The organism is Curtobacterium sp. VKM Ac-1376 (assembly GCF_015351025.1).
In the GTDB taxonomy this organism is placed as follows: domain Bacteria; phylum Actinomycetota; class Actinomycetes; order Actinomycetales; family Microbacteriaceae; genus Curtobacterium.
In genome coordinates this window covers 173015-217321 of record NZ_JADKRV010000005.1, presented here as the reverse complement: position 1 = coordinate 217321, position 44307 = coordinate 173015, and the positions used below count along the sequence as shown (strand labels likewise).

General features: G+C 70.0%; 44 protein-coding genes (1 of these 44 running past the window's edge). 17 read left to right on the top strand and 27 right to left on the bottom strand.

Features of this window, described 5'->3' with window-relative positions; genetic code table 11:
• Positions 1-85: 85 nt before the first annotated feature.
• Entirely contained in the window at positions 86-550 is a 465-nt protein-coding gene (locus ITJ56_RS09040; RefSeq protein WP_194629863.1) for a hypothetical protein, read from the bottom strand.
• Positions 551-697: 147 nt separating this feature from the next.
• Here ITJ56_RS09040 and ITJ56_RS18930 point away from each other — a divergent pair, with 147 nt between their 5' ends.
• Positions 698-1774 (top strand): TIR domain-containing protein, encoded by a 1077-nt coding sequence (locus ITJ56_RS18930; RefSeq protein WP_194629861.1) that lies wholly within the window; start codon positions 698-700, stop codon positions 1772-1774.
• 555 nt (positions 1775-2329) lie between these two features.
• Here the strand turns inward: ITJ56_RS18930 and ITJ56_RS09030 are convergent.
• The 5 genes from ITJ56_RS09030 to nrdH form a co-directional block, all read right to left on the bottom strand.
• Positions 2330-3421: an SIR2 family protein gene (locus ITJ56_RS09030; RefSeq protein WP_194629859.1), complete on the bottom strand. Its 1092-nt coding sequence runs from the start codon at positions 3419-3421 to the stop codon at positions 2330-2332.
• A gap of 348 nt (positions 3422-3769) precedes the next feature.
• A complete protein-coding gene (nrdF, locus tag ITJ56_RS09025; protein ID WP_017886894.1) occupies positions 3770-4744 on the bottom strand; it encodes a class 1b ribonucleoside-diphosphate reductase subunit beta in 975 nt (324 codons plus the stop codon).
• A 90-nt stretch (positions 4745-4834) separates the two neighbouring features.
• On the bottom strand, positions 4835-6940 hold the full coding sequence (gene nrdE / locus ITJ56_RS09020; RefSeq protein WP_194629858.1) for a class 1b ribonucleoside-diphosphate reductase subunit alpha: 2106 nt from the start codon (positions 6938-6940) through the stop codon (positions 4835-4837).
• Positions 6941-6957: 17 nt separating this feature from the next.
• Complete coding sequence (nrdI, locus tag ITJ56_RS09015) at positions 6958-7374, bottom strand: class Ib ribonucleoside-diphosphate reductase assembly flavoprotein NrdI (RefSeq protein WP_194629856.1); 417 nt, start codon at positions 7372-7374, stop codon at positions 6958-6960.
• Between the two features lie 109 nt (positions 7375-7483).
• Complete coding sequence (gene nrdH / locus ITJ56_RS09010) at positions 7484-7717, bottom strand: glutaredoxin-like protein NrdH (protein ID WP_017886897.1); 234 nt, start codon at positions 7715-7717, stop codon at positions 7484-7486.
• A gap of 355 nt (positions 7718-8072) precedes the next feature.
• Here nrdH and ITJ56_RS09005 point away from each other — a divergent pair, with 355 nt between their 5' ends.
• Both ITJ56_RS09005 and ITJ56_RS09000 read left to right on the top strand, forming a co-directional pair.
• Entirely contained in the window at positions 8073-9278 is a 1206-nt protein-coding gene (locus tag ITJ56_RS09005; RefSeq protein WP_194629854.1) for an MFS transporter, read from the top strand.
• Between the two features lie 214 nt (positions 9279-9492).
• Complete coding sequence (locus tag ITJ56_RS09000) at positions 9493-10311, top strand: aldo/keto reductase (RefSeq protein ID WP_194629852.1); 819 nt, start codon at positions 9493-9495, stop codon at positions 10309-10311.
• A 6-nt stretch (positions 10312-10317) separates the two neighbouring features.
• Here the strand turns inward: ITJ56_RS09000 and ITJ56_RS08995 are convergent, their stop codons facing one another.
• Complete coding sequence (locus ITJ56_RS08995; RefSeq protein ID WP_194629850.1) at positions 10318-10656, bottom strand: hypothetical protein; 339 nt, start codon at positions 10654-10656, stop codon at positions 10318-10320.
• 106 nt (positions 10657-10762) lie between these two features.
• Between ITJ56_RS08995 and ITJ56_RS08990 the strand changes: the two genes are divergently transcribed.
• From ITJ56_RS08990 to ITJ56_RS08980, 3 genes are all read left to right on the top strand, one after another.
• Positions 10763-11236 carry a hypothetical protein gene (locus ITJ56_RS08990; RefSeq protein ID WP_194629848.1) on the top strand — a complete coding sequence of 158 codons (474 nt, stop codon included), beginning with the start codon at positions 10763-10765 and terminating at the stop codon, positions 11234-11236.
• A complete protein-coding gene (locus ITJ56_RS08985) occupies positions 11149-11586 on the top strand; it encodes a LysM peptidoglycan-binding domain-containing protein (protein WP_194629846.1) in 438 nt (145 codons plus the stop codon). The genes ITJ56_RS08990 and ITJ56_RS08985 overlap by 88 nt, the downstream gene beginning before the upstream one ends.
• Positions 11587-11648: 62 nt before the next feature.
• Positions 11649-12170 carry a ribonuclease H gene (locus tag ITJ56_RS08980; protein ID WP_323749766.1) on the top strand — a complete coding sequence of 174 codons (522 nt, stop codon included), beginning with the start codon at positions 11649-11651 and terminating at the stop codon, positions 12168-12170.
• Positions 12171-12183: 13 nt separating this feature from the next.
• Here ITJ56_RS08980 and ITJ56_RS08975 read toward each other — a convergent pair whose 3' ends face one another.
• Both ITJ56_RS08975 and ITJ56_RS08970 read right to left on the bottom strand, forming a co-directional pair.
• Complete coding sequence (locus tag ITJ56_RS08975) at positions 12184-12435, bottom strand: DUF6458 family protein (RefSeq protein ID WP_194629844.1); 252 nt, start codon at positions 12433-12435, stop codon at positions 12184-12186.
• A gap of 64 nt (positions 12436-12499) precedes the next feature.
• The gene (locus ITJ56_RS08970; protein WP_194629842.1) at positions 12500-15070 is read right to left on the bottom strand and encodes a DEAD/DEAH box helicase; all 2571 of its coding nucleotides are present in this window, start codon (positions 15068-15070) and stop codon (positions 12500-12502) included.
• Between the two features lie 233 nt (positions 15071-15303).
• Between ITJ56_RS08970 and ITJ56_RS08965 the strand changes: the two genes are divergently transcribed.
• Positions 15304-16317, top strand: coding sequence for an LLM class flavin-dependent oxidoreductase (locus ITJ56_RS08965; RefSeq protein WP_194629840.1), 1014 nt, complete (start codon positions 15304-15306; stop codon positions 16315-16317).
• Positions 16318-16760: 443 nt separating this feature from the next.
• Here ITJ56_RS08965 and ITJ56_RS08960 read toward each other — a convergent pair whose 3' ends face one another.
• Positions 16761-19241: a beta-glucosidase H gene (locus ITJ56_RS08960; RefSeq protein WP_194629838.1), complete on the bottom strand. Its 2481-nt coding sequence runs from the start codon at positions 19239-19241 to the stop codon at positions 16761-16763.
• 174 nt (positions 19242-19415) lie between these two features.
• Here ITJ56_RS08960 and ITJ56_RS08955 point away from each other — a divergent pair, with 174 nt between their 5' ends.
• Positions 19416-20012 carry a TetR/AcrR family transcriptional regulator gene (locus ITJ56_RS08955; protein WP_194629836.1) on the top strand — a complete coding sequence of 199 codons (597 nt, stop codon included), beginning with the start codon at positions 19416-19418 and terminating at the stop codon, positions 20010-20012.
• Between the two features lie 174 nt (positions 20013-20186).
• Complete coding sequence (locus tag ITJ56_RS08950) at positions 20187-21050, top strand: NAD-dependent epimerase/dehydratase family protein (RefSeq protein WP_194629834.1); 864 nt, start codon at positions 20187-20189, stop codon at positions 21048-21050.
• Positions 21051-21053: 3 nt separating this feature from the next.
• Here the strand turns inward: ITJ56_RS08950 and ITJ56_RS08945 are convergent, their stop codons facing one another.
• Both ITJ56_RS08945 and ITJ56_RS08940 read right to left on the bottom strand, forming a co-directional pair.
• Positions 21054-22622 (bottom strand): methyltransferase, encoded by a 1569-nt coding sequence (locus ITJ56_RS08945; protein ID WP_323749765.1) that lies wholly within the window; start codon positions 22620-22622, stop codon positions 21054-21056.
• Complete coding sequence (locus ITJ56_RS08940) at positions 22619-22984, bottom strand: ArsR/SmtB family transcription factor (RefSeq protein ID WP_194629832.1); 366 nt, start codon at positions 22982-22984, stop codon at positions 22619-22621. The genes ITJ56_RS08945 and ITJ56_RS08940 overlap by 4 nt, the downstream gene beginning before the upstream one ends.
• A 103-nt stretch (positions 22985-23087) precedes the next feature.
• On the opposite strand from ITJ56_RS08940, the gene ITJ56_RS08935 reads away from it, so the two are divergent.
• Positions 23088-24344, top strand: a complete 1257-nt coding sequence (locus ITJ56_RS08935) for an MFS transporter (RefSeq protein ID WP_194629830.1) — start codon at positions 23088-23090, stop codon at positions 24342-24344.
• 90 nt (positions 24345-24434) lie between these two features.
• On the opposite strand, the gene ITJ56_RS08930 is transcribed toward ITJ56_RS08935, so the two are convergent.
• Both ITJ56_RS08930 and ITJ56_RS08925 read right to left on the bottom strand, forming a co-directional pair.
• Positions 24435-24884 (bottom strand): TIGR02611 family protein, encoded by a 450-nt coding sequence (locus ITJ56_RS08930; protein WP_228517388.1) that lies wholly within the window; start codon positions 24882-24884, stop codon positions 24435-24437.
• A gap of 130 nt (positions 24885-25014) precedes the next feature.
• Positions 25015-25347 carry a TraR/DksA family transcriptional regulator gene (locus tag ITJ56_RS08925; protein ID WP_194629828.1) on the bottom strand — a complete coding sequence of 111 codons (333 nt, stop codon included), beginning with the start codon at positions 25345-25347 and terminating at the stop codon, positions 25015-25017.
• Between the two features lie 50 nt (positions 25348-25397).
• Here ITJ56_RS08925 and ITJ56_RS08920 point away from each other — a divergent pair, with 50 nt between their 5' ends.
• Complete coding sequence (locus ITJ56_RS08920; RefSeq protein ID WP_194629826.1) at positions 25398-26435, top strand: LLM class flavin-dependent oxidoreductase; 1038 nt, start codon at positions 25398-25400, stop codon at positions 26433-26435.
• Positions 26436-26445: 10 nt separating this feature from the next.
• Here ITJ56_RS08920 and ITJ56_RS08915 read toward each other — a convergent pair whose 3' ends face one another.
• Positions 26446-26904, bottom strand: a complete 459-nt coding sequence (locus ITJ56_RS08915; protein ID WP_323749764.1) for an ASCH domain-containing protein — start codon at positions 26902-26904, stop codon at positions 26446-26448.
• A gap of 124 nt (positions 26905-27028) precedes the next feature.
• Here ITJ56_RS08915 and ITJ56_RS08910 point away from each other — a divergent pair, with 124 nt between their 5' ends.
• Positions 27029-27475 carry a DUF2510 domain-containing protein gene (locus ITJ56_RS08910; RefSeq protein WP_194629823.1) on the top strand — a complete coding sequence of 149 codons (447 nt, stop codon included), beginning with the start codon at positions 27029-27031 and terminating at the stop codon, positions 27473-27475.
• Between the two features lie 15 nt (positions 27476-27490).
• Here ITJ56_RS08910 and ITJ56_RS08905 read toward each other — a convergent pair whose 3' ends face one another.
• The 8 genes from ITJ56_RS08905 to ITJ56_RS08870 all read right to left on the bottom strand — a co-directional run bounded on the left by ITJ56_RS08905 (position 27491) and on the right by ITJ56_RS08870 (position 36048).
• Positions 27491-28501: a site-specific tyrosine recombinase XerD gene (locus ITJ56_RS08905; protein WP_194629821.1), complete on the bottom strand. Its 1011-nt coding sequence runs from the start codon at positions 28499-28501 to the stop codon at positions 27491-27493.
• 38 nt (positions 28502-28539) lie between these two features.
• Positions 28540-29139, bottom strand: coding sequence for a DUF1349 domain-containing protein (locus ITJ56_RS08900; protein WP_194629819.1), 600 nt, complete (start codon positions 29137-29139; stop codon positions 28540-28542).
• Positions 29136-29711 (bottom strand): NUDIX domain-containing protein, encoded by a 576-nt coding sequence (locus tag ITJ56_RS08895; protein WP_194629817.1) that lies wholly within the window; start codon positions 29709-29711, stop codon positions 29136-29138. The genes ITJ56_RS08900 and ITJ56_RS08895 overlap by 4 nt, the downstream gene beginning before the upstream one ends.
• A gap of 176 nt (positions 29712-29887) precedes the next feature.
• Positions 29888-31216: an NAD(P)/FAD-dependent oxidoreductase gene (locus ITJ56_RS08890; RefSeq protein ID WP_194629815.1), complete on the bottom strand. Its 1329-nt coding sequence runs from the start codon at positions 31214-31216 to the stop codon at positions 29888-29890.
• Between the two features lie 32 nt (positions 31217-31248).
• Positions 31249-31458, bottom strand: coding sequence for a hypothetical protein (locus tag ITJ56_RS08885; RefSeq protein WP_194629813.1), 210 nt, complete (start codon positions 31456-31458; stop codon positions 31249-31251).
• Between the two features lie 7 nt (positions 31459-31465).
• Positions 31466-33259, bottom strand: a complete 1794-nt coding sequence (locus ITJ56_RS08880; RefSeq protein ID WP_194629920.1) for a DEAD/DEAH box helicase — start codon at positions 33257-33259, stop codon at positions 31466-31468.
• A 191-nt stretch (positions 33260-33450) separates the two neighbouring features.
• Positions 33451-34695, bottom strand: coding sequence for a DNA polymerase IV (gene dinB, locus ITJ56_RS08875; RefSeq protein WP_194629811.1), 1245 nt, complete (start codon positions 34693-34695; stop codon positions 33451-33453).
• Between the two features lie 180 nt (positions 34696-34875).
• Positions 34876-36048 (bottom strand): acyl-CoA dehydrogenase family protein, encoded by a 1173-nt coding sequence (locus ITJ56_RS08870; RefSeq protein ID WP_194629802.1) that lies wholly within the window; start codon positions 36046-36048, stop codon positions 34876-34878.
• 23 nt (positions 36049-36071) lie between these two features.
• Here ITJ56_RS08870 and ITJ56_RS08865 point away from each other — a divergent pair, with 23 nt between their 5' ends.
• A complete protein-coding gene (locus ITJ56_RS08865; RefSeq protein ID WP_194629800.1) occupies positions 36072-36866 on the top strand; it encodes an SGNH/GDSL hydrolase family protein in 795 nt (264 codons plus the stop codon).
• Between the two features lie 18 nt (positions 36867-36884).
• On the opposite strand, the gene ITJ56_RS08860 is transcribed toward ITJ56_RS08865, so the two are convergent.
• Together ITJ56_RS08860 and ITJ56_RS08855 are read right to left on the bottom strand one after the other, a co-directional pair.
• A complete protein-coding gene (locus ITJ56_RS08860) occupies positions 36885-38231 on the bottom strand; it encodes a serine hydrolase domain-containing protein (protein WP_194629799.1) in 1347 nt (448 codons plus the stop codon).
• Between the two features lie 33 nt (positions 38232-38264).
• Complete coding sequence (locus ITJ56_RS08855; RefSeq protein WP_194629797.1) at positions 38265-39497, bottom strand: D-alanyl-D-alanine carboxypeptidase family protein; 1233 nt, start codon at positions 39495-39497, stop codon at positions 38265-38267.
• Positions 39498-39617: 120 nt separating this feature from the next.
• Here ITJ56_RS08855 and ITJ56_RS08850 point away from each other — a divergent pair, with 120 nt between their 5' ends.
• Positions 39618-40856 carry an amidase family protein gene (locus ITJ56_RS08850; RefSeq protein ID WP_194629795.1) on the top strand — a complete coding sequence of 413 codons (1239 nt, stop codon included), beginning with the start codon at positions 39618-39620 and terminating at the stop codon, positions 40854-40856.
• Here the strand turns inward: ITJ56_RS08850 and ITJ56_RS08845 are convergent.
• Positions 40853-41671 carry a TrmH family RNA methyltransferase gene (locus ITJ56_RS08845; protein ID WP_194629793.1) on the bottom strand — a complete coding sequence of 273 codons (819 nt, stop codon included), beginning with the start codon at positions 41669-41671 and terminating at the stop codon, positions 40853-40855. The two genes, ITJ56_RS08850 and ITJ56_RS08845, sit on opposite strands and share 4 nt — an antisense overlap.
• A gap of 207 nt (positions 41672-41878) precedes the next feature.
• Between ITJ56_RS08845 and ITJ56_RS08840 the strand changes: the two genes are divergently transcribed.
• The 3 genes from ITJ56_RS08840 to ITJ56_RS08830 are packed head-to-tail and all read left to right on the top strand — an operon-like array spanning position 41879 to position 44199.
• On the top strand, positions 41879-42739 hold the full coding sequence (locus ITJ56_RS08840) for a Sir2 family NAD-dependent protein deacetylase (RefSeq protein WP_194629918.1): 861 nt from the start codon (positions 41879-41881) through the stop codon (positions 42737-42739).
• A 31-nt stretch (positions 42740-42770) separates the two neighbouring features.
• Positions 42771-43409 carry a histidine phosphatase family protein gene (locus ITJ56_RS08835; RefSeq protein WP_194629791.1) on the top strand — a complete coding sequence of 213 codons (639 nt, stop codon included), beginning with the start codon at positions 42771-42773 and terminating at the stop codon, positions 43407-43409.
• 58 nt (positions 43410-43467) lie between these two features.
• Positions 43468-44199, top strand: coding sequence for a hypothetical protein (locus ITJ56_RS08830; RefSeq protein WP_194629789.1), 732 nt, complete (start codon positions 43468-43470; stop codon positions 44197-44199).
• Positions 44200-44251: 52 nt separating this feature from the next.
• Here ITJ56_RS08830 and ITJ56_RS08825 read toward each other — a convergent pair whose 3' ends face one another.
• Positions 44252-44307 carry the 3' portion of a glycosyltransferase family 4 protein gene (locus tag ITJ56_RS08825; protein WP_194629916.1) on the bottom strand. Its footprint extends 1018 nt past the window's final position, so the window shows 56 of its 1074 coding nt (coding positions 1019-1074); its start codon lies off the right edge, out of view; its stop codon occupies positions 44252-44254.

Genomic DNA, 44307 nt, shown 5'->3' with positions numbered 1-44307 from the left:
CCGGCGGGGAGGCGCGGTGCCCGCGGGCCCCGCGCCTCCCGTCCGGAACATGGTCGCGGACACGCGACGGTGGCGTCGCCACCTTCTACATGTCGGCGATGAGACGGAGCGTGTAGCCGTCGGGGACCGTCTGGTGTTCGACGTAGTGCATGAACACCGGCGCAGCCTGGTCGGCCGTGAACAGCTCGGCAGGATGCCGCGGCTCGTGCGCAGCCTGCACGTCGATGGTCTCCGTGAGCGGTTCCGAGAGGTCGTGGTCACGGCCGACGATGTAGAAGCGGTACTCACCGTCGTCCTCACGGCGTCGCAGCTCCACGCTCACCTTCTCCGCGGTGCCACCGGCCTGCAGGTAGGAGTTGCCGTACTCGTCGATGACCGACTGCGGGCCGGCGCGCCAGGTCTGGTCCTCAATCGGCGCAGAGAAGACGAGCCACGCGAAGTGGTCGTCGTTGTCGAGGAGGCCGAGGCTGCGTCGTACCTGGTCCGGGCGCGGGCGGAACGTGTCGTTCAGCACACTGCTGACTGACCCGTTGGACTTCATGATGATCAAGGCCGGCTACTCCACGTGCTCGTAGGCGACAGAGGTGATCTTGATGCGCACCCCATGGAGCGTGGCATACGCGGGCTTGTCGCGACTGGGAGCGGGAAGCAGAAGCGTCGGGCGCGGGTGCTGCAGTCCGATGTCCCCTCGTTCTCAGTGATCGACGCACTGCGCATCCCCGCCGTGCTCCGCGACGAGTACGGCAAGCAAGCAACGCGCCCGCTTATGGTCGCCAAGGGGCTCGAGATGACGCCCACCGGGGGAACGTTCCGGATGCTTACCGGGGCAGCAACGGCCTATGGCCTCACCGATGGGGCAGCACAGAGTGACGAGATCGCACTCACATCGCTCGGACGCCGCGCCGTCGCCCCAACCGCGGAAGGAGACGACGTAGCGGCGCTCGCGGAGGCCGTCCTCAAGCCTCGCGTGGTCAGGGAGTTTCTTCAGCGCTACGACGGCAGTCGCGTCCCATCCAGGCCCATCGCTGAGAACGTGGTTGAGGAACTTGGCGTCCCAAGCGACTCAGTCGGACGGGTGCTCGATCTCATTCTTGTAAACGCGGAAGCTGTCGGGTTCCTGCAGGACATAGCCGGGCAGCAATACATCGACCTCAACGGATCGCCCGCTCCCTCAACGACAACCGAGCCTTTGGAGAATGGAGCCGACACGCGGCGTGAACTCCCAGAGCGCAAGGCTGGCAGCACCGACATCGTCGCGCCGCTGATGCCCGATCCTTCGTCGACAGTGGAATCCGTGCTCCCGCCAGCTCCGTCGTCACAGAACGATTTGGCGAACAACAAACGCGTGTTCATTAGTCACGGACGGAACATGTACATTGTCAACCAGAAGAAAGAAATATTGACTTTCGGCGGTTTTGAGCCAGTCGTATCGGTCGAAAATGAGACCCTGTCGAAACCAGTGCCCGATAAGGTCATGGACGACATGCGTTCGTGCGGTGCTGCGATCGTTCACGTGGGGTCGGATAAGAAGATTGAAGACAAGACGGGCGTCGTGCATGACCTGCTCAACGAGAACGTCTTGATCGAAATCGGAGGCGCACTTGCCCTCTACCGTGGCAACTTCATCCTACTGGTCGAAAAGGGAGTGACTCTGCCCTCCAACCTCCAGGGTCTCTACCAGGTTCGCTACGACGGCGCGACGCTCGACTATGAGGCAACAATGAAGCTACTAAAGGCTTTCAACCATATCAAAGCCTCCACCTTCAAGGACTGATGAGTCGACTGATCACCGTCTACTGGATGAGATACGACCCGACCAGGGCCCAACCGCGACGACAGAAAGCTGTTGGGGGCACCTCCGGTCCTTCGGGCCCCGACCGACGCCGACGGGCAACCATTCGTCGGGACCGACATCCCCTACGTGGGATTGATTTCAACGACGTGGGAAGTAGTTTCGAGCGATCAGTCGGCGAGGGCGGGGCCTGGACCCAGCCGCCTGATAGTTGAGGTTTCGCTCATACGACCAGGTCTTTTCGGAAGAGGGTCTACTCAGTCATGACTTGTCCGACCTAAACAGCGCCGCGCCTCGTTGCCCTCACGGCGACAAACACAAAACACCCCCGGCCAAAGCCAAGGGGTGCTTGTAGACGGCGTTACCGTCCTTTGTCTGATCCTGTCGGCTGTCCAGATACGCTCGAGGTCGAGGCCGACGTGACACGATGACCCGACTGCACGGACTGGGTCGAGGCCGTCACTCGGAACGAGCCCGAACTGAGACGCGTCACTGATGTGTTCGCTGAAGACTTCATGCCACCTCCGTAGGGTTCACTCACTCTAGCTCATCCCACGGCGACGGTCCCTGTGCTTTCTCGGCGAGCCGGGCCTCCCACTCCGCCGCGATGCTCTGGACTACGGTTCGCCACTCGTCGAGATCCGCCGGCGCCAAGGCTTCGAGGTCGCGAGGCGTGGCGGAGCTCAGCACTGCAGCGGTGAACGGAGGGCCGTCGGGCACGTCAACCGAAAGTGGTGCGGCTACTACTGAGCGCCAACGATGACGGCCTGGTTCGTCAACAACACGAACGATCAACTCATCACTCGCGGCCGCTTCGCCAGCGATCCAGTCGCTGTCCCAGCCCGCATCGATGGTCAACAGATCGTCGGACCGAGTGAATATTCGATCATGCGAAACCCACCGCACTAGGCTTCCGACGCCGTCAGCCAGCCAAAGTGTCAAGTTGACCCCTGGCCCCATCAGTTGACGTAGTCGCTCCAAGTCTATCGCCAGTTGAGCGGAGTACTCGCGCTGGATCTCATCGAAATTCTCCGAGTGCTGCGAGAAGAAACGCCGCGCCCGTTCCTGAGGGACGGCGTAGGACTCCGCGGGGTGCCCGGACAAATATTGCACTTCGCGCAACACCTGAGCCGCGTCTGCGTGATCGTGGGTCACGAGAACAGACACCCCTATGGCTCGCCATTGCTCAGCCAGCGCGTCCTGGACTATTTGGAACTCAGAACGCGACACCCCCAACGCTGCCCGAGAAAGCAAAATGAAGACGTCATTACCATCGGGCTTCTTCAAGTCATGCAGCCACTGTCGGACGTCCGAATCACGATACGTAGTTCCAACGAGTACGAGTGGGCCCCTCTGTAAATAGTCCTGGATCGCTGACCGCTGCCATGGCGCAGGCTCTTGGCCTAGCGAGGTGAAGTCAGACAAGGTCAGGACAAAACTGCCCAAATCTTCTTCCTCCGGCGATATAGCTCCGTGGAGGTGGTGGACCTCAACGTCCCCCTTGTCGGCTCGAGGGACATCACTTGTTCGGATGAACGCTGCCCCGCCAGGAGCCTCGTGAACCAATGCTTCTTCAAGAAGAAGGTCGAAATTCAGGGTGAAAATTCCTATTTCGCGCTCGATCGCCAAGAACCTGCGAGCGAGGGCAGCAACCGCACGATGAAGAGCTGCCGGCGTCGGCTTTTGCCCCTGATACAGGGCCTCTCGAACCAGCGATGCCCACGAAGCACCCGCGGCGCTTTTCGCTGCCTCCGCTGCTAGGGCGGGGTCTTGACGAGCGAGGAACTGCTGCGCAGCGTTAGCTGACGATATGGCGCCGCTCCCGACGAGTAGACGACCAGAAAGTTGATCCCATCCAGGAAGCCCTGCCCCGATAGAAGCACCGGCCCCAACTAGTAGGCCGAGACATCGGGCGGACGCTAACGACAGAACAGGATCGCGAATATCTTCACAAAGCTCGGCTCCAGTCACGGCTGATCAGAAGTCCCAGTCCTCGTCCTCGGTGTTCACGGCCTTGCCGATGACGTACGACGAGCCGGAGCCCGAGAAGAAGTCGTGGTTCTCGTCCGCGTTGGGCGACAGGGCGGAGAGGATGGCCGGGTTCACGTCCGTGATGTTCTTCGGGAACATCGGCTCGTAGCCCAGGTTCATCAGCGCCTTGTTGGCGTTGTAGTGCAGGAACTTCTTGACGTCCTCGGTCAGACCGACCTCGTCGTAGAGGTCCTGCGTGTACTGTACCTCGTTCTCGTACATCTCGAACAGCAGCGAGAACGTGTAGTCCTTGAGCTCGTCGCGCTCGGCCTGTGTGAGGGTCTCGAGGCCCTTCTGGTACTTGTACCCGATGTAGTACCCGTGGACGGCTTCGTCACGGATGATCAGGCGGATCAGGTCGGCGGTGTTCGTGAGCTTGGCGCGCGACGACCAGTGCATCGGCAGGTAGAAGCCCGAGTAGAACAGGAACGACTCGAGCAGCGTCGAGGCGACCTTACGCTTCAGCGGGTTGTCGCCCTGGTAGTAGTCCATCACGATGGACGCCTTCTTCTGCAGGTTCGGGTTCTCCTCGGACCAGCGGAAGGCTTCGTCGATCTCACGCGTCGACGCGAGGGTCGAGAAGATCGACGAGTAGGACTTGGCGTGCACCGACTCCATGAACGCGATGTTCGTGTAGACGGCTTCCTCGTGCGGGGTGATCGCGTCGGGGATGAGCGACACGGCGCCGACGGTGCCCTGGATGGTGTCGAGCAGGGTCAGACCGGTGAACACACGCATGGTCAGGGTCTGCTCGGCCGGCGTCAGCGTGTTCCACGACTGCACGTCGTTCGACAGCGGCACCTTCTCGGGGAGCCAGAAGTTGTTGACGAGACGGTTCCAGACCTCGACGTCCTTGTCGTCCTGGATGCGGTTCCAGTTGATGGCCTGGACCCGATCAATGAGCTTCAGCTTCTCGACCAACGTGTGTTCCTTACAGAGATGGTGACTAAGTGACGGACTGGAGGCGCGGTGCGGGTTGGCACCGCGCCTCCAGGGAGCAGAGCGGCAGCTCTACAGCATGCAGCTGACGCAGCCCTCGACCTCCGTGCCCTCCAGCGCGAGCTGGCGGAGACGGATGTAGTAGATCGTCTTGATGCCCTTGCGCCATGCGTAGATCTGCGCCTTGTTGATGTCACGCGTGGTGGCGGTGTCCTTGAAGAACAGCGTCAGGGACAGGCCCTGGTCCACGTGCTGCGTCGCCGCGGCGTAGGTGTCGATGATCTTCTCGGCACCGATCTCGTACGCGTCCTGGTAGTAGTCCAGGTTGTCGTTCGTCATGAACGGCGCCGGGTAGTAGACGCGGCCGAGCTTGCCTTCCTTGCGGATCTCGATCTTCGACGCGATCGGGTGGATCGACGACGTCGAGTGGTTGATGTACGAGATCGAACCGGTCGGCGGGACGGCCTGCAGGTTCTGGTTGTAGATGCCGTACTGCTGGACGGACGCCTTCAGCGCCTTCCAGTCGTCCTGCGTCGGGATCGTGATGTTCGCGTTGTCGAACAGCGACGCGACGCGAGGGGTGGCCGGCGTCCAGACCTGGTCGGTGTACTTGTCGAAGAACTCACCCGACGCGTACTTCGAGTCGCGGAAGCCGTCGAAGGTCTCGCCGGTCTCGATCGCGATCTTGTTCGACGCGCGCAGGGCGTGGAACAGCACCGTGTAGAAGTAGATGTTCGTGAAGTCGATGCCCTCTTCGGAGCCGTAGTAGACGCGCTCACGAGCAAGGTAGCCGTGCAGGTTCATCTGGCCGAGGCCGATGGCGTGCGACTTGTCGTTGCCGTCCTCGACGGAACGCACCGAGGTGATGTGCGACATCTGCGAGACCGAGGTCAGGCCGCGGATGGCCGTCTCGATGGTCTTGCCGAAGTCCGGCGAGTCCATCGTCAGCGCGATGTTCAGCGAGCCGAGGTTGCAGGAGATGTCCTTGCCGATCTCCTTGTAGGACAGGTCCTCGTTGAAGGTGGTCGGGGTGTTGACCTGCAGGATCTCGGAGCACAGGTTGGACATGTTGATCCGACCCTTGATCGGGTTGGCCTTGTTCACCGTGTCCTCGAACACGATGTACGGGTAGCCCGACTCGAACTGGATCTCGGCGATGGTCGTGAAGAAGTCACGCGCCTTGATCTTCGTCTTCTTGATGCGCGAGTCGTCGACCATCGCGCGGTAGTTCTCGGAGATCGGGACGTCACCGAAGGGGACGCCGTAGACCTTCTCGACGTCGTACGGCGAGAACAGGTACATGTCCTCGTTGTTCTTCGCGAGCTCGAACGTGATGTCCGGCACGACGACGCCGAGGGACAGCGTCTTGATGCGGATCTTCTCGTCAGCGTTCTCGCGCTTGGTGTCGAGGAACTTCATGATGTCCGGGTGGTGGGCGCTGAGGTAGACCGCGCCGGCACCCTGACGCGCACCGAGCTGGTTCGCGTAGGAGAAGGAGTCTTCCAGCAGCTTCATCACGGGGATGATGCCCGAGGACTGGTTCTCGATCTGCTTGATCGGGGCGCCGGCCTCGCGGATGTTGGAGAGGAGCAGGGCCACGCCGCCGCCGCGCTTCGAGAGCTGCAGCGAGGAGTTGATGCCGCGCGAGATCGACTCCATGTTGTCCTCGATGCGGAGCAGGAAGCAGGAGACGAGCTCGCCGCGCTGTGCCTTCGCCGTGTTGAGGAACGTGGGGGTCGCGGGCTGGAAACGGCCGGCGATGATCTCTTCGACCAGGTCGATCGCGAGCTGCTCGTTGCCCTGGGCCAGGCCGAGGGCGGTCATGACGACGCGGTCCTCGAAGCGCTCGAGGTAGCGCTTGCCGTCGAACGTCTTGAGCGTGTAGCTCGTGTAGTACTTGAACGCACCGAGGAACGTCTGGAACCGGAACTTCTTCGAGTACGCCAGGTCGTTGAGCCGCTGGATGAAGTCCAGCGAGTACATGTCGATCGTGGCTTGTTCGTAGTACTCGTTCTCGACCAGGTAGTCGAGCCGCTCCTTCAGGTTGTGGAAGAAGACGGTGTTCTGGTTGACGTGCTGCAGGAAGAACTGCTTGGCGGCCTCACGATCCTTGTCGAACTGGATGTTGCCGTCCGCGTCGTAGAGGTTGAGCATCGCGTTGAGGGAGTGGTAGTCCATCCCCGTCTGCGGCGACGTCAGATCGACGTCTGCAACTGCTGCGTCCAAAATGCATCCAATCCTGAGTTGACCGCCGACACGTCGTCAGGGGTCCCGAAGAGTTCAAACCTGTACAGAAGGGGGACGCTGCACTTCTGCGCGACGACGTCCCCTGCGAGGCCGTACGCCTCGCCGAAGTTCGTGTTGCCACCCACCACCACACCGCGGATGAGCGAGCGGTTGTGGGCGTCGTTGAGGAACCTGATGACCTGCTTGGGGACTGCGCCCTCGCCGTTGCCGCCACCGTAGGTGGGCAGGACCAGGACGTAGGGCTCGTCGACGTGCAGGAACGGGTCGCTCGGGTAGAGCGGGATCCGGTCCGCGTCGCGGCCGAGCTTCTCGACGAAGCGCGCGGTGTACCCGGACACGCTCGAGAAGTAGACCAATCGGCTCATGGTGCGCTCCTCTGGAGAAGGTGCGGAACAGGCGGCCCGGGGGCGTCCTGCGGGCGGTCGTCGGGCCTCCTGAACGGGACCGGGTGACCGTCCGCAGGACGGGAGACGACTACGCCAGTTCGGCGCTGAGGGTCGCGATCTTGTCGGGGCGGAAGCCCGACCAGTGGTCGTCGTCCGTGACGACGACGGGGGCCTGCATGTAGCCCAGGCTCTTGACGTGCTCGAGCGCTGCTTCGTCCGTGGACACGTCGTGCACTTCGTACTCGATGCCCTTGTTGTCGAGGGCCCGGTACGTCGCGGTGCACTGGACGCAGGACGGCTTGGTGTAGACGGTGACGGCCATGTTCTCCCCTGGTTCCTACTGGTTTCTGCTGTGCTGTGGAGGTGGTGCTGATGTCTGTCCGCAGTCGTGTCCGGGAGGGGCCGCTGCGATGTCTCCACACTACATCTAGTGGCTAGCCGCGGCACCGACCACAAGAGGGAGTGTTACAGCCATGTAGTTCTCCACAACGTCCTCCACAGTCTGTGGATTCCCGGGAGGCCCGATTTTCCGCCAGTCTGCGGCCGACCACCGACACTTCCCCACACCGGTGGACAGTCGCGATCCACATGTGTGGAATCAACGCATCGGCGTGTCGCGAAGGGCCCCTCCCCAGGACGGGGGACAGCCCCATCCGGCTGGTCCGTACACTCGTCTCGTGAGTACGTACGGCCCCCTCCTGAAGACCCCCGGCGTGGGTCGCGTCATCGCCGCACAGCTCACCGCGCGGTTCCCGTTCGGCATGCTGTCGCTGGCCTACCTGCTGCACGTCGAGCACGTGTTCGACTCCTACGGCGCGGCCGGTCTGGTGCTCGCGACGACGAGTGTCGGGCAGGCGCTGGCCGGCCCGCTGACGAGCCGGTGGATGGGCAGCTGGGGCATGCGCCCCGTCCTCATCCTGACGAGCATCGTCGCGCTGATCAGCATGGTGGTCATCGCGTTCGTGACCATGCCGCTCTGGGGCTACGTGGTGGTCGGGTTCCTCTGTGGCCTGGCGGTCCCGCCCGTGCAGCCCGCGGTGCGCACCATCTACCCGAAGATGGTGACCTCGGCACAGCTCACGCCCCTGTTCTCCCTCGACGCCAGCGCGCAGGAGCTCATCTGGGTCGCCGGCCCCGTCATCACCACCTTCGTCGCCACCCAGGTCGGCACGGTGGAGGCGATCGTCGTCGCGATGGTCTTCCTGGTCGTCGGCGGCGCATGGTTCATCGCCTCCCCCGAGCTCGGCCGCGTCCGCATCCCCCGTTCCAAGCGCGCGTTCGGTGTCGTGCTGAAGCGCCCAGCCGTCGTCGTCGCCACCCTGACCGGTCTGCTCCTCATCGGGGCCTGCGCCGCGGTCGAAGCGAGCGTCACGAGCGTCTTCGGCGAGGGCAGCCCGAACGCCGGCATCGTCCTGGCCGTGTTCGCGGTCGGTTCGCTCGTCGGCGGCCTGGCGTTCGGCCACCGCCCGATCTCGCGCAACACCCTGTGGACGCGGATGACGGTCGTCTTCGTCGGTCTCACCCTGGCCCTCGGTGGAACCGGCTTCTGGTGGCTCTGCCTCGCGCTGGTCGTCGCGGGCGTGGGCATCGCGCCGGCCCTCGCGGTGATGTTCGGTTCGGTGTCGGCGACGGTCAAGTTCTCCGACACGGCCGAGGCCTACGGCTGGATGGGCACCGGCCAGCTGATCGGTGCCGCCGGCGGTTCGGCGATCGCCGGCTTCCTGATCGACGGCAGCGGCCCCGTCGGCGGCTTCACCGTCGGCGCCGTGATGGCCGGCCTGGGCGTGCTGCTCCCCCTGGCGATGCGGAGTTGGCTGCCGGACCTGCGAGGCCGTGACGCCAGCCCGATCCCCGACACCGAGCCGGTGCACCTGCCGACCTGATCGGCGGGCGCGCGGCGCCGCGCGGTTCGGGGCGCACCTGGCGCACCTGGCGGAAACGGGCGTACCTGGTCGGAAGTTCCGACCAGGTACGCCCGTTTCCACTTGCCATCGCGGCCGGTATGGGAAGGAACGCGCGCCCGGCGAGCGGGTCGCGTTCTCCACAGACGGCCTGGAGGCCCGGCGTGCGCCCGCCAGGCTCCGGCAGGATGGGTGCATGGTCACCTCAGTCCCCCTCCGCGACGGCCGCTCGATCCCCGCGATCGGCTTCGGCGTCTACAAGGTCGGCGACGCCCAGGCCGAGACGGCGGTCGGTCTCGCGCTCGACGCCGGCTACCGGCACGTCGACACCGCCGAGATGTACGGCAACGAGACCGGCGTCGGGAAGGCGATCCGGGCCTCCAGGGTCGACCGTGACGACGTCTTCGTGACGACGAAGGTGTGGAACGACCACCAGGGGCGCGACGCGACCCTGCGGGCGTTCGACGGCAGCCTCGAGCGGCTCGGGCTCGACGTCGTCGACCTCTACCTGATCCACTGGCCGGCCGCCGCGAACGACCGCTACGTCGACACCTGGCGCGCGCTGGTCGAACTGCGCGAGTCGGGGCGGGCGCGGAGCATCGGCGTCTCGAACTTCCAGGTGCCGCACCTGCAGCGACTCATCGACGAGACCGGCGAGGTGCCGGCGCTGAACCAGGTCGAACGGCACCCGTGGCTGCCGCAGCGCGAACTCATCGCGTTCCACGAACAACACGACATCGTGACCGGGGCGTGGTCGCCGCTCGGTCGCGGTCGGTTGATCGAGGAGCCGGTGCTGACGGGCATCGCGGGCGCGCACGGGGCGAGCGTGGCGCAGGTGCTCGTGCGGTGGAACGTGCAGCAGGGCGTCGTGGTCCTGCCGAAGTCGGTGACGCCGTCGCGGATCCGGTCGAACCTCGACGTCGACGGCTTCGTGCTGACCGACGACGAGCTCGCGGCGATCGCGACGCTCGAGTCCGGGCAGCGGACGGGCTCCCACCCGGACTCGGTGTCGTAGTCGTCGCTAGCCCCGGCGGTCCTCCTCGGACTGCCACGGCAGGTGCAGGTCGCCCGGCTCGGGCTCGACGTCGCCGGCGTCGTCCGCGCCGCCCGTCCCGGGGGCCGCGATGACCTTGGACGGGTCGATGCCGTCCTCACGCAGGTCCGCGTCGTCGCGCTGCTTCGTCTGCGACGCGTCCATCTCGCGCTCGCTCGACGGGCTGTACGACGTGTCCGCTGCTCGCTGCTCGCGGTCGCTGACCCCGTCGACGTCGTCGCTGTGGGCCGCGTCACGGAGCGCGTCGTTCCGTGCGCGGTCGTCGGACGGCTCGGGGCCGGGGGCGTTCGGGATGCTGTCGCTCATGGTGTTTCCTCCTGCGTCGGACGGTAGTCCTGCCGCCCGAGTCCCAGTCCGGTCACGGCGCTCGATCGGGCCCCTCGTCCCACCACGATCACCGCGAGGGGGAACGATGGGACGAACACGGACCGTGACGACCGCGGTGATCGGCTCGGCGCTGGTGGGGCTGCTGCTCACGGGGTGCACGGCGTTCGGCGGGGACGACGCGATCCCGACGCCGACACGACAAGCGACCGAGCGCACGGCGGAACACACGCCGGACCCGACGCTCGCGACCGATCCGGTCGAGGTCGAGCAGGTCCTGCCCACCGGCACCGTGGCGGCGGAGACCGACGTCGTCTCGCCGAGCGGTGACACGAGCATCCACGTCCGCGTCGTGGCGAACGACAGCGGGACCTTCGACGCGCAGCTGTCCCACTACCGGACGACCAATCCGCAGCCGATGCGCCTGGAGTCCGGCACCGGCCCGCGAAGCCGCTCGACGCCGAGGACGGCTCGGTGCATGACCTGGTCGAGTGGGACGCCGCCGTCCGTCCACCGACCTCGTTCACCGTGGGGCAGTCCGGGCCACGCCCCGACTACCTGAGCAGCGTCGTCCTGGTGCCGGTACCGGTGGCCGACGAGGACCCGTCGGAACGTCCCTGGGCTGGATCGGTGCTCGCCGCCGCTGACCTCACGTGGAAGATCCCGGACCCCTACCCCGACCTCCCCGTCACCGTCCGCGAGGACCGCCCGGGCGCCTACGGCATCGTCACGGACGTCGACGGCCGACCGGCGAACTACCTGGTCGCGCACGGCGACGAGCTCTCGACCGTCGCGGAGCGGTTCGCCATCACGCCGGCGCAGCTGCTGTGGATGAACCCGTACCTGGATCCCCTCAACGACGACTGGCTGCTCGAGCGCAACACGCTGAACATCGACCCCGCTCGCCGCTGAGGCGAGGGGCCGGTCGGGTCCGTTACGGTTGACCAGCACTCGGCACCACCAGGAGGTCCATCGTGACGATCGTCGCCGCCGCAGACGGCTCAGCTCTCGGCAACCCCGGCCCCGCCGGCTGGGCCTGGTACGTCGACGACGACCGGTGGGCGGCCGGAGGCTGGCCCCGCGCGACGAACAACATCGGCGAACTCACTGCCGTGCTGCAGCTGCTCCGCGCCACGAAGGACACCGGCGAGCCGCTGCACATCCTGTGCGACAGCCAGTACGCCATCAAGGCCTGCACCGAGTGGCTCGCCGGCTGGAAGCGCAAGGGCTGGCGGAAGGCCGACGGCAAGCCGGTCCTCAACGTCGAGATCATCAAGGAACTCGACGCCGAACTGCAGGGCCGCAAGGTCACGTTCGAGTGGGTCCGCGGCCACGTCGGTCACGAGATGAACGAGGCCGCCGACGTCCGTGCCCGCGGTGCTGCCACCGCGTTCCAGAACGGCACCGAGGTGCCGCACGGTCCGGGGTGGCCGGGCGCCGAGGTCACCGAGCCGTCGGCGCTGCCAGAGGCGACCCCGCCCGCGACCCTCTTCTGACGGTCCTGACCGGTCAGTAGGTCCCGTCGCGCCGGTCCTGCTGCGTGATCCGCTCCCCCGACGCCGGGTCGACACCCGAGCGCGTGGTGGTCGTGGTGCGGCGACCACCGAAGGCCACGGCGAGGCTGATGATGAGCAGCACGAGACCGGCTGCCATCAGGATGTAGCCGATCAGGCGGAGGTCGATGCCGGCGAGCTGGATGTCCAGCGCGAAGGCGACGATCGCGCCGATGACGATCAGGGCGATGCTGGATCCGATGCGCATGACGCAGTCCTCTCGGTGGGGGTTGGCTCCGGAGACGGTACACGTCGAGCGGCGCCCGCGCCGATCAGTCGACGTCCACCTCGGCCCACCCGTCGAACCGCCCGATCTCGGTGACCCGCACGACGGCCTCGCCGACCTCGTCCGAGGCGTCCAGGTCGATCGTCGCCGAGAACCCGAAGTCCTTGTCGCCCTCGGGGTCGGCGAAGATCTGCCGCGCCCGCCAGACCCGGGGTGTGGCGGTGGCGCCACTCTCGTCGAGCACCAGGTACTGCATCGAGCGCGCGTCGGCGTCGGTGCCGATGCTGTCGTGCTCCTCGTAGTACTCCTCGAGCACGTTGTCCCACGCTGACCGGTCGAAGCCGACGGTCGCGTCGAGTTCCCCGAGCCCGTCGATATCGTCGGCCGCGGCGAGCAGCACCCGCTGGAACAGGGCGTTGCGCACGAGCACCCGGAACGCCCGCGGGTTCCCGGTGAGCCGCGCGGGTTGCGGCGGCGTGATCTCCTCGTGCTCCTCGGACGCGAGCAGCACGTCGCCGTTGAGCAGCGCTTCCCACTCGTCCACGAGCGACGAGTCCGTCTGGCGCACGACCTCGCCGAGCCACTCGATCAGGTCGTCGAGTTCCTGGTTCCGCTGCTCTTCGGTGATGGTCTGCCGCATCGTGCGGTAGGCGTCGGACAGGTACCGGAGCACGAGCCCCTCCGACCGGGTGAGCTGGTAGAACCGCACGAAGTCCCCGAAGGTCATCGCCCGCTCGTACATGTCACGGACGACGGACTTCGGCGACAACCGGAAGTCGAGGACCCACGGCTGCTCGGCGGCGTAGGCCTCGTAGGCGGCGGTCAGCAGCTCGTCGAGCGGCTTCGGCCAGGTGACCTCCTCGAGCAGCTCCATCCGCTCCTCGTACTCGATCCCCTCCCGCTTCATGCGCGCGACCTCTTCGCCGCGCTCCTTGAACTGCTGCTGGGACAGGATCGCCCGCGGGTCGTCGAGCGTCGCCTCGACGACGGACACCATGTCCAGGGCGTACGTGGGCGACGAGGGGTCGAGCAACTCGAACGCGGCGAGCGCGAACGGCGACAGCGGCTGGTTGAGCGCGAAGTTCGGTGCGATGTCGACGGTCAGACGGTAGGCGCCGTCGACCTTCTCGATCACCCGCGCGTTGATGAGGGTCCGGGCGATGACCAGCGCCCGTCGGGCCATCGCGAGCTGTCGTGAGCGGGGCTCGTGGTTGTCGTAGACCAGCGACCGGACTTCCGCGAAGGCGTCCCCACCGCGGGCGACGACCGACAGCACCATCGCGTGGGTGATCCGCATGCGGGAGACCATCGGCTCGGGCTCGGCCGCGATCAGCCGTTCGAACGACGCCTGCCCCCAGGACACGAATCCCTCCGGCGCCTTCTTCCGCTTGATCTTGTTCTTCTTCTTCGGGTCGTCGCCGGCCTTGGCGACGGCGCGGGCGTTCTCGATGTCGTGCTCGGGTGCCTCGGCGACGACGTCACCCTCGGTGTCGTACCCGGCACGTCCGGCACGACCGGCGATCTGGTGGAACTCACGCGCGGACAGCTGGCGCATCTTCGTGCCGTCGAACTTCGTCAGCCCGGTGAACAGCACGGACCGGATCGGCACGTTGATCCCGACGCCCAGGGTGTCGGTACCGCAGATGACGGGCAGCAGGCCGCGCTGGGCGAGCTGCTCGACGAGCCGACGGTACTTCGGCAGCATGCCGGCGTGGTGCACGCCGATGCCCGCCCGGATCAGGCGCGACAGGGTCTGCCCGAAGCCGGCGCTGAAGCGGAATCCGGCGATGGCCTCCGCGATCTGGTCACGGCGTTCGCGCGAGGCGACCTTCGCGGACATCAGCGACTGCGCCCGTTCGAGTGCTGCGGCCTGGGCGAAGTGCACGATGTAGATGGGCGCCTTGCCCTCCTCCAGCAGCCGTTCGACCGTCTCCTGCACCGGCGTCATCACGTACTGGTACTCGAGCGGCACCGGCCGCGAGACACCGGTCACGCGGGCGGTGGGCCGGCCGGTCCGTCGGGACAGGTCGTCGGCGATGGTGGTGACGTCGCCGAGGGTCGCCGACATGAGCAGGAACTGCGCACGCTCGAGCACGAGCAGCGGCACCTGCCACGCCCAGCCGCGGTCGGGGTCACCGTAGAAGTGGAACTCGTCCATCACGACGACGTCGACGTCGGCGTCCGGTCCCTGCCGCAAGGCCAGGTTCGCCAGGATCTCGGCGGTGCAGCAGACGATCGGGGCGTCGGCGTTGACGCTCGAGTCACCGGTGACCATGCCGACGTTCTGCGGACCGAACAACTCGACGAGCTGGAAGAACTTCTCGGACACCAGCGCCTTGATCGGTGCCGTGTAGTAGCTCCGCTTGCCCTCGGCGAGGGCGGCGAAGTGCGCTCCGGCCGCGACGAGCGACTTCCCGGTGCCGGTCGGCGTGCTCAGCACGACGTTGGCGCCGGACACGAGCTCGATGACCGCTTCGTCCTGCGCCGGGTACAGCGGTCGGCCGCCCTCGGCGGCCCAGGCCGCGAAGGCCTCGTAGACCTCGTCGGGGTCGACGACGCCGTCCACCGCCGCCGGGATCGCGGCGACGAGCGGGGGCACGGTGGTGACGTCGGTCATGCCCCCATCCTCCCAGGTGTCGCCATGACGGACTGGGCCCACGCCGCCGGTCTCGGGCCGACGCGCCAGCGGCGGACCGGCCGTGCCGGTGGGGAGAGGCGCGTCCGGGCCGACGCGCCAGCGCGGACCGGCCGTGCCGGTGGGGAGAGGCTCGTCACCAGGCCGCCCCGCGCCTCCCGTCCGCAGTGATCCGGAAGGAAGCACGTCTTCATACGTGCGCATAGACTCGCGTCATGCGCGAACTCGGCTTCCTCTCCTTCGTCCCGAACCACGGCGGCACCGACGGCGCCGCCGGCGCCCTCGAGGACGGGCTGCGCCTGTTCGAGACCGCGGAGTCGCTCGACTACGGCACCGGCTGGGTCCGGGGCCGACACTTCGAGCCGTACCTGACGAGCCCGATGACGTTCTTCGCGGCCGCCGCCCAGCGCACCAGCACCATCACCTTCGGCACCGCCGTGCTCGGCATGCGCTACGAGGACCCGGTGCGCCTGGCCGAGGACGCCAGCACCGTCGACCTGCTCAGCGGTGGCCGCGTGCAGCTCGGCATCAGCACGGGCATCGCCGGCTACGGCCCCATCCTCGACCCGGTGTTCGGCACCGTCGATCGGTCGTTCCGTGACGAGGCCGAAGCCCGCGCCGCACGCCTGCTCGAGGTCCTGCAGGGCGACCCACTCGGCAGCGCAGGCAAGGGCTACGAGAGCATCCCCGCCGGTGCCGACCTGACCCTGCAGCCGCTCAGCCCGGGCCTCCGCGAGCGGGTGTGGTGGGGCGGTGGCAGCATGAGCACCGCGATCCGCACGGCGGAGAAGGGGCTCCTGCTGCACTGCTCGACCCTGAACACCGAGGACACGGGCGCCCCGTTCGCCGAGGCACAGGCCGATCAGATCGCCGCCTACCGTGAGCGGTTCGCCGAGCTGCACCCGCAGCGCCAGTCCAAGGTCGCCGTCGGTCGCATCGTCGTCCCGCTGGTCGACGGCCACGACCGCGCCGTGCACGAGGAGTTCCTGAGGGGCTACGCCGCCGGGATGGACGACGAGGGCCGGCCGCTCTCGGGGACGCCGCCGTTCCGGTTCAGCAAGGTGCTGTCCGGTGAACCGGCAGCGATCGTCGATGCACTGCTCGCCGACCCGGCGGTGACCGCGACCGACGAACTCGTCATCACCCTCCCAGCGAACGGGGATCGCGCGGCGCACGAGCGGATCCTCCGCATCGTGGCCGAGGAGATCGCGCCGGCACTGCGATCCTGATCGCCGCCGGGAGTCAAGGGCATCCGGCAGGGCTCAGATCGAGTTGGTGAGGCCCGAGAGCCCGGCCGGATGACCATCTCGTCCCTGATCCGTACGAGATGGTGCAACCATCGTTCCACCTACCAAGCGGTTTGTCACACGGATGCACGCACTCGCGCGGAGAAGCTGACCAACTGTCACCCGTTTTCCCAGGTTCGCAGGAAGTCAGTCAACCGGTTCGCCGGAGCGGTTGCTGGCCGGAACGACGAATGCGTCCCCGCGCGGACGCGGGGACGCATTCTGGACGCACCGGGGACGCCAGGGCTCCAACGGCCGGATCAGGAGACCGAGGCGCTCACCCAGCGACCCCGTAGTCGGTGCGTGCGCCGACGGTAACCAGCCGACTGGCGCAGAACGATGTTACTGAATGGACTTGCGAGCTGCGCGGAAACCGGACGACTTCTTCACTCCAGTTCGAGGGACGCCGTTCCGACGACATCGGAGACCGAGGCGCCGACGTGCAGTGTGAAGGCCCCCGGCTCGTACTGCCATGAGCCGTCCCAGTGCGCGAAGGACCGTGCGGGAACCTCGATCGAGACCTCCGCCGACTCCCCCGGGCTGAGGCGCACCGGGGCGAACCCGACGAGCCAACGCACCGGCCGGTCGACCGTGGACTCCGCGCGGGACGCGTACACCTGCACGACGTGCTTCCCGGCACGATCCCCCGTGTTCGCGACCGTCGCCGTGACGATGACCGCGTCGCCCTCGCGCACGGTCGGCGTCGCGGAGACACCCTCGATCGACCAGGTCGTGTAGCCGAGGCCGTGCCCGAACGGGTACGCCGGCTCGGTCCCAGCCCGCAGCCAGGCGCGGTAGCCGAGGTGGATGCCCTCGTCGTAGGCCACCGTGCCGCCCACCGGGGTGACGTCGAGCACGGGGACGTCGGCGATCGCGGCCGGCCAGGTGGTGGGCAGGCGACCGCCGGGCTCCTGCGCGCCCGTCAGCACGTCGGCCAGGGCGTTGCCGTACTCCTGCCCGCCGAACCAGGTCAGGAGCACCGCGGCGACGTCGTTCCGCCACGGCATCTCCACCGGCGACCCGGCGTTCACGACGACGACGGTGTTCGGGTTCGCCGTGGCGACGGCGCGGACCAGGTCGTCCTGGTGGCCGGGCAGCGCGAGCGACGAGCGGTCGTAGCCCTCGGACTCGACCTTGGAGTTCGTGCCGACCACGACCACCGCGACGTCCGCACCACGGGCGGCTTCCACTGCAGCCTCGATGAGCGCAGCGGGGTCGTCGTCCGACGGCTCGGTGCCGAACTGGTAGGCCAGCACCCCGCCGAGCGTCTCGTCCTGCACGATGTCGTACTCGATGCGGATCGCGACCTGCTGTCCCACGGTCACCGACACCGGCACCGAGCGCGCCGGCGGGTTGAGGAACGCGGCGCCGAGCTGGTCGCCCTCGAACGGCACGTCCTCGTCGAGCAGCAGCTCGCCGTCGATCCACATCCGTGACCGCCCGGCCGCACCGATGCCGAACCGGACGGTGCCGGTCGACTCCGCCGTGTAGGTCGTGGTGATGTCGAGCCGGTCGGCCTGACGGGTCGGGGCGTCGCCGCCGAACCAGAACAGTGCCGTTGCACGGCGGTCCTCGACGTACAGTTCCTCGCCGTCCTCGACGAAGGCGACCCGTGCTCCGGGCTCGCCGGTGCCGGGGTTGGTGATGGTGGACAGCGGGAACTCCGCGATGCCCTCCTGCACGACGGCGCCGATCGCGTAGTCCACGCTCGCGCCGGGGAACGCCGACCGGATGCCGTCCAGTGGCGACACGACCTGCGACGGCACGACCGTGGCCGACCCGCCGCCCTGCGTGCGTGCCTGGTCGGCGTTGTGGCCGATCACCGCGATGCGCGACACGGCGGGGGCGTCGAGCGGCAGGACACCGGCGTTGCGGACCAGGACCGTTCCCTCGGCCTCGGCCTCGCGCACGAACGCGATGCCGTCCTCGACGTGCACGGGTTCGGCGGCGACGTGCTCGAAGCCCTCGAGCGCTCCGACGCGCGCGGCGAGGGTCAGGATCCGGCGGACCTTCCGGTCGATCGCCGCCATCGGCACCTCGCCGGACTGCACGGCGGCAAGCAGCGGGCCCTCGCTCCACCACGGGTTCGGCCCGGGCATCGCGACGTCCTGCGAGGCCTTCGCCGAGTCCACCGACCGCACGCCGGTCCAGTCGGACACGACGATCCCGTCGAAGCCCCACTCAGCGTTGAGCGGGGTCTCGAGCAGGTCGTTCTCCGACGCCGTCACGCCGTTGATCGCGTTGTACGACGACATGACCGCCCAGGCGTGCGCCTCAGTGACGGCCTGCTCGAACGCGAGCAGGTACAGCTCGCGCAACGTCCGGTCGGACACCTCGGTCGACGCGGTGAAGCGGTCGGTCTCGTAGTCGTTCGCGATGTAGTGCTTCGGGGTCGCTGCGACACCGTTCTCCTGCACGCCATCGACGTAGGACGCGGCCAGGTCACCCGTGAGCACGGGGTCCTCGCTGAACGCCTCGAAGTGCCGGCCACCGAGCGGCGACCGGTGCAGGTTGATGGTCGGGCCGAGCACGACGTCGACGCCCTTGCGGCGGGCCTCGACGGCCGCGGCCGCGCCGTACCGCTTCGCGATCGCCCGGTCCCACGACGCACTCAGCGCCGTCGCCGACGGCAGGTTCAGGGACGGGTCACGCTCGTCCCACACCTCGCCGCGCACGCCGGACGGACCGTCCGACATCAGGATCCGGCGCAGCCCGATCTTCTCGATCGGCCAGGTGGTCCAGAAGTCACGTCCGGTGAGCAGCTGCACCTTCTCGTCGGTGGTCAGCTGGCCGAGGAGCGCATCGATGCGCTCGACCAGCGACGTCGACGGACTGGAGGCGGTGCTCGCGTCGTTCACGGTGGTCACGGTGGTCGGTCCTCTCGTTCAGGGCCGCGGGCGTCGCCTGGACAGCCGGGGCCTCGTCGCCCACACCCACCATCCACCGGGTCCGCCGCCCGCGCTGGCAGCACCTGCACCGTACCACCAAAACCGTATACCGTTCGGTTTTATCGTGCCTCCTGCGAGCGGTACAGTCTCGCCATGGCACGACGGGGTTCGTACGCAAAGGGCATCGCGAAGCGCGAGGAGATCCTCACGGTCGCCCTGGACCTCGTGGCGTCGCAGGGCTTCCGGCGGACGAGCATCAAGGACATCGCCGACGCCGTGGAGCTGACCCAGGCCGGCCTGCTGCACTACTTCGACTCGAAGGACGAGCTCTGGGTCGAGATCCTGCGCCGCCGCGACGAACTCGACCTCGCGCACGACTGGCAGGCCGAGGATCCGGCAGCCCTGCTCGCCGCGATCGTGCGGCACAACGCCGAGGTCCCCGGCCTGGTGCAGATGTTCGTCAACCTGTCCGCCGCGGCCGCCACCGACGCCGAGCACCCGGCGCACGAGTACTTCCGCGAGCGCTACGAACGCAGCCGCCGCGACCTGTCGGCCGACTTCCGTGCCATGCAGCAGGACGGCCGGCTGCGCACCGACATCGACCCCGACGAATTGACGAGCGTGCTGCTCGCGGTGTCCGACGGCATGCAGATCCAGTGGCTCTTCGACCCCACCCGCGACATGGCCGAGCACCTCGAGCTCGTCGCCCGCCTGGCGATCGCCCAGGTCCCCCCCACCTCCACCCCCTGACGGCACGAGCACGGAACCAGGTTCCGGACACAGCACCGCGCGATCCCGTGGTGTCGTGTCCGGAACCAGGTTCCGGCAGTGGGGTACGGACAGGGCCTGGTCGCGTCAGGTGCGGCGGGGCAGGATGGTCGGTGCCCGCCAGGGCGTGATCCGACGACGATGTGGAGTGACGCGATGACGCGTGTAGTGGTGACCGGTGGCAGCGGCAAGCTCGGACGAGCGGTGGTGCGCGACCTCGATGCGCACGGGTACGACGTGGTCCTGCTCGACCGTGTCCCGTCCCCCGACAAGCCCGAGCGCGTCCCGTTCGTGCGGATCGACCTGACCGACCACGGCCAGGTCCTGAACGCCCTGCTCGGCATCGACGACCGGTACGACCACGTCGACGCCGTCGTGCACCTGGCCGCGGTGCCGGCCCCGGGGCAGGTCCCCGACGTGGCGCTCATCACGAACAACGTGACCTCGTCGATCAACGTCTTCCACGCCGCCCGTGCCGCGAGGATCAAGAACGTCGTGTGGGCGTCGAGCGAGACCCTGCTCGGCATCCCGATGGGCGAGCACCACCCGCCCTACCTGCCCGTCGACGAGGAGTTCGCCGTCCGCCCGCAGTCCTCGTACTCGCTCGGCAAGGCCGTCGAAGAGGAGATGGCCCGGCACTTCACGCGCTGGGACCCGGAGCTGAAGATGATCGGTCTGCGCTTCTCGAACGTGATGGACGAGACCGACTACCCGGCGTTCCCGTGGGACGCCACCCCCGAGGCGAAGACCTTCAACCTGTGGTCGTACATCGACTCCCGCGACGGCGCCCAGGCGGTCCGGAAGTCGCTCGAGGCCGACCTCACGGGGTTCGAGGCGTTCGTCATCGCGAGCCCCGACACCGTGATGGACACCCCGACCATCGAGCTCGTCGAGCGCTACGTGCCGGACATCGAGCGCCGTGCCGACATCGACGGCGTCAGCTCTTTGCTGTCGTCGGAGAAGGCCCGCGAGCTCCTCGGCTACGCCCCCGAGCACAGCTGGCGCGACCACCGCGCCTGATCGTCAGGCGGCGGGGACGAGCAGCCCGTCGAGCACCAGGTCGCGCGCCGCCGGCATCAGGTCGGCGGCGAGCGCCTGCTCGTCCACGCCGGTGATCTGTGCGAGCGCGCCGATGATCGCCGCGGCGGACAGGTCGCCGTCGCAGGCACCCACGAACGCCGCGAGTGCGGTGTCCGCGTCCACCCGCCGCCCGAGCCCGCCACCCTGCACCAGGGTCATCACGGTGGGGTCGTCGTTGCCCGGCCAGTAGTACCGCTCCTCGGTGACGTCACCGGCCACCGACAGGTGGGCGGCGGCGAGCGCGGAGTCGTCGTGCGCGGCGAGCCAGGCGGCCGCATCGAGGACGCGGGCGACCGTCGCACCGAGGCCCGCGGGGTTGGAGCCGAGCGTCTCGGGGACGCGCTCGAACCGGCGGAGGGCGGACGGGCCTCCAGGCAGGGGGCGACGCACCACGACGTAGCCGAAGCCGACGCCGGTGACGCGACGGTCCGCGAAGTCGTCGAGCCAGGCACCCATCAGGGTGTCGAACTCGGCCGTGCCGGGCTTCGTCCCGCCGTCGCGGATCCAGGTCTCGGCGTAGGACGTCGTGTCCTGCCGCTCGCGCTCGATCACCCACACGTCGAGGTCGGTGTCGAAGAACCAGGCGCGCACGCGGTCCAGGCCGTCGACGCCCCAGTGGTACTCCCAGTTGCCGAGGAGCTGCGCGGTGCCACCGGGCTCCAGGTGCGACTCGAGGCCGCGGAGCACCGTCTCGACCAGGGCGTCGCCGACCATGCCGCCGTCGCGGTACTCGTACGAGGGCACGCCCTCGCGCCGCGGGGTGATGACGAAGGGCGGGTTCGAGACGATCCGGTCGAACCGCTCCCCCGCGACGGGCTCGAACAGCGAGCCGAACCGGAAGTCGATGCCGTCGATGCCGTTGAGCCGGGCGTTGAACCGGGCGATGTCGAGGGCACGGCGCGAGATGTCGGTGGCGACCACCTGGTCGGCGAACCGCCGCGCGTGCATGGCCTGGATGCCGCACCCGGTGCCGAGGTCGAGCACACGCTCGACCGGCACGGGCACCTGCAGGCCGCTCAGCGTGGTGGTGGCACCGCCGATGCCGAGGACGTGCTCCTCGCTGATCGCGTGGCCGAGGGCGAGCTCCCCGAGGTCGGAGACGATCCACCAGCTACCGGCACCGAGGTCGTCGACGAAGGCGTAGGGGCGCAGGTCGACGGTGGGGTGGACGAGCGCGTCGGCGCTGTCGGCCCGCAGCAGCCCGGCGGCGGTCACGGCGTCGAGACCGGCCGTCGGGAACGCCGAGGCGGCGTCGGCCCGCGCCACCGGCAGGCCGAGCACGAACAGTGTCGCGAGGGTGCTGAGCGGCGTCGCCTCGCGGACGGCGAGGGCCCGGAGCGCGGCGACCCGCGAACCGCGGTGCAGCGATGCGGCGGCCTCGGCGCCCCAAAGGGAGTCGAGCCGGTCGACGGTGAAACCGGCCGCCGTCAAGTCTGCGGCGAGCGCCGTGGTGACGGCGGGGTCCGCGACGATCGACGGAAGCGTGTGCACAGCGTCCACGCCGGCGCTCACGAGGCGATCCCCTGGCGCAGCAGGGCCGCGGGGACCTGCCAGTCGAGCACGAGGTCGAGCAGCCCTGGGAACCGCTGCTGCACGTCCTCGACGCGGACGCGGCTGACGCGGGTGAGGCCCTCCAGGTGCTGCTCGAGCAGACCGGCCTCGCGCAGGACCCGGAAGTGGTGGGTCAGCGTGGACTTCGGCCGGTCGATGCCGACCCAGCCGCAGCTGCGCTCGCCCCCGGCCGCGTCGACCAGGTAGCGGTGCAGGATCGCGAGCCGGATCGGGTCGCTCAGGGCATCCATGACGGCGGGGAGGTCCATCTCGGCCACGGACGGCTGCGGCAGCCGCTCGGGAGCATCGACGTGCGCGGGCATGGACGGGACGCTACCACCGTTCGGCTTGCTGTACGACTTGCGTCGTACTGTTCGAGTGCGGTACGAATGCAGTCGTACTGCACGGAGATGGAAAGGGGTGCGCATGCACCAGTCAGCTCGTTCGGTCGCCGGGTTCTGGATCCTGGCGGCGATGCTCCTGGTCTCGGTGGCGTCATCGGCCGTCCCGTCCCCGATCTACCCGGTCTACGCCGCCGAGTGGCACCTCACCCCGCTCATGCTCACCGGCGTCTTCGCCATCTACGTCGCCGGACTCCTGGCGAGCCTGCTCGTTGCGGGTCGCCTGTCCGACCACGTCGGCCGGAAGCCCGTGCTCGTCGTGGGCGGCCTCGGCGTCGTGCTGTCGCTCGGCCTGTTCGCCGTGGCTGGCGGCGTGGTGGCACTCATCGTCGACCGGATCGTGCAGGGCGTCTCGGTGGGCCTGCTCATCGGTGCACTCGGCGCTGCGCTCATCGACAACTCGCTCGAGCGGCACCCCACCATGGCCGGCGTGCTGAACGGCGTCATCCCGCCGATCGCCCTCGCCACCGGCGCACTGTCCAGCGGCGCACTGGTGCAGTGGGGGCCCGCGCCGGAGCGGCTCGTCTACCTGCTGTTCGGCGCGCTCCTCGTGCTGCTGGTGCTCGCGCTGTTCATCGTCCCCGAGCAGGTCCAGCGTCGCCCCGGCGCCCTCCGCTCCCTGCGCCCGACGATCAGCGTGCCGCGGTCGTCGCGTCGACTGTTCCGCGGCGTCGCGGGCTCGCTCATCGCCAGCTGGGCGCTCGGCGGCATGTTCCTGTCGCTCGTCCCCTCGGCGCTCGGCGCGGTCTTCGGCATCACGAACCACTTCGCCGCCGGCGCGCTCATCGCCGTGGTCACCGGCGTCGGCGCCCTGACCGGCCTGGCGATCCAGCGGATGGACACCCGCCGCGCGGTCCTGCTCGGGCTCGTGGCGCTCGTGCTCGGCCCGATCGTCACGGTGTCGTTCGTGTTCGCGCACTCCCTGCCCGGCATGGTCGTCGGCAGCGCCATCGCCGGGGTCGGCTTCGGTGCCGGCTTCCAGGCACCGCTGCGGATGCTGCTCGCCACCGCTGCACCCACCCACCGCGCCGGACTGCTCTCCACGATCTACGTCGTCAGCTACCTGGCGTTCGGGGTGCCCTCGGTCATCGGCGGGCTGCTCGAGCCGTCGATCGGTCTCGTGCCGGTCATCGCCGGGTACGGCGGGTTCATCGTGCTCGCCGCGGTCGTCGCCCTCGTCCTGCAGCTGACGTCGAAGGACGCCGCCGAGGTCGAGGAGCGCGCCGCCGAAGTCCTCGAGCGCACCGCGACCGGTTCGGTCCGGGTCGCGTCCGCCGACTAGCACCGTCCGCCTGGTGCGAGGTTCCGTACTCGGTGCGGCCCCCGCTGCCACGCACCGAGGACAGAACCTCGCACGGGACGAACGGACTCGCTAGTGCCCGGGCCGCGCCGGGTTCGTGCCACGAGCGCGCGCCCGGACCCCGACGGTCCGAGCCGCGCCGGTGTGGGCCGCGTCGACGTCGGCCTTGCCGCGGTCGGCAGCGTCACGCAGCCGCTTCGGCCCGTGCCGCTTGGCCCAGTCCCAGAAGCGGTGCAGCTGCGCCCTGAGCCACGTGATGATCTTGTGGAAGAAGTGGAACTCGCTCGCCAGCACCGTGAGTCCGATGAACACGACGAGCCACCCGGGCCCCGGCAGCGGCACCAGGATCAGCCCGACGATGACGACCAGCCCGCCCACGATGCCGACGAGCACCTTGTAGAACAGGTGCACGTGGGGACGCGCGTGGATCCAGGTGCGCATGCGGTGGAACCACTGGAAGCGCTGGCGAGGCGCACCGTCGACCCGGGCTTCGCCGGGTCGGTCGTTCGGGTCGCCGTCCATGCCGAAAACGTAGGGCGCTCGGCTGGGAATCAGCGGCGCACGGGGTGGACGTGCGGTGCGCATGCCGGGAGGCGCGGGGCGGGGATGCACTGAGCCTCCAGTCCGACAGCCGGCACCGATCGCGTGCCCGTCACGCGTGCGCGACGCACGTCGCCGCCCACGGGACGGCGGCCAGTCGGGCCTCCGGGATCAGCTCGCCACCGACCGAGCAGCGCCCGTAGGTGCCGTCGTCGAGCCGCGCGAGCGCGGCGTCCACCTGCCGGATCCGCAGCCGGGACCCATCGCGGACCGCACCGAGGGAGCCGCGTTCCCACGCCAGGGTCGCGCCCTCCGGGTCGTGCTCGTCGTCGGAGTTGGCGTCCTGGCGGGCATCGCTGACGTCCCTCATGCTCCGCTCCACCTCGGTCAGCAGCCGTTCGTTGCGGGCACGTTCGGCGGCGAGTGCGGCGCGGGGGTCCTCCATGCCGGAGACGTTAGTCGTGGCGGAATGCCCACGCCGCCGGATGTGTTCGCATGGACATGACGAAGATCGGGTTCCTGTCGTTCGGACACTGGCGCGACGTGCCGGGGTCGAAGGTGCGCAGCGGGCGGGAGGCCCTGGTGCAGGCCATCGACCTCGCGGTCGCAGCCGAGGAGGCCGGCGTCGACGGCGCGTACTTCCGCGTGCACCACTTCGCGCCGCAGCAGGCCGCACCGTTCCCGCTGCTCTCCGCGATCGCCGCGAAGACGAGCCGGATCGAGATCGGTACCGGCGTGATCGACATGCGCTACGAGAACCCGCTCTACATGGCCGAGGAAGCCGCGGCCACCGACCTCATCTCCGGCGGCCGGCTGCAGCTCGGCGTCTCGCGGGGATCACCCGAGACCGCCCTCGCCGGGTACCAGCAGTTCGGCTACGTGCCCGACGCCTCGGACGAGAACGGTGCCGACATGGCACGGGCGCACACCGACGTGTTCCGTCGAGCGATCGCCGGCGAGCCGATGGCCAACGCCAACCCGCAGATGACGGGTTCGGTGGGTTCACTGCCGATCTTCCCGCTCTCCGACTCGCTCGGCGACCGCATCTGGTGGGGCGCCGGCACCCGTGCCACCGCCGAGTGGACGGCCGAGCAGGGCATGAACCTGATGTCGTCGACCCTGCTCACCGAGGACACCGGCGTGCCCTTCGACCAGCTGCAGGCCGAGCAGATCGAGCGCTTCCGCCGGGTGTGGTCCGAGTCGGGCTGGGGCCGCGAACCGCGCGCCTCGGTCTCGCGCAGCATCATCCCGATCATCGACGACGAGTCCCGCCACTACTTCGGCGTCCGCGCGCAGGTCGAGGGGCAGGACCAGGTCGGGCACCTCGACGGCGGGCTCGCCCGGTTCGGTCGCTCCTACATCGGTGAGCCCGAACAGCTCGTCGCGGAGCTCGCGGCCGACCAGGCCGTCCGTGCTGCCGACACCGTGCTCGTCACCGTGCCGAACCAGCTCGGCGTGGACTTCAACGCCCGGCTGCTCGCCGCCGTGAAGGACGTGTTGACCGAGGTCGACGCGGCGCCGGTGCCCGCCTGACCGGAAGGCCTCAGCTGCTCGGCCAGAGCAGCTGGAAGCGCTCGCACACCACGGGCATGTCCGGTGCGAATCCGCGCGGGTTCTCGGAGTGTGCGCGCCAGAATGCCTCGTGCACCCTCCGCCAGTGCTCGAGCGTGCGGTCGCCTTCACCCTCGGCCCAGGCGTGGTCCGCGCCGACCTGGTCGAACGGCACCACCCTGACCGCAGTCGTCTCGATGACTGCGCGGGGCGCACCCGAGCCGTCGGTCACGATGCTCAGCTCGTCGGCCGCGGGCAGCGGGTCACCGGTCGCCTCGTAGTCCCAGAGCGACGACGCCGTGCCGACCTTGACCCCGTCGAGCACGAGCCGCAAGAGTGCGTCCGCCTGCTCCGGAGTCGCGCCGAAGGACCACGCCTCCGGCACGGCAGTCGGAAGACCCGGACGCTCGCGGCGTCGCGCGGTCCAGAAGTCGTCGAGCGTCGAGGGCACGCCCCGACCGTAGTGCACTGCCCCGGTCCCCCCTTGTGCTGACACCCGGCTGGGGACTGGGGCGGGGACGACCGCGCTCCTAGGCTCGGGAGCGTCTATCCACCCCGCACCTCGAGGAGCAACCGTGACGCTGCCGGCCGCAGGCTGGTTCCCGGACCCGCAGGACGCCCGCCGTCTGCGCTGGTGGGACGGTCGCACCTGGGATGCTGCGACCCGCGTCCCCGCGGCCGCCGCGGAACCGGTCGCGCCGGTCGTCGTCGCTCCGGCGGGGCCGTCGTTCTCGGTGCAGACCTCGGCGATCCGGACGGACGCGTGGGCGTCGGGCACCACCGGCGACCGTCGGCTCTGCGTGTTCACGGTGCTCGCGGTGCTGCTCGCCGTGGTCTCGGTCGTCGCGAACCCCTGGGGCCTGGCGGGGCTGCTCGCCGTGGCGTGCGGCGTCATCGGCATCGTCCGTTCCGGAGCCGTCGGTGCCTGGGCGGTCCTGGCGCGGAGCGCTTCGGCGAGCGCCCTCGTCGTCGCCGTGACGACGACGGTCATCGCCGCGTCGGCCCAGTTCCACCTGTTCTGAGCAGCGGGAGCCCGCCTACCGCCGCGCCCGCGGGTGCGCCGTCTGGTACACGTCCCGCAGCATGTCCGCCGTGACCATCGTGTAGATCTGCGTCGTGGCGACACTCGCGTGGCCGAGCAACTCCTGCACCACGCGCACATCAGCACCGCCCTCGAGCAGGTGCGTCGCGAACGAGTGCCGGAACGTGTGCGGTGACACGTGCGACTCGAGGTCGGCGGCAGCAGCGGCGGCCTGGATCACGAGCCAGGCGCTCTGCCGCGACAACCGCGCGCCGCGGGCACCGAGGAACAGCGCCGGTGTCGACGCCCCTCGCGCCGCGAACACCGGCCGCGCCCGCACCAGGTAGGCATCGATCGCGGCCCGGGCGAAGCTGCCGAGCGGGACGATCCGCTGCTTGTTGCCCTTGCCGGTGACCTTCACGACGGACAGCCCGTCCGCACCGGGGCCCGGGCCAGAAGCGTCAGCGGCGGCGTCCGACAGCGTCGTCACGTCGTCGACCGACAACCCGACCGTCTCGGAGATCCGCGCGCCCGTGGCGTAGAGGAGCTCGAGCAGCGCCTTGTCCCGCAGCTGCACGGGGTCGTCGGCGTCGACGGACACCGCACCGAGCAGCCGCTCCATGTCCTCGACGGGGATCGCCTTCGGCAGTCGCATCGGGGCCTTCGGTGGCCGGACGGCGGTGCCGGGGTCGAGCGGCAGCCAGCCCTCCCCCGCGGCGAAGGCCGTGAACGAGCGCACCGAACTGAGCATCCGCGCGATCGACCTCGGCGCCAGCGGACCGTCCGGCTTCGTCGCCAGGTAGGTCACGAACTCCGAGACGTCCACCCGTGCCAGCCGTCCGACGTCACCGATCGCCGACGCACCACCAGCCCGGTCCGCGCCGTCGGAATCGACCACTGGAGCGGTTGCCAACCACGACGAGAACACCGCGAGGTCTCGCCGGTACGCCGACAACGTGTGTTGCGAGAGTCCCCGCTCGATCGAGACGTGCCGGAGGTACGTCTCCACGGCACGGTCGAGGGGCATCACCTCAGCAGGCTAACGGGCGCGGGGCAACTCGCCAGTCAGTGCAACGCCTCGTCCGGCGCACCCACGTTGAACCCCGTGAACGTCACGGTCAACCCAGCCCGCGTCGGCCCGGCGCACAGCAACCCTGCGGACACGACAGCCTCCGGGTCGAGGTAGGCGACCCGGACGAGACGGGGCTCGTCGTCTTCGGCCCACGCCCGGATCGTCACGGCGTCACCATCGCGGCTGGCGCGGACGGTCACGACCCGGCCGGCCCACTCCGGCACCGGCGACACCGACCAGTCCGAGAACCCGCGCGTGACCACGGCGCCGAGCTGTGACGCTCCGTCCGAGAACTCGACGCCGGCCTTGATCCAGCTCTGCTCGTCGACGCGCAGGAACACCCCGGCCTGGTCGAACTGCTCGGTGTAGTCGAGCACGAACGAGACCTCGACCGAGAACGGGCCCTCCGTCGACTGCAGCAGCGCGTGCTCGGAGTCGTGCACGAACCCGTACGAGGTGGTCCGCCAGGCATCGCTGCCCTCGACCGCGGTCACCCGGAACACATCGGCGTCGAGCGCGGCGGCCTCCGGCTCGTGCGTCCAGGTGCCGGCGGCGACCAGGTCGCGCAGACCCTCGACCGCGGACCCGGTCACTTGCCGCGCTGTTCGATGGCCTCGACGGCGAGCGCCGCGACGACGAGGGCCGAGTTGTTGAGCCGACCGCCCAGGATCCCCTCGAGCAGCTCGGCGCGCGGGACCCACCGCGTCACGATGTCGGCCTCTTCCGCCTCACGCTCGAACGCCGACTCCGTCGACCGGACCCCGCGCGCCCGGTAGATCTGGATGAACTCGTCGCTACCGCCCGACGAGGTGTTGTAACGGACCAGGGGCTCCCACGTGTCGGCTTCGAGGTCGGCCTCCTCGCCCAGCTCGCGCTTCGCGGCCGTCAGGTGGTCCTCGCCCTCCATGTCGAGCAGGCCGGCGGGCAGCTCCCAGTCGCGCAGCCGCACCGGGTGCCGGTACTGCTGGATGACCAGGACGCGGCCCTCGTCGTCCTCGGCGTACACGGCGACGGCGCCGGTGTGGTCGATGTACTCCCGGACCATCGCGTCACCGTTGTACGCGACGGTGTCGCGGCGCACGTCCCAGACGGCGCCCTCGTACACGACGGTGGATTCGGTGACCTCGAAGGAGGCGGACTCGTCAGCGATCGGTGCGTCTGTCACGGCACCATCCAAGCACGCGAGCCCCTGGCGACGCCTTCGGAACCAGGTTCCGGACACAGCACCGCGTCGTTCCGTGGTTCAGAGTCCAGAACCAGGTTCCGTGGGCGCGACGCAGAGACGGACGGGAGGCGCGGTGCCAGCTGGCACCGCGCCTCCCGTCCGCCCTGTGGGAGCGTCTAGCTCTTGGACGCCTCGACGAAGTTGCGGCGCGGGTCCGTCTCCTTGATGAGCGAGGTCGCGTCGCGACCCGAGACGGCACCGGTGATCCAGCCGATGATGATGCGGGCCTTCCGGTTCAGGGTCGGCATCGCGTACACGTGGTACGCGCGGTGCGCGAGCCAGGCGAACAGGTTCGTCATCTTGATGCCCTTGATGTTCGCTGCCCCCTTGCCGACACCGTACGACGCGACGGTGCCGATGGACGGGTGGCGGTACTCCTCGAGCGGCTTGCCGGTGATCGACGCGACGATGTTGTCGGCTGCGACGACAGCCTGGCGCACGGCGTTCTGCGCGTTCGGCGGGTAGAACGCCGGCTGCTTGTCGGCGGTCAGGTCGGGCACCTGCGCGACGTCACCGAGCCCCCAGACACCCTCGACGACTTCGTGGGTGTCCTCGGCCTCGACCTGGAGCTTCGCGTTCGCAGCGAGGTGGCCCTTCGGGCCGCGCGGCAGGTCCGAGGCGTCGAGGAGGGGGTTCGGCTTGACGCCCGCAGTCCAGACGAGCAGACCGGCGGCGAACTCGTCACCGTCGGAGAACTTGACGACACCGCCCTCAGCGCTCGGCATGGTGGTCTTCAGTCGGACGTCGATGCCGCGGGCGCGGAGCGACTCGAGGGTCCACTTGGACAGCTCGGGGCCGACCTCGGGCGCGACGCGGTCGAGCGCGTCGATGAGGACCCAGCGCGGCTGCTCGCCGGCGAGCGACGGGTAGGTCTTGATGGCGGCCTGCGAGACGTCGAACAGCTCGCCGATCGCCTCGACGCCGGTGTAGCCACCGCCGACGAAGACGCTGGTCAGCAGACGGCGACGCTCGTCCTCGTCACGCGTGGCAGCGGCCTTCGCGATGTTGTCGAGGAGCTTGGCGCGCACGTAGGCGGCCTCTTCGACGCTCTTGAAGCCGACGCCGTACTCCTCGAGACCGGGGGTCGGGAAGGTGCGGGTGACGGATCCGAGGGCGACGACGAGGTGGTCGTAGCCGAGCGTGCGGTCGTCGCCACCGGCGGTCGCGATCGAGACGGTCTTGTCGGCCGAGGATATCCCGGTGACCTTGCCCTGGATGACGCGGGTCTTCCGCAGCGCGCGACGGAGCTCGACAGTCACGTCCTTCGGCGCGATGTGGCCTCCGGCGACCTCGGGCAGGAACGGCAGGTACGTGTAGTAGGTGTTCTGGTCCACCAGGGTGATGCGCATGGGCACGGTGGTGGCATGCTTCTGCAGCTGCTTGACCGTGGTGTAGCCAGCGGAGCCGCCGCCGAGGACGAGGACGTGAGGGATCGAGTCTGCCATTCCTCCGGTCTACCGGACTTTGGCTTGGCGCGTCATGAGCCGCGCGGCCTGTCGCGGAGCCGCCACCACGCGGTCTCAGCCAGTTCGGGCCCGGTGAAGACGCCGTGCGGGGTCCGGCGGGATTCGGTGAGCGAGAACCGTCGCAGGCGGTAGCCGCCACCGAACCGGTCGATGATCGCCTCTGGCGAGGACTCCGCGTCGCGCTTGACGTACCAGGTGCGGTCGTCGACGGGTTCGATCACGCGACGGTCACCGGCGACCGCCGATGCGGGAGCGCAGCACGTCGATGCGCTTCTGGATCTGTTCGATGCTCGCCTGCGCGACGGCGGGACCGCCGCTGATCCGCCGGAGTTCGGCGTGGATGGACCCGTGCGGCTCGTTCGAGTGGCGGGACCAGATCGACACGAGCCGCGCGAGTTCGGTGCGCTGTTCCTTGAGCGTCATGTACATCGGGCGGTTCTCGGGCTCCGGCGCCTTCGGGGTCCCGTCCTTCGCGGCGCGGCCCTTCGAGCGTTTCGCCTGCGTCGCCTGGCGGGCGCGGAGCAGGTCGCGCACCTGGTCGGGTTCGAGGAGCCCGGGGATGCCGATGAAGTCGAGCTCCTCGAGGGAACCGACCTCACCGCCGGTGCCGAACTCGCCACCGTCGTAGAGGACGCGGTCGAAGGACGCCTGCGAGTCGAGCGCCTCGAACGGCTGGACCTCGAGCAGGCTCTCGGATGCCCGGTCCTCCTTGTTGGCCTCGGCGACCATGGCGTCTTCGGGGTTGTAGAGCCCGTCGTCGGTGTCCTTCGGCCGGTCGAGGGCGTGGTCACGCTCGAGCTCGAGGGTCGCGGCCAGCGCCATCAGCCCGGGAACGCTCGGCAGAAACACGCTCGCAGTCTCCCCGCGGCGACGAGCTCGCACGAAGCGGCCGATCACCTGGGCGAAGAACAGGGGGGTGCTGGCGCTGGTGGCGTAGACGCCGACGCAGAGCCGCGGGACGTCGACGCCCTCGGACACCATGCGGACGGCGACCATCCACCGCGAGGTGTCCTCGGCGAATGCGCTGATCCGGCTGGACCCCGCGGCCTCGTCGGAGAGCACGACCGTCGGCCGTTCCCCGGTGATCTGCTGCAGGATCCGGGCGTAGGCGCGGGCCGTCGTGGTGTCCGTCGCGATCACCAGGCCGCCCGCGTCGGGGACACCACGCCGGACCTCGGTCAGACGCTTGTCGGCGGCGGACAGCACGGCCGGCATCCACTCGCCCTCTGGCGAGAGCGCCGTGCGCCACGCCTGGGCCGTGATGTCCTTCGTGACCGGTTCGCCGAGGGACGCCGACATCTCGTCGCCCATCCGGGTCTTCCAGCGCATCTGGCCGGCGTACGCCATGAACAGCACGGGGCGGACGACGCCGTCCTTCAGAGCCCGGCCGTAGCCGTAGTTGTAATCGGAGATCGAGGTGCGGATGCCCTGCTCGTCGGGGGCGTACTGCACGAACGGGATCGGGGCGGTGTCGGAGCGGAACGGGGTGCCCGACAGCGAGAGTCGACGGGTGGCGCCCGAGAACGCTTCCCTGATGCCGTCACCCCAGGTCAGGGCGTCGCCACCGTGGTGGACCTCGTCGAGGACGACCAGGGTGCGGCCGCCCTCGGTGATCCGCTTGTGCACCTCGGGGTTCATGCCGACCTGGGCGTACGTGATCGCGACGCCCTGGTAGTGCCGACCGAACATGCCGTCGCCGTTCTTGAACATCGGGTCGATGCGGATGCCCACGCGGTCGGCGGAGTCGGCCCACTGGCGCTTCAGGTGCTCGGTCGGTGCGACGACCACGATGCGGTCGACGGTGCCGCGTGCGAGGAGTTCGGTCGCCAGGCGCAGCGCGAACGTGGTCTTGCCGGCGCCCGGGGTCGCTGCGGTGAGGAAGTCGCGCGGCTCCTTCTCGAAGTACTTCGTCAGCGCTTCGATCTGCCAGGCGCGGAGCTTCGAGGCGGTGCCCCAGGCGGCACGGTCCGGGAACGCCGGGGACAGGTGCTGGACGGCCGAGTTGCCGGCGGCTTCGGCCAGGGCTGCGGCGTCGGCCTCGTCACGGGCGGCGTCGCCGTGCACCTGCGCCGGCTGGTACGCCGATGCCGTCTCGGGCGTCGACGACGACCCGCCTGCGCCGGACTGGTCGTCACCCGACTCCGCCCACAGCGTGGCGGGCTGCTGGTCTTCGTACTCCGCTGCGCTCACTGAACCCGATTCTACCGCCACCGTCAGTCCTGCCGGGCGTGCGGGACGCCGCCGTCGGGCGCCCGGCGGACCAGTGATGCCGGGCGCAGCACGCCGGCGCCGAAGCGTGCGGCAACCGCGTCGACGGTCGTCTCGGTCTCGCGCCACGGCGCGTCGTCGTCCCACAGGGCGTTGCTCGCGGCGGCGGGCACGAGGTTCTCGCCGCGGATGCCGATCAGCCGGATCTGGTTGCCGGGACGGTGCAGCACGTCGTACAGCTCGACGGCCTCACGGTGCAGGCGCTTCGCGACGTCGGTCGGCTCGGCCAGGGTGCGGGACCGGGTGAGCGTGGTGAAGTCGGTGTAGCGGACCTTGAGCGCCACCGTACGGGCCTGCACGTCGGCGTGGCGCAGGCGCACGGCGACCTTGTCGGCCAGACGCAGGAGCTCGCGGGCGACGTCGTCCCGCTCGGTCAGGTCGCGGCCGAACGTGACCTCGTGCCCGATGGACTTCTCGCCGACGCCCGTGTCGACGACGCGCGGGTCACGGCCCCAGGACAGGTCGTGCAGGCGCTGCCCACCGGCCGGGCCGAGTGCCGACACCAGGGAGCCGAGCGGGGTGTTCGCCAGGTCGCCGACGGTGCGGATTCCCCGGCGCTCGAGGGTCTCCTGCGTCTTGCCCCCCACGCCCCAGAGCGCGGAGACCGGCTGCGGGTGCAGGAACGCGACGGTGTCGGCGGCGGGCACCACCAGCAGCCCGTCGGGCTTCGACCGACTCGACGCGAGCTTCGCCACGAACTTGGTCGATGCCGCGCCGACCGAGCAGTGCAGCCCCGTCTCGGCGAAGACGGTGCGGCGGATCTCCTGCCCGATCTGCCACGGCGTGCCGTAGAGCCGGAGTGCCCCGGCGACGTCGAGGAACGCCTCGTCGATGCCGAGCCGCTCGACCCGGGGCGTGAAGCGGTCGAAGATCGCCATGACGGCGGCGGACTTCGCACGGTACTTCTCGAAGTGCGGTTCGACGATGACGGCGTTCGGGCAGCGACGCTTGGCGACCGCCATCGGCATCGCCGAGTTCACACCGTAGCGACGGGCTTCGTAGGTGGCGGCGGTCACCACGGACCGATCGGAGTCGTGACCGACGATCACCGGCAACCCCACCAGGTCGGGGCGGTCGAGCAACTCGACGGAGGCGAAGAAGGCGTCCATGTCGACGTGCAGCACGGTCGCCGAGACGTCGTCCACCGGTGCGTCGGAGACGAGCCGGTTGCTTCCGTCCTGCTTGCTCACACCGAGATGATGGCAGGCGCCGCCGACATCCCCGTGCCGGTGCCCGATCGCGACCGAACGGTGCGAGGTTCCGGACGTGGTGAGAGGCCGCGCGGTTGCCACCACGTGCGGAACCTCGCACCGGAGTGCCCCGGAGCACGGCACCTCGCACGGTGCGAGGGCACGCTGCCCGCCGACGCCTCAACCGAGCGGGCCGAGCGGGCCGAGCACCGACGCGGCGATCGTCCGCGCCGCCGAGTCCCGCGACGACGGGTGGTACTGCCCCGCCCGGACGTCGCGCGCCAGCCGCGCCAGCTCGCTCGACGACCGGAACGCCGAGCCGCCGACGACCCGCATCGCCTCGTCGACGACGTGTTGCGCCGTGTCGACTGCGCGCGCCTTGGTCCCGACGAGCAGCGGGAACCAGCGGGTCCCGAGGTCGTCGAGCTCGTCGACCGACCGGGCGACCGAGTCGACCTGCAGCGTGATCGCGTCGACCGCGCCGCGCAGGTCCGCGATCGTCCGGCGGACGTCCGGGTCCTGCGACCGCGGGGTCCCGTCCACCGCAATCCTGCGCGCCACCGCCGTGGCCGCGAGCGCGATCGCCCGCTCGGCGATCCCGACGTACACCGAGGCGATGAGCAGTTCGAAGGACGCGAAGATCCCGAAGACGAGCGGGTCCTGGTTCGGTCCGACGGGCAGCGACCGGACGATGCGCTCCGCTGGGACGTGCACGCCGTGCAGCCTGGTGGTGCGACTCTGCGTCGCGCGCATGCCGAGGGTGTCCCAATCGTCCAGGTGCTCGACGTCGCCGTCCGACCGCAGGACGAACGCGTGCACGAGTCGCGGTTCCGGCCCCGACGTGTCCTTGCCGAAGACGCTCATGACGTCCCACGCAGGTGCCAGCGAGGTGAACACCTTCGTCCCGGTGAACCGGTAGCCGCCGCCGCCGTCCGGCTCCGCCGTCGTCGAGGAGTCGAACAGCACGGCGTCGTTGCCGGGTTCGCTCACCCCGAAGGCGAGCAGGTGGTCGTCGGCAGCGTGGTCGGTGACGGCCTGGAGGAACGACCCACCCCGCGCGGTGACGGCGCGCGCCGCCTGCACCCACACCTGGTGCATGCCGAGACCCAGCGCAGTCGCCGGCGCGGCCTGGGCGAGTGTCCGCTGCACGCGAGCGGTGGCGCGGAGACCGAGGCCGGAACCGCGCTGCTCGACGGGCACGCCGATGCGCAGGTAGCCGGCAGCGCGGAGCTCGTCGAGGTCGTCGGCGCAGAACGCGTTCGCGGCGTCGTACCCGGGGGCGCGCTCGGCGATGCGGGTGAGCAGCTCGTCGGGCACCGACCAGCCGACGGCGTCCGTGTTGGCCTTCGTCATGCCACGAGACTAGGGTCCGGAGCGTGTCAGATCGTCATCCGTGGAACAGGTACGTCGCGATCGGTGACTCCTTCACCGAGGGGATCGGAGACCCCGACCCCACCGTGCCCGGCGGCAACCGCGGCTGGGCCGACCGCGTCGCCGAGGTGCTCGCGCACCGGACGGACGATTTCGCCTACGCGAACCTCGCGATCCGCGGGCGCCTGCTGCAGCAGATCATCGACGAGCAGGTGGACGCGGCCCTGGCGCTGCACCCGGACCTCATCACGGTGTCCGCCGGCGGCAACGACATCATCCGCCCCGGCTCGGACCCGGACGTGCTCGCTGAGCGCGTGGACCGCATGGTGGCCGACCTGCGCCGCGACGGAGCCACGGTCGTGCTGTTCACCGGCCCGGACGTCGGGATGACCCCGGTGCTCGGCATGGTCCGCGGCAAGACGGCGATCTACAACGAGAACCTGCACGCCATCGCACTGAAGCACGGGGCCCTGGTGGCGAACATGTGGGCGCTCCGCGTGCTCCGCGATCCGCGCATGTGGGCGCCGGACCGACTGCACCACTCCCCTACGGGGCACTCGACCATTGCGGCCGCCGTGCTCGACACCCTCGGGGTCCCGCACGGGCTCGAGCCGTTCACCCCGGACCCGCTCGAAGCACGGCCGTGGCGGGAAGCACGCAGCGAGGACCTCGGCTGGGCGAAGGAGTACCTGGTGCCGTGGGTGGTGCGGCGGATCAAGCACACGTCCTCCGGCGACGGGGTGTCGGCGAAGCGCCCCGAGCTGCAGATCGTCACCGAGCACCGCTCCGACACCCCGTAGCACCGAGGGCCGCTCGACTCAGTCGGCGGGCCGCCGGAGTGTCATCGGACCGTCGTGCAGGGGCTCGGTCGCCCACGCGAGCGCGACATCACCCGACGGCACCGCGATCCTGACGTGCGCCAGGTGCGGAGTCTCCACGAACCGCAGGTCGACGTGCACCGCGGCGCCGTCGTCCACGACCGCGCCACAGGCGGCGAGCGGCCCCTCGACGGCCCACTCCCCCTGGCCGACCGGCACCGACAGCGTCCCGCCCTCGACGTCCAGCGTCAGCCGCCACCCGTCGCCGACGCGGGCCAGCGGCCCGACGTCGTCGAGGCCCTGGAGCGCCGCGCCGCTCACCGCGGGGAGTCCCAGGGACGCGAGCTTGGCCTCCAGGGCGGCGTCCGACGCCGCGTCGGACGCGCGGTCGACGGCGGGCAGCAGGTGCTGCCAGACCGCGTCGAGGACCGCCTGCATGTCGAGGCTCTGCCCGGTGATCGCGAGCACGACGTCCTGCTCGGGCAGGACGACGCAGAACTGGCCGTAGGCGCCGTCGCCGCGGAAACCGTGCCGCGCCATCCAGAACTGGAAGCCGTAGCCCTGGGACCAGTCCGGGTTGCCCTCGTCCGGGTTGGCGACCCGGGTGCCGGTGGCCTGCTCGACCCAGTCCTCGTCGAGGATGCGCCCGCCGGCCCAGACACCGCGCTGCAGGTACAGCTGCCCGAGCTTCGCGACCGCGTCGGTCGTGGCGTAGCAGCCGCTGTAGCCGAGCTCCGCACCGGTGTCGTCCCGACGCCAGGCGAGGTCGTCGATGCCGAGCGGGTCGAGCAGACGCGGGCGCAGCCAGTCGACGAGGGAGCCGCCCGTCACCCGCCGGACGATCGCGGCGAGCGTGTACGTGCAGGGCTGGTTGTAGGCGAAGACCGTGCCGGGCTCCTCGTCCGGCGGGAGCAGCAGGAATCCCCGCACGGTGTTCGTCGGGTCGAGCGCCTCGGCACGGTCGAGCGTCTCCTCGCGGTGGCCGCTCGCCATCGCCAGCAGGTGCCGGACCCGGATGCGCCGGCTGCGCTCGTCGGTGACGTCGGCGTCGAGTTCCGGGAAGTACGACAGGACGGTGGCGTCCAGGTCGATGAGCCCCGCGCGGACGGCGATCCCGACCCCGGCCGCGGTGAAGCTCTTGCTGAGCGAGTAGAGCAGGTGCACGCGGTGGGCGGTGTACGGCTGCCACCAGCCCTCGGCCGCGACCTGGCCGTGCCGGAGCAGCATGATGCTGTGGGGCTCCACGTCGGGGGTGGACTCCAGTGCGTCGAGCAGGGCGAGCACGCCGCGGGAGTCGATGCCGAGGGCGGCGGGGGTGGACCGGGGGAACGTCGTCATCGTCGTCATCCGACCGACTCTACGGTCGACGTCTGGCCGGCGTCACGACCCCTGGAACGGGTTCGTCCAGCGCCACCAGACGCCCGGGTCGTCGATGGTCCGCGCGAGCACGAGCGGCACCGACACCGGCTCGTGGTCGGTGATCCGGAAGCGCACCTGGCCGACCCGTTCGCCCCTGGTGCCGAGGGTGACGCTGTCGAGCTTCGCCTTCGCGGTGACCTTCGTCTTCCCCCAGACCAGGACCTCGGCGGCCTTCGACGTCACCGCATCGGCCTGGTCCTGCCAGGGGGTGGAGAACGTGCCGAACGACTGCCCCTCGTGCGCGAGGGTGACGACCTGGAAGTTGTCCGCCACCGACCGCAACAGCCGCTGGACGTCGACGTCGAGCGAGTCGTGGTCGACGCCGCCGAGCATCACGCCGATCACGGTGACGTCACGACCGCCGCGCTCGTACGTCGCCGCGAACAGCAGGCAGGCACCGGCCTCGTCGAGGGTGCCGGTCTTGATGCCCTCGATGCCGTCGAGCCCGAGGAGCTTGTTCGAGTTCTCGACCTCGCCGACGGTCGGGATCGTGACGTCCTTCGTTCCGACGATCTCCTTGACGACCGGGTCCGCGAGCGCGAGCTGACCGAGCTCGACCAGGTCGGTGGCGGTCGAGGTGTTGTCCGGGTCGAGACCGGTCGGCTCGTGGATCGTCGTGTCGTCGAGGCCGTGCTCGTCGAGCCACTCACCGGCCGCGTGCTCGTACGCAGCCATGGACCCGAAGGCCCAGATGGCGAGCGCGCCGGCGTAGTTGTTCGCCGACTTCATGAGCATCACCTGGAACGTCTGGTGCTCGGTGAGCCTCAGGCCGGCCGGCATCGGCGCGACCTCGCCGTTCTGCGCCGCGTACTCGGCGTACAGGCCCTCCATCTGCTTCGTGAAGCGGATCGACGGACCGGACTCCCCCGCCGCCATCGGCTTCTCGTCGAGCACCACGAGCGCCGTGACGACCTTCGTGATGCTCGCGATCGACCGGGGCTCCGTGTCACCGCTGGTGCGCAGGCTCTCCGGGAAGTCGGTGGCCTCGACCGCCGTGGCGCCGTAGCCGGGGAAGCTCAGGGCCGGGACGGTCGTCTTCGGCGCCGAGTAGGTGGTGGTGCTGGCGCTCGCCGGCCCGAACGGCACCACGGCCGCGGCGACGAGGTAGCCGACCACGAGCACGAGGACGGCGACCACGGAGATCCTGACCGGCCTCCGGACGGCGGAGCGGGGGCGGCGGACGACTCGTGACACGAGGCCCGAGCGTACCGGTGGCGTCGGTCGCCGGGCTGCGAGGACACCCGCGTGTGTCCAGCGTGTAACGGTCCGTCGCGCTTTCCCACCGCATGCCGAGCCGGCCCTACCGTCGAAACCATGCACGCAGCACCGACCGAGAGCGTTCCCGACCCGACCGTCTGGCGCGTGGTCGGCGAGCCGCTGGTCGCCGCGACCGGCACCGGCCCGCTCGACGGCCTGACCGTCGCCGTCAAGGACCTCTACGCCGTGCCCGGCCAGCCGGTCGGCGCGGGCAACCCGACGTACCTGCGCGAGGCAGCGGTCGAGACCGCACCCGCCGCAGCGGTCGGCGCGCTCCTCGCCGCCGGCGCCTCGGTCCGCGGGATCGCGCGCACCGACGAGTTCGCCTACAACCTGACGGGCCGGAACGCGCACCACGGCACGCCGCCGAACAGCGCGGCTCCCAACCGACTGCCTGGAGGCTCGTCCAGCGGGTCCGCGTCGGCCGTCGGCCTCGGCATGGCCGAGATCGGGATCGGTACGGACACCGCGGGATCGGTGCGGGTCCCCGCCTCGTACCAGGGACTCTGGGGCCTCCGGACGACGCACGGCACGGTGTCCCGCGACGGGCTGCTCCCGCTCGCGCCGTCGTTCGACACCGTCGGGTGGCTCACCCGCAGCCCCGAGGTCCTGCTCGCCGCCCTCGACGCCACCGTCCCGCCACCGCCCGCGCCGGCAGGGGCGACCGACGCGGCCGTGCTCGTCGTCCCCGAGGAACTCGTCGCGCTCGTCGGACCGGGCGTCGCCCGGTCCTTCACCGCCTTCGTCGAGACCCTCGACGAACCCGTCGCGACCGTCCGACTGCGCGACCTCGGCATCCCGGACCCCGCAGCACTGCAGGAGCAGATGCGGCTCGTCCAGGCCGCCGAGGCCCTCACCGCCCACGGTCCCTGGATCGACGCGCACCCCGGAGCGCTGAGCACCGTCGTCGGTGACCGCTTCCGGGCGGCAGGCGCGAACGACCCCGACGCGACCGCCGACGCCGTTGCGCGGCTCGACGACGTGCGTGCGACGATCCGCAGCGCCCTCGTCGGTCGGACCCTGCTGTTCCCGACGGTGCCTGGGCCCTCGCCGTTGCTCCACGCGGACGCCGCGGCGCTCGAACGCACCCGGACCGCCACCACGGCGATGACCGCGCTCGCGAGCGTCGGCGGGCTCCCCGCGGTGAGCGCACCGGCGATGACCGTGGACCGGGCACCCGTCGGCGTGTGCCTGGTCGGTGGACCGGACACCGACCGTGCCCTGGTGATCCGCGCCGGACGGACGGTGCCGGACCGAGGCGAGCCGGGCCTCCCGACGGTCGCCGTGGTGCGTTAGGAGGCGCGCCGCCGTGCGTGCGTGACCGCCCAGAGACCGACGGCGCTCGCCGCGGCCACGTTGAGCGAGTCGACGCCGTGCGCCATCGGGATCCGGACGGTGGTGTCGGCCGCGGCGATGGCGGCCGGGGTCAGCCCCTGTCCCTCGGTGCCCATCACGAGCGCGACCTTGTCGGGCAGGTCCGCCACGAAGGCGTCGAGGTCGACCGAATCGTCGGTCAGTGCCATCGCGGCGAGGTGGAAGCCCTGCGCGCGGAGTTCCTCGCCCGCCGCGGGCCAATCGCCGATGCGGGTCCACGGCACCTGCAGGACCGTGCCCATGCTCACCCGGACACTCCGGCGGTACAGCGGGTCGGCGCAGCGTGGGCTGACGAGCACCGCGTCGGCCCCGAGACCCGCGACGCTGCGGAACACCGCCCCGACGTTCGTGTGGTCGACGATGTCCTCGAGCACGACGACGACCGTCGCGTCCCGCACCACGTCGGCGACGCTCGGCAACTCGGGACGCTGCATCGCGGCGATCGCACCGCGGTGCATGCGGAAGCCGGTGAGCTCCTCGAGCAGGGCGTCCGCACCGACGAACACCGGGCCGTCGTGCTCGGCGACCAGGGGCAGGACGCTGTCGAGCCACTTCTCCTGCACCAGGATGCTCCGGGGCACGTGGCCGGCGCGGACCGCACGCTCGATGACCGTGTTCGACTCGGCGATGTAGAGGCCGCCCTCCGGCTCGGAGACCCGGCGGAGCGCCACGTCGGTGAGCCGGGCGAAGTCGTCGAGGCGGGGGTCGTCGAGGGAGTCGATGCGGACGGGGTGCACGGGGCTCGTTTCGGTGTGGTGCGGGGGCGGCGTGGGGCCGGCGGGCCGGGGCTGGCACGCGTCCGGGCTGCCGATGGTCGGGTCCGCCGATGGTCGGGCCCGCCTGGGAAGCGACCGGGACGGTCGGGTGTTGAGGGTACCGTGAACAGGGTGCTGGATGATGCTGCGTCGACGACCGGACCGACCACCGGGGCGGCCGCGGGTTCGGTGACCGCCGACGACCTGGACCGCGTCGTCGAGGTGCTCGGCGGCAAGCGCGTCGCCGTGCTCTCCGGCGCCGGTCTGAGCACCGACTCGGGCATCCCCGACTACCGCGGCGCCGGGCGCGTGGTGCGCAAGCCGATGACGTTCCAGGAGTTCCTGGCCGACCCCGCGAAGCGCCAGCGCTACTGGGCCGGATCGCACCTGGGCTGGCGGAGCTTCGCGGCCGCCGTGCCGAACGACGGGCACCGGGCGCTCGCCGCACTCGAGGACGCCGGGATCGTCGCCGGGGTCATCACGCAGAACGTCGACGGCCTGCACCTCCGCGCGGGATCCCGCCGCGTCGTCGAGATCCACGGTTCTATGGACCGCGCCGTGTGCCTGCGGTGCGGGCAGGTGTTCTCCCGCGCCGACCTCGCCGCGACCATCGACCGGGCGAACCCCTGGCTGGACGACCCCGGCTCGGTGCAGCTGCAGCCCGACGGCGACGTGGAGATCGCCGACGTCGAACGCTTCGTCGTGCCCGACTGCACGGTCTGCGGCGGCGTCCTGAAGCCCGACGTGGTGTTCTTCGGCGAGTTCGTCCCCGCCGAGAAGTTCCGCGAAGCAGTGTCGATCGTCGCCGACGCCGAGGCGCTGCTCGTGGTGGGGTCCTCGCTGACCGTGAACTCCGGCGTCCGCCTGGTGGACCACGCCGCGCGCCGGAAGAACCCGGTCGTCATCATCAACCGCGGCGAGACCCGCAGCGACCGCCGCGCCGCGGTGAAGCTCGACGCTGGGACCACCGAGACGCTCGTGCACCTGGCGGAGCGACTGGCCGACGCGTCAGCGGCCGCAGGCTCCGACGAGCCGCGTCGCGCCGAGTAGCCGCTCCGGCGGCATCTGCGAAGATCGTCCGGTGACGACCCTCCTGTACCTCGTCCGGCACGGCGAGACCGACTGGAACGCGCAGCGCCGCATCCAGGGCTCGACCGACATCCCGCTCAACGACACCGGGCGACGGCAGGCAGCCGAAGCCGCCGCGCTGCTCGCCCGCCGGCCGTTCGACGCCGTCGTCGCGTCGCCACTGTCACGCGCGGCCGAGACGGGCGCGATCATCGCCGACCGGCTCCGGCTCGAGCTGCCCACGACCTACCCGGGCCTCGCCGAGCGCTCGTACGGCGAGGCCGAGGGGCTCACCGACGACGAGGTGACGACCCGCTACCCGCACGACGACATCCCCGGGCGCGAGTCCTGCTCCGCTCTGCTCGCCCGGATCACCGAGACGCTCGGCGAGATCGCGGTGCGGTTCGACGGGGCCGTCGTGGTCGTCGCAACGCACGGAGCCGTGATCCGCAGCGTCGTGAACGCCGCCGCGCCCGGCACCGCCGACCGCGGGCAAACCCCGATCCGCAACGGCTCGATCCACTCGTTCCGCTGGGACCCCGAGCGCTTCCACGCCGAACTCGTCCGGTTCGACGACCCGATCGACGACGTCTCCGAGGTCACCGGCGGTTCGGCCTTCGAGTACCAGAACCCGCTCGAACGCCGCGGGTGAGCACGGACTAGGCTCCGACGGACCCGACCAGCCCGCGCACGCGTGCGAGGGGAGCGACATGTCCGACGACGGAACCGACCGGTACGACCAGCGCGCCCCGGATGAGCAGGGCGATGACCTCGACCGCGTGTTCGGCCCCGAGACGGCCAGCGTGCCGACCCGCCCCCGCGCCCGGACGTGGTTCGTCATCGGCGCGAGCACCCTGGCCGTCGCTGCGGTCATCGCCGTCGTGCTCGGTTCGATCATCGGCAGCGTCCAGCACGGGATCGGCGGGGCCTTCCCCGACCCGGACACCGCGCTCGACCGGTTCGACGACCGGGTCGCCGACCTGCCAGGGGTCGTCGAGGTGCGGCACCATGCAGCGTCGAAGACCGCCTTCGCGAGCTACGACGCCACCGCCACCGTGCGCGCGGACCCGTCGCTCGGGGCCGTCGCCCGCCGAGACCTCGTCGCGGCGCTCGCCACCGCCGCCGAGGACGCTGGAGGCAACGGGGTGCGGGTCGTCGCGATCGCCGACCTCGGCGTGCTGCACATCGGGGTCACCGCCGACGGGTCGGTCGCCGCGAAGCGGCTCGCGCTGGCGGACACGCTCGACCACATCGGCGGGGTCACGGGAGTGCGCTGCTCCTGGGAGCGTGGCGGCGAGGCCTCGGACGACGACGCTGACCAGTCGGTCGTCGTCGAGACGCCGGGACGCGGGGCGGCGGTGCCGCCCATCGTCGCGCGGGTCACCGAGGAGACGCAGAAGGTGTTCCCGGGCGCGAGTGTCGAGGTCATCGCGGAGCAGTAGTGGTCCACGCCGGCGCGCGGTTCCCGTCAGGACCCCGCAGCAGCGCCCCGTCTCAGCGTGCGCGGCGGTCCGTCACGGCCCGTTCGACCGCCCGTACGACCCGCTCCG

What these genes read in the sequence shown, in the direction of transcription:
- ITJ56_RS08940 (WP_194629832.1), bottom strand. Translation starts at nt 22,984, where the DNA reads ATGCCCGCGCACGTCGATGCTCCCGAGCGGCTGCCGCAGCCGTCCGTG.
- ITJ56_RS08995 (WP_194629850.1), bottom strand. Translation starts at nt 10,656, where the DNA reads ATGAGCGACAGCATCCCGAACGCCCCCGGCCCCGAGCCGTCCGACGAC.
- ITJ56_RS08930 (WP_228517388.1), bottom strand. Translation starts at nt 24,884, where the DNA reads ATGGACGGCGACCCGAACGACCGACCCGGCGAAGCCCGGGTCGACGGT.
- ITJ56_RS09000 (WP_194629852.1), top strand. Translation starts at nt 9,493, where the DNA reads ATGGTCACCTCAGTCCCCCTCCGCGACGGCCGCTCGATCCCCGCGATC.
- nrdH (WP_017886897.1), bottom strand. Translation starts at nt 7,717, where the DNA reads ATGGCCGTCACCGTCTACACCAAGCCGTCCTGCGTCCAGTGCACCGCG.
- ITJ56_RS08975 (WP_194629844.1), bottom strand. Translation starts at nt 12,435, where the DNA reads ATGCGCATCGGATCCAGCATCGCCCTGATCGTCATCGGCGCGATCGTC.
- ITJ56_RS08935 (WP_194629830.1), top strand. Translation starts at nt 23,088, where the DNA reads ATGCACCAGTCAGCTCGTTCGGTCGCCGGGTTCTGGATCCTGGCGGCG.
- ITJ56_RS08905 (WP_194629821.1), bottom strand. Translation starts at nt 28,501, where the DNA reads ATGCCCCTCGACCGTGCCGTGGAGACGTACCTCCGGCACGTCTCGATC.
- ITJ56_RS08950 (WP_194629834.1), top strand. Translation starts at nt 20,187, where the DNA reads ATGACGCGTGTAGTGGTGACCGGTGGCAGCGGCAAGCTCGGACGAGCG.
- ITJ56_RS08965 (WP_194629840.1), top strand. Translation starts at nt 15,304, where the DNA reads ATGCGCGAACTCGGCTTCCTCTCCTTCGTCCCGAACCACGGCGGCACC.
- ITJ56_RS08890 (WP_194629815.1), bottom strand. Translation starts at nt 31,216, where the DNA reads ATGGCAGACTCGATCCCTCACGTCCTCGTCCTCGGCGGCGGCTCCGCT.
- ITJ56_RS08860 (WP_194629799.1), bottom strand. Translation starts at nt 38,231, where the DNA reads ATGACGACGATGACGACGTTCCCCCGGTCCACCCCCGCCGCCCTCGGC.
- ITJ56_RS08850 (WP_194629795.1), top strand. Translation starts at nt 39,618, where the DNA reads ATGCACGCAGCACCGACCGAGAGCGTTCCCGACCCGACCGTCTGGCGC.
- nrdE (WP_194629858.1), bottom strand. Translation starts at nt 6,940, where the DNA reads ATGGACTACCACTCCCTCAACGCGATGCTCAACCTCTACGACGCGGAC.
- ITJ56_RS08870 (WP_194629802.1), bottom strand. Translation starts at nt 36,048, where the DNA reads ATGACGAAGGCCAACACGGACGCCGTCGGCTGGTCGGTGCCCGACGAG.
- ITJ56_RS08990 (WP_194629848.1), top strand. Translation starts at nt 10,763, where the DNA reads ATGGGACGAACACGGACCGTGACGACCGCGGTGATCGGCTCGGCGCTG.
- ITJ56_RS08830 (WP_194629789.1), top strand. Translation starts at nt 43,468, where the DNA reads ATGTCCGACGACGGAACCGACCGGTACGACCAGCGCGCCCCGGATGAG.
- ITJ56_RS08920 (WP_194629826.1), top strand. Translation starts at nt 25,398, where the DNA reads ATGGACATGACGAAGATCGGGTTCCTGTCGTTCGGACACTGGCGCGAC.
- ITJ56_RS08925 (WP_194629828.1), bottom strand. Translation starts at nt 25,347, where the DNA reads ATGGAGGACCCCCGCGCCGCACTCGCCGCCGAACGTGCCCGCAACGAA.
- ITJ56_RS08955 (WP_194629836.1), top strand. Translation starts at nt 19,416, where the DNA reads ATGGCACGACGGGGTTCGTACGCAAAGGGCATCGCGAAGCGCGAGGAG.
- ITJ56_RS08970 (WP_194629842.1), bottom strand. Translation starts at nt 15,070, where the DNA reads ATGACCGACGTCACCACCGTGCCCCCGCTCGTCGCCGCGATCCCGGCG.
- nrdI (WP_194629856.1), bottom strand. Translation starts at nt 7,374, where the DNA reads ATGAGCCGATTGGTCTACTTCTCGAGCGTGTCCGGGTACACCGCGCGC.